Genomic DNA, 56,148 nt, shown 5'->3' with positions numbered 1-56,148 from the left:
AGCCCCAGCGACAATAATGTGTCCCAACGAAGCGATATCGCGCTAAATGCTAAAAATTACTTTTCCTAATTAAGGGGTTAATCAATGTTTACCAATCAAGAAGGCAAGAAAGTTCCTCAGGTTACTTTCCACACCCGTCAGGGCGACCAATGGATTGATGTGACCACTGATGACCTGTTCAAAAACAAAACCGTCATTGTTTTCTCGCTGCCGGGCGCGTTCACGCCGACCTGTTCTTCGAGCCACCTGCCGCGCTACAACGAACTGTCCAGCGTATTCAAGCAGCACGGCGTCGACAGCATTCTTTGCGTCTCGGTGAACGACACCTTCGTCATGAACGCCTGGAAAGCCGATCAGCATGCGGAAAACATCACCTTCGTGCCGGACGGCAACGGTGAATTCACCAAAGGCATGAACATGCTGGTCGAGAAAGCGGATCTGGGCTTTGGCCCTCGCTCTTGGCGCTACTCGATGCTGGTACGCAACGGCGTGGTCGAGAAAATGTTTGTCGAGCCGAACAAGCCGGGCGACCCGTTTGAAGTGTCCGACGCCGATACTATGCTGAAATACCTGGCGCCGGAATTCAAAGTGCAGGAATCGGTCTCCCTGTTCACCAAACCGGGCTGCCCATTCTGCGCCAAAGCCAAGCAGATGCTGCAAGAGCGCGGCATTCAGTATGAAGAGATCGTGCTGGGCAAAGACGCCACCACCGTCAGCCTGCGCGCCGTCAGCGGCCGCGCTACGGTGCCGCAGGTATTCATCGGCGGCCGTCACATCGGCGGCAGCGACGATCTGGAAACATTCCTGTCAGCTTAATAAGTAATAACAAAGCCAACGTGAACTTTGGCGGGCTACGGCCCGCCCTTTTTTTACCTTTCAGGAGCGGATATGAAACTGTTGAACGTTGATGTCGCGGTCATCGGCGGCGGCACCGCAGGGCTCGGCGCCTACCGAGCGGCCAAACTGTCTACCCCCAGCGTGGTGATGATCGAAGGTGGGCCTTATGGCACCACCTGTGCGCGCGTTGGCTGCATGCCATCCAAATTATTGATCGCCGCCGCCGAAGCGGTGCATCAAATCGAACGTGCGCCGGGCTTTGGCGTGCACCCAACCGGCAAAACGCGTATCGACGGACGCGAGGTGATGGCGCGCGTCAAACGCGAACGCGATCGTTTCGTCGGCTTCGTGCTGGAAGGCGTGGACGAGATCCCGGCCGCCGACAAAATTCAGGGCTATGCCCGCTTTATCGACGACAACACGCTGCAGGTCGATGACCATACGCGCATTGTGGCGCAGCGCATCGTGATCGCCACCGGCTCTCGCCCCAGCTGGCCGGCGCCGTGGAATGAACTGGGCGATCGCCTGATCGTCAACGACGATCTGTTCAACTGGGATGACTTGCCGCAGTCCGTGGCGGTATTCGGCCCCGGCGTGATCGGGCTGGAGCTGGGGCAAGCGCTGCACCGCCTCGGCGTCGACACCAAAGTCTTCGGCATCGGCGGCGCCGTCGGGCCGCTCACCGACAGCGCCGTGCGCGATTACGCTGCGAAGGCGCTGGGGGAAGAGTTCTACCTCGACGCCGACGTGAAAGTGGAGATGATGCAGCGCGAAGGCGACCGCGTATTTATCCGCTATCAGGATCTGCAGGGCCAGTCGCAGGAGATCCTGGTGGACTACGTGCTGGCCGCCACCGGCCGCCGCCCCAACGTCGATCGGCTTGGCCTCGAAAATACCGGCCTGCAGCTCGACGCTCGAGGCGTGCCGCTGGCCGACCGCCTGACGATGCAAACCAGCGTGCCGCATATCTTTATCGCCGGCGACGCCAGCAACCAGCTGCCGCTGTTGCATGAGGCCAGCGATCAGGCGCGCATCGCCGGCGCCAACGCCGGCAGCTTCCCGGAGATCAATCCGGGTCTGCGCCGCAGCGCGATTTCGGTGGTGTTCTCCGATCCGCAGATCGCCATGGTCGGCTCGACCTTCCGCGAGCTGAGCGAGAAGTTCAGCGCCTGCGGCTGTTTTGAAGTGGGCAAGGTCTCGTTTGAGAATCAGGGCCGCTCGCGGGTGATGCTGCGCAACAAGGGCGTTCTGCACGTTTACGGCGAACAGGGCACCGGCCGTTTCCTCGGTGCGGAAATGATCGGCCCGGACGCCGAACACATTGCGCATCTGTTGGCCTGGGCGCACCAGCAGCAGATGACCGTCGATCAGATGCTGGACATGCCGTTCTATCATCCAGTGATCGAAGAAGGCTTGCGCACCGCGCTGCGCGACCTGCAGGCGAAGCTCAAACTCGGCGCGGCCGAAATCGAGCGCTGCCAGCGCTGCCCGGGCGAATAACCCCTCATTCTCCATTCATACCCACCGGGCCTTCAGGCCCGGTTTTTTTGCGCAGCACTTTCCACATTTGCCTCCCTCCTCTTGCCTCACGCCCCTCCTGCACGCATTTTTTATGCTTTGGCATTGAAGTGATATCAATAATGACACTGAAATGGAGGGCAGAACCAGAATGGAGGAAGAGCATGGAAAAGCATGAACACTATACCTATCGCATCACCTGGTCAGCGGAAGATCGTGAATATGTCGGGCTGTGCGCCGAATTCCCCTCTCTGTCCTGGCTGGCCGCCACGCGTACTGGCGCACTGGAGGGCATCGAAAGAGTGGTGAGCGAAACGATCGCCGATATGCTGGCGCAAGGCGAAACGCCGCCGCAGGCGCTGGCGGAAAAGAACTTCAGCGGCAAACTGGTACTGCGCATGACGCCGGAACAGCATCGCCAGCTGGCGATTGGCGCGATGGAGGAAGGCGTGAGCCTGAACCGTTATCTGTGCGCCCGCCTGGCGGGGTAGAGGTTCAAGGGCGGCGCTAGGCCGCCCTTGTCGTCGTCAAGCCAAACGCTGTTTCGCTGCGGCGATTGCCGCGGCGACCTGCTGCGGCGCAACGCCGCCTTTGGCCGCACGTTTGTCCAGGCAGGATTGCAACGCCAGGATCGGGTAGACATCGTCAGCGATCGTCGCGCTGAACTGCTGCAAATCCGCCAGCGGCAGCGCTTCCAGCGGTTTGCCCTGGCGAATCGCTTCTACCACTGCCTCACCGACGATATGGTGCGCTTCGCGGAACGGCACGCCCTTGGCGACCAGGTAGTCCGCCAGCTCGGTGGCGTTGGCATAGCCCTGCTCCGCCGCTTCCTGGCAGCGCGGGCGCTTCACCTGAATGCCGTCCAGCACCAGCGCCGCCATCTGCAGGCAGTCCATCCAGGTGTCGAGCGCGTCGAACAACCCTTCTTTGTCTTCCTGCATGTCTTTGTTGTACGCCAGCGGCAGGCCTTTCAGCGTCATCATCATGCCGGTCAGCGCGCCCTGTACGCGGCCGCACTTGCCGCGGATCAGCTCCAGCGCGTCCGGGTTTTTCTTCTGCGGCATCAACGAAGAGCCGGAGGTCACGCGGTCGGACAGCTCGACAAACGCCGCCTCGCCGCTGTTGAAAAAGATCAGATCTTCGGCGAAGCGCGACAGGTGCACCATGCTGATGGCGGCGTTGGACAGCAGTTCCAACACGTGATCGCGATCGGATACGCTGTCCAGGCTGTTGCGGGTCGCCGAGGCGAAGCCCAGCCAGCCGGCCAGTTGCTCGCGATCGATAGGATAAGCAGTGCCGGCCAGCGCGCCGCTGCCCAGCGGGCTGACGTCCAGCCGTTTCAGGGTGTCCTGCAGACGGCTTTCATCGCGCGCCAGCATCTCGACATAGGCCAGGCACCAGTGCGCGAAAGTCACCGGCTGCGCGCGTTGCAGGTGGGTATACCCCGGCATCACCGCATCCTGGTTGGCTTCGGCGGTCTCCACCAGCGCCTGCTGCAGCTGGACGATCGCTTGATGCAGATCGCCGATCTGCTGTTTGCACCACAGCTTCAGATCGGTCGCGACCTGATCGTTGCGGCTGCGGCCGGTGTGCAGCTTCTTGCCCAAATCGCCGACCTTCTCGATCAGCTTCTGCTCCACCCAGCTGTGGATGTCTTCGGCATCGCTTTGCACGATCGCCAAAGGATCGGCCTGGACTTCCGTCAGCAAGGCATTCAGCGCCTGCTCCAGCTGCTGTTGCTCCGTTGCCGTCAACACGTTAACGGTCACCAGCGCCTTCGACCAGGCCACCGAGCCCACGATATCTTGCTCCGCCAGGCGATAATCGAACCGCAGCGAATCGTTGAGTTGTTTGAACCGCTGATCCGCCGCCTGAGTGAACCGTCCGCCCCAAAGTGCCATACCTTTACTCCTGAATTTTTATGCGAAAGGGCGCAGCATGCTGCGCCCTTGCAGAGTCACGCCAATCGGTTATTTATTCTTTTTCTCGTTCAACGCGCGGATGCGTGAAGACAGAGAGAACAGGCGGATAAAGCCGCCCGCGTGGCTGTGATCGTAAACTTCGTCTTCGCCGAAGGTGGCGAACTCTTCGGAGTACAGGCTGTTGGCGGATTTTTTCTGGATCGCCGTCACCTGGCCTTTGTACAGCTGCAGCACCACTTCGCCGTTCACCTCTTCAGCCAATGCTTCGGCAGAGGCCTGCAGCGAGCGGCGCAGCGGCGCGAACCAACGGCCGTCGTACACCACATAGGACATCTCCAGGCCCAGCTGCTCGCGCCATTTGAAGCTGTCGCGGTCCAGCACCAGCTGCTCGACGGCGCGCAGCGCCGCCACCATGATGGTGCCCCCCGGGGTCTCATAGCAGCCGCGGGATTTGATGCCCACCAGACGGTTTTCCACGATGTCGATACGGCCGACGCCGTGCTTGGCGCCCAGCGCGTTCAGGGTTTCCAGGCACTGGTACGGCGACAGCGCTTTACCGTTAACCGCCACGACGCGGCCTTTCTCGACGGTAACGGTCACCTGCTCAGGCTGGTCCGGCGCTTCCTGCGGATCGACGGTCCATACCCAGCAATCCTTATTTGGCGCGTTCCACGGGCTTTCCAGCACGCCGCCTTCGGTGGAGATGTGCCAGGCGTTCTCATCGCGGCTGTAGATTTTCTCCAGCGATGCGGTGGTCGGGATATTGCGCTCTTTCAGGTAATCCAGCAGCGCTTCACGGGAACGCAGGTTCCACTCGCGCCACGGCGCTACCACTTTCAGCTGCGGCGCCAGCGCGGTGTAAGTGGTTTCGAAACGCACCTGATCGTTGCCTTTGCCGGTTGCGCCGTGGCACAGCGCGTCCGCGCCCACTTTCAACGCCAACTCGACCTGCGCCTTGGCAATGATCGGCCGCGCCATTGAGGTGCCCAGCAGGTAGCTGCCTTCGTACAGGGCGCCGGTCTGCAGCACCGGATAAACGTAATCGCGGATAAATTCTTCACGCAGATCGACCACGTGACATTCAGAGGCACCGGACTGCAGGGCTTTTTGCTCCACGCCTTCCAGATCGCTGCGCTCCTGGCCGATGTCCGCCACGAACGCCACCACTTCACAGCCGCCGTAGTTCTCTTTCAGCCATGGAATGATGGCCGAGGTATCCAAGCCGCCGGAGTACGCCAGAACGATTTTTTTGATGCCTTGGTTTTGCATGATCTATTCCTTTCTAATTCTAAAATTAAGCGAGGATCCGGGTGCCAATCGACACGCCGTTAAACAAAGCAGGAAGCTGATCGGCATGGCGCCAGCTGGCGATATCCACCGGGCGGCCGAGGGTGCGGGCGGCGTCGAGCGCCGCATTCACCTTCACCACCATACCATCGGTGATGATGCCTTGCGCGATCAGTTGTTCCGCTTTTTGCGCCGTCATTTCCGCAATGCGTTGGCCCTTGCCGTCGAGGATGCCGCTGACGTCCGACAGCAGGATCAGATCCGCCCCCAGCGTCGCCGCCAGAGCCGTCGCCGCCTGATCGGCGTTCACGTTCATTAACTGCCCTTCGGCGGTGATGCCGATGGAGCTGATAACCGGCAGGTAGCCGGCGCCCAGCAGGGTATTGAGCAGCGCGGGCGAGCCGGGCTGCGCGTTGCCGACGTGGCCCAATGCCGGATCGAGCTGGGTCACGACTGCGCTGCCGCCGTCCGCCAGGCTCAGGCCAACGGCGTTGATTTGGTGTTTAATCGCCCACGCCAGCAGCGTTTTGTTGGCGGTGCCGGCCAGCGCGCCGGTGATGATGTCGATCTGATCGGCCGGCGTGACGCGCAGGCCGTTCTTTTTCACCACCGGTAAAGCGAGCTGCTTCATCAGCTCGTCCACCACGCAGCCGCCGCCGTGCACGATCACCAGCGGACGCTGATGCTGCTGCCGGTAGCTGTCCAACGCGGTAAACAGACGCTCCAGCGCTTCTTCACTGTCTAATAACACGCCACCTAACTTGATAATTAACGGGTTCATTGCTGTTTACTCACGCTGGTTTAAAGGAGTGATTGGGTTTCCGGGAAGCCGAAACGGATATTCAGGCATTGCACCGCCTGCGCCGCCGCGCCTTTCAGCAGGTTATCTTCCGCCGCCACGGCGATCAGATGCTCGCCCTGCACCGCAAAACCGATGTCGCAGAACGGCAGCCCCACCACCGCTTTCAGCGCCGGCACGCCCTGGTCGTACAGCCGCACCAGCGGCTTGTCGTCATAGGCGGCATGATAGGCGGCCGCGACGTCCTGCGTGGTCACCCCGGCTTTCAGACGGCAGGTGATGGTTTCAAGGATGCCGCGCGGGAAATTGCCCAGGTGCGGCGTAAAGATGACCGGCACGCCAAGGTGCGCGGCGATCTCCGGCTGGTGCCGGTGAGTGAAAATACCGTACGGCTGCAGGCTCACTTCGCAGAAACTGGTGGTCATGCTGGCCTTGCGCCCGGCGCCGCTGACGCCGCTGGTGGCGTTGATCACCGGCCACTGATCCAGATTCAGCAGCTGTTTTTCGATCAACGGTTTCAGCGCCAGCTGCGCCGCCGTCGGGTAACAGCCCGGCACCGCGATCAGCTGTGCCTGTTTAATCTTGTCACTCTGCCACTCCGCCAGGCCGTACACAGCCTGCTCCAGCAGGGCGCCATGCTGATGTTCGAAACCGTAGTACTGGCTATAAAAACCGGCGTCCTGCACGCGAAAGGCGCCGGACAGATCGAACACCACGCAGCCCGCCGCCAGGAAGGCCGGTGCGATATCGTGGCTGACTTCATGGGCGGTGGCGAGGAACACCACGTCGATGCCCTGCGCCGCCTTGGCAACGTCGGTCAACGGCTGCAGCGGCAGATCGACGATGCCTTTCAACTGGGGATGGAGATCGGAAAGCAACTTTCCTGCATCTGCACTTTGCGCTGAAACCGCTAAAGCGGTTATGTTCATGTGTGGGTGGCGATTCAGGTAAGCCGTGAGCTCCGCTCCGGCGTAACCGCTGGCACCAACGATCAGCGTATTCAACATGTGGCCTTTCACCTTCTAAACTGACGTGCGGTCGCTTGCGACCCAGGTAACAGGGCTAGCCAGCGTTGTTGCGCCGTTCACCCACGGAGCCAGGCGTTGATGCTTTTATAAACATCCGGGCATCGGGTTCCCTTACGCTTCGGCTTACTGTATTTTTATTCAAAATAAATGCATGAATATTGATACTATCCTAACCAAAGGCTGTCAACAGTGAAGATGAAATTACCTCCATTTATTGAGCTGTACCGGGCGTTGATCGCCACTCCGTCAATCAGCGCCACCGATGCCGGCCTCGATCAGAGCAATGAGGCGTTAATCAACTTGCTGGCCGGATGGTTTGCCGACCTGGGCTTCCGCGTCGACGTGCAGCCGGTGCCGGAGTCGCGCCACAAATTCAACCTGCTGGCCAGCATCGGCGAAGGCAGCGGCGGCCTGCTGCTGGCCGGCCACACCGATACGGTGCCTTACGACGAAGGCCGCTGGACGCGCGATCCCTTCACCCTGACCGAGCACGACAACAAGCTCTACGGGCTGGGCACCGCCGACATGAAAGGCTTCTTCGCCTTTATTCTGGATGCGGTGCGCGATATCGACGCGAGCAAGCTGACCAAGCCGCTGTACATTTTAGCCACCGCAGATGAAGAAACGACGATGGCCGGCGCGCGTTATTTCGCCGCCTCCACCGCCATTCGGCCGGATTTCGCCATCATCGGCGAGCCGACCTCGCTGCAGCCGGTGCGCGCGCACAAGGGCCACATGGCCAACGCCATTCGCATCGTCGGCCAGTCCGGCCACTCCAGCGATCCGGCGCGCGGCGTCAACGCCATCGATCTGATGCACGAGTCCATCGGCCGCCTGATGGAGCTGCGCAAGACCCTGCAGGAGCGCTACAACAACCCGGCGTTCGCCGTGCCTTATCCCACCATGAACTTCGGCCATATCAGCGGCGGTGACGCGGCCAACCGCATCTGCGCCTGCTGCGAACTGCACCTGGATATCCGCCCGCTGCCCGGCATGACGCTCGACAACATCAACGAACTGATGCATCAGGCGCTGGAGCCGGTAAGCCAACGCTGGCCGGGCCGCCTGACCATCGAAGAGCTGCACGCGTCGGTGCCGGGCTACGAATGCCCGACCGACCACCGCATGGTGGCGGTGATCGAGGAGCTGCTGGGCACCCGCACGCAGGTGGTCAACTACTGCACCGAAGCGCCGTTCGTGCAACAGGTATGCCCGACCCTGGTGCTCGGCCCCGGCTCCATCGATCAGGCCCACCAGCCGGACGAGTACATCGACACCGCGTTTATCGAACCGACGCGCAAACTGTTGGGTCAGCTGGTCAATCACTTTTGCCGGCAATAAACCCGACATTTAACAGGGGAAATGCTTTATGCTTCCCCTAACTCAAAATAAGTAGAAAACGGCGAAATAAGCCGTGCTGATAACCGACGCGCCGTAATTAAATTTCAGAAAATGCGCCGATTTTGATGTTTTTTTGCTAAAAATAGTGTCAATTGACGATTGGACAGGAACGCGATGTGATCAGGCAGGCGGTCTGCGCCTGACGCGTGAAATTTATTTACAAGATAAAAATCATACAGAACTGGGTCAGGGGTTATATGAACGAACAATATTCGGCAATGCGCAGTAATGTCAGTATGCTCGGCAAATTGCTCGGCGATACCATCAAAGAAGCGCTGGGTGAGCATATTCTCGATCGCGTTGAGACCATCCGTAAGCTTTCCAAATCCTCACGCGCCGGCAACGAAGCGCATCGCCAGGAGCTGCTCTCCACCCTGCAGAACCTGTCCAACGACGAGCTGCTGCCGGTGGCGCGCGCCTTCAGCCAGTTCCTCAACCTGACCAACGTCGCCGAGCAGTACCACAGCATTTCGCCCAACGGCGAGGCCGCCAGCAACCCGGAAGCGCTGGCTCAACTGTTCAGCCGTCTCAAAGACAAAAAGCTCAGCGACAAAGAGCTGCAGCACGCGGTATCGCAACTCTCCATCGAGCTGGTGCTGACGGCGCACCCGACGGAGATCACCCGTCGCACCCTGATCCACAAGCTGGTGGAGGTCAACACCTGCCTCAGCCAGCTCGATCACAACGATCTGGCCGACTACGAGCGCAACAAGATCATGCGCCGCCTGCGCCAGCTGGTGGCCCAGTCGTGGCACACCGATGAAATTCGCAAACACCGCCCTTCCCCGATCGACGAAGCCAAATGGGGCTTTGCGGTGGTGGAAAACAGCCTGTGGGAAGGCGTGCCGGCGTTCCTGCGCGAATTCAACGAACAGCTGGAAAACTCCATCGATTACAGCCTGCCGGTGGAAGCGGTGCCGGTGCGCTTCACCTCCTGGATGGGCGGCGACCGCGACGGCAACCCGAACGTGACCGCCGAAATTACCCGCCATGTGCTGCTGCTCAGCCGCTGGAAAGCCTGCGACCTGTTCACCCGCGACATCCAGGTGCTGGTCTCTGAGCTGTCGATGACCGAATGTACCCCGGAGCTGCGCGCCCGCGCCGGCGGCGATGAGGTGCAGGAACCGTACCGCGAAATCATGAAGCAGCTGCGCAGCCAGCTGATGAGTTCCCAGGCCTATCTGGAAGGCCGCCTGAAGGGCGAGCGCGTGCTGAAACCGCACGACCTGCTGGTGAACAACGAGCAGCTGTGGGAGCCGCTGTATGCCTGCTACCAGTCGCTGCAGGCCTGCGGCATGGGCATCATCGCCAATGGTCAACTGCTGGATACCCTGCGCCGCGTGCGCTGCTTCGGCGTGCCGTTGGTGCGCATCGACGTGCGTCAGGAGAGCACCCGCCATACCGAAGCCATCGCCGAGCTGACCCGCTATCTGGGGCTGGGCGACTATGAAAGCTGGTCGGAAGCCGATAAACAGGCGTTCCTGATCCGCGAACTGAACTCCAAACGCCCGCTGGTGCCGCTGAAGTGGCAACCGAGCGCCGACACCCAGGAAGTGCTGGAAACCTGCCGGGTGATCGCCGAAGCGCCGCAGGGCTCGATCGCCGCCTACGTGATTTCGATGGCGCGCACGCCTTCCGACGTGCTGGCGGTGCACCTGCTGCTGAAAGAGGCCGGCTGCCCGTTCGCTCTGCCGGTCGCCCCGCTGTTCGAAACCCTCGACGACCTGAACAACGCCGACGACGTAATGACCCAGTTGCTGAATATCGATTGGTATCGCGGCTTCATCCAGGGCAAACAGATGGTGATGATCGGCTATTCCGACTCGGCGAAAGACGCCGGCGTGATGGCCGCTTCCTGGGCGCAGTACCGCGCGCAGGACGCGCTGATCAAAACCTGTGAAAAGGCCGGCGTGGCGCTGACGCTGTTCCACGGCCGCGGCGGCTCCATCGGCCGCGGCGGCGCACCGGCGCATGCGGCGCTGCTGTCGCAGCCGCCGGGCAGCCTGAAGGGCGGCCTGCGCGTCACCGAACAGGGTGAGATGATCCGCTTCAAGTTCGGCCTGCCGGAAGTCACCATCAGCAGCCTGGCGCTGTATGCCGGCGCGATCCTCGAGGCCAACCTGCTGCCGCCGCCGGAACCGAAGAAAGAATGGCGGGCGTTGATGGACGACCTGTCCGACACCTCCTGCCGGATGTACCGCGGCTACGTGCGTGAAAACCCGGACTTCGTGCCTTACTTCCGCGCGGCCACGCCGGAGCTGGAGCTGGGCAAACTGCCGCTGGGCTCGCGCCCCGCCAAGCGCAAGCCGAACGGCGGCGTAGAGAGCCTGCGCGCCATTCCGTGGATCTTCGCCTGGACGCAGAACCGCCTGATGCTGCCGGCCTGGCTCGGCGCCGGCGCCGGATTGCAGGAAGCGGTGAAGGCCGGCAAACAGGCGGAGCTGGAGGCGATGTGTCGCGATTGGCCGTTCTTCTCCACCCGCATCGCCATGCTGGAAATGGTGTTCGCCAAAGCCGACCTGTGGCTGGCGGAATACTACGATCAGCGCCTGGTGGATAAATCGCTGTGGCCGCTGGGCCAACAGCTGCGCGATCAGCTGGAAAGCGACATCAAGGTAGTGCTGACCATCGCCAACGATGCGCACCTGATGGAAGACCTGCCGTGGATCGCCGAATCCATCGCGCTGCGCAACGTCTATACCGACCCGCTGAACGTCTTGCAGGCCGAGCTGCTGCACCGTTCGCGTCAGCAGGAGCAGCCGGACGCCCGCGTGGAGCAGGCGCTGATGGTCACCATCGCCGGCGTCGCCGCCGGGATGCGCAACACCGGCTAGTGAGCCTCATCGCGGCCCCGTTTATCGGGGCCGTTTTTTATGCCTTCCCCCACAAAAAAAGGGCGCCGCGGTAAAGCGACGCCCTTTTCAATGGAGCAAGCCCGTCAGGCGGCGGCCACCGGGCGCACGCCCAGCGTGTGGCAGATGGCGTAGCTCATCTCGGCGCGGTTCAGGGTATAGAAGTGGAAATCTTTCACCCCTTCGCGGCTGAGGATCTTCACCATGTCCATGGCGATGTTGGCGCCGACCATTTTGCGGGTCTCCGCATCGTCGTCCAGCCCTTCGAACATGCTGGTCATCCAGCTCGGCACCCGCACGTTGGTCATGGTGGCGAAGCGCTGCAGCTGCTTGAAGTTGGACACCGGCAAAATGCCCGGCACGATTTCCACGTCGATACCGGCGGCGACGCAGCGGTCGCGAAAGCGCAGGTAGCTCTCAACGTCGAAGAAGAACTGGGTAATCGCGCGACTGGCGCCGGCATCGATCTTGCGTTTCAGGTTAATCAAATCGGCCTGGGCGCTCTTCGCCTCCGGGTGCACTTCCGGGTAAGCGGCGACGGAAATATCGAAGTCGCCCACGTCTTTCAGCAGCGCCACCAGATCGGTCGCGTACATGTCCGGCTTGCCGCCGCCCGGCGGCAGATCGCCGCGCAGCGCCACGATATGGCGGATGCCGCTGTTCCAGTAATCGGTCGCGATGTCGCGCAGCTGCGCCGGGCTGGCATCGATGCAGGTCAGGTGCGGTGCCGCCTCCAGGCCGGTGCGTTCCTTGATCCCTTTGATGATGCTGTGGGTGCGATCGCGCTCGCCGGAGTTGGCGCCGTAGGTGACGGAAACGAATTTAGGCTTGAGGATGCTCAGACGATCTATCGACTGCCACAGGGTCTCTTCCATCTCGCTGGTGCGTGGCGGGAAGAACTCGAATGATACGTTAATCTGGCCGTTCAACTCCGCCAGACTCTGATTCAGCGCTTCCCGCTGGTTTGCGTGGAAAAAACTCATACCCTGCTCACCTCTTATCGATCACTGTTTTTATTTCATCTTGATGAGCGTCTATACGTTTAGACGTCTAGATAGAAAATGCCGCATGTTGGCTAAAGAGTCAACAGGAAAATGAGGGGAATAAGATGATTAATCCTCACCCGCTCAACGAGGGAATTTCATGATCGCGACAAGGGTAAGTATGGCAGGAAAAGCAAAAGGGCGCGGTGAACCCGCGCCCGCAGAGGATTAAAGCAGCTGCGCCAATCGGTTAAGGTCTGACTGGATCGCGCCGGCGGTGACGTCGCGGCCGGCGCCCGGCCCGCGGATCACCAGCGGATTATCGCGATACCAGCGGCTTTCGATGGCGAACACGTTGTCGCACGGCAGCAGCGAGGCCAGAGGATGCTCAGGGCGCACCGCCTCCACGCCGACCCGCGCCTTGCCGTTGGCGTCGAAACGCGCCACGTGGCGCAGCACCAGGCCCATTTCGCTGGCGGCCTCAAAGCGCTGCTGCATCTGCTGGTTCAGCGCCTCACCGTTCTCGAAGAACTGATCGACAGAGCCCAGCTCGCAGCCCGCCGGCACCAGCGACTCGACCCGCACCTGGTTCGGTTCGATGTCGTAGCCCGCTTCGCGCGCCAGGATCACCAGCTTGCGCATCACGTCCTGGCCGGAGAGATCGACCCGCGGATCCGGTTCGGTCAGCCCCTGCTGCCAGGCCTGATCCACCAGCTCGGTGAACGGCACCGTGCCGTCATACTGCAGGAACAGCCAGGAGAGCGTGCCGGAGAAGATGCCGCTGATCGCCAGAATGCTGTCGCCGCTGTCGCGCAGATCGCGCACCGTGTGGTTGACCGGCAGGCCGGCACCGACGGTGGCGTTATACAGCCAGTGGCGGCCGGTTTTGGCGAAGGCGTCGCGAATTTGGCGATAGCTGTCGCTGCACGAGGCCCCCGCCAACTTGTTGGCGCTGATCACGTGGAAACCGTAGCTGGCGAAATCCAGATACTGCCCGGCCAGCTCTTCGCTGGCGGTCACGTCAAGCACCACCAGATCGTCGAACGGGTGCGCGCGCATCCACAGGAACAGCGATTCTTCATCCAGCTCCTGCGCTTCGTCCTCAAAGAATGCCAGCGCGCGGCTGGCGTCCAGCCCGTCATAGTTCAGCAGGCTGCGGCGGCTGTCCACCACCCCCGCCAGGATAAATTCGAAGCCGCTGCGCGCGGAGATATTGGTCTGCTCACGGGCGAACAGCTCCAGCCAGCGCGAGCCGATATTGCCCTTGCCGAACAGCACCAGACCGATGCGCTTCTCGGCGCGGAACAGGCTTTGGTGCAGCCCCTGGATCAGCAGCGCGGTCGGCCCCTGGCGCAATACCGCCACCAGGCTGATGCCATCTTCCGCCTGCCAGATGAACTCGACCGGCTGATCTTTCAACTGCTGATAGAAACGGTGGCTGTGCAGCGGGTTCTTGCACACCCCGGCGCCGACCATCGCCACCAGCGCCAACCCTTCACGCAGGCGCAGCTCGCCTGGCAGCGCCGCGGCCTGCAGCGTCGCCAGCGCGCTGTTGACCACCTCGGAGGTGTAACACAGCTGCACCAGGTTGCGGTCAGGGTGGATGCCCACCGCCAGCGGTTTTATCTGCGCGCGCTTGAGCACCAGATCCAACTCTTTCTGCGCCAGTTTGAAGTCATGTTGAGCGGCGACGTGCAGTTCAATCAGGCACACATCGTCGTGGCTGGTGACAATCTTGGCGCCGGTGCCGGAAGCCAATACGCGCTCGATGCGCGTCGAGCCCTGCTCCGGCTGATAGCTGCAGCGCAGCTGAAGATCGATATCGCTGCCGGAGACCGGCTGCAGGGTACGGGTGTGCAATACCGGCGCCGCCAGGCGCGCCAGCTCGCTGGCTTCGTCCAGACGCAGCAGCGGCAGCAAGCAGGCGTCTTTCACCTTGCGCGGATCGGCGCTGTATACCCCGGCCACGTCGCTCCAGATGGTGACGCGCGCAGCGCCGGCCAACGCGCCGACCTGAGTGGCGGAGTAGTCGCTGCCGTTACGCCCCAACAACACGGTTTCCCCAGCGTCGTTGCGCGAAATGAAGCCGGTCACCACCAGGCGTTTGCCCGGATGTTGAGCCATCAATTGCTGCAGCAGCGGGTAAGAACGGCCTTCATCCACCTGCGGCTGCGCGGCGCGCTCGGCGCGCAGGAAATCACGCGCGTCCAGCCAGGCCGCCTGCATATCCAGCTGATTAAGCACCGCCGCCATCAGGCGCGCCGACCAGATCTCGCCGTGCCCGACCACTTCGGCATAGCATACCTCGTCGACGTTGCCGTCCAGCAACCCCGCCAGACGTTCCAGATCCTGAATGAACTCGGCGATCAGCGGCTCGGCGCTTTCCGGCGGCAACAGGCCGCTGATAAGATCGCTGTGATAGCGACGCAACGTCTGCTGCACCTGGTGCGCAGACAGGCGATCGCTCTGGCTGAGCTTCAGCCAGTTGATCAACTGGTTGGTGGTACTGCCGGCGGCCGATACCACCATCATGTCGCCCGGCTGGCTGTATTCCGCCATAATCCCGGCCACACGCAGATAACACTTCACATCCGCCAGACTGCTGCCGCCAAACTTGTGCAGTTGACGCCCGCTCACCGGCCCTGCTACAGCAATTGCATTCATGCTTACCTCGTTGCCGCCGCCTGGAAAGCGCGTTCCAGATCGGCAATCAAATCTTCACTGTCTTCAATACCCACGGAAATGCGCAGCAGGCTCTCGGAGATGCCGGCCGCTGCCCGCGCCTCCGCCGCCATGCCGGCGTGAGTCATGGTCGCTGCATGCGAGATCAGGCTTTCTACGCCGCCCAACGATTCTGCCAGAGTAAACAGCTCAAGGGCAGAGAGAAAACGGCGCAGCACCGCTTCATCGCCGTCCAGTTCAAAACTCAGCATCGCGCCGAAACCGCGCTGCTGACGACGGGCGATCTCATGCCCCGGATTCTCCGGCAGGGAGGGATGATACAGCTTTTTCACCAGCGGTTGCTGCTGTAAATAGTCAACAATCGCTTCAGCGTTTTGTTGCGCCGCCTTGATGCGCGGCGACAGCGTGCGCATGCCGCGCAGCAACAGATAACTGTCGAACGCGCCGCCGGTCACGCCAATGTTGTTCGCCCACCAGGCCAGCTCGACCGCCAGCTCGGGATCTTTGGCAATCACCGCCCCGGCCACCACGTCCGAATGCCCGTTCAGGTATTTGGTGCAAGAATGGACCACCAGATCGGCACCGAGTTCGATCGGCTGTTGCAGGGCCGGGCTGAGGAAGGTGTTGTCCACCACCGTCAACGCGCCCGCCGCATGCGCGGCAGCGCAGATCGCCGCGATGTCCACCACCCGCAGCAGCGGATTGCTGGGGCTTTCTATCAGCACCAGCTTCGGCTTCTGCGCCAGCGCCTGCTGCAGGGCTTCTTCATTACCCTGATCGACGAACAGCACGCGATAGGCGCCGCGCTTGCTCAGGCTGTCGAACAGCCGATAGCTGCCGCCGTAGCAGTCGTGCGGCGCCACCAGCAGATCGCCGGGCTTCAACAACACGGTGGTCACCAGATGGATCGCCGACATCCCGCTGCCGGTCATCACCGCGCCGGCGCCGCCTTCCAGCTCCGCCAACGCGCGCTGCACTACGTCGCGCGTCGGGTTGCCGCGTCGCGAGTAGTCATGGGCTCGGGGTTGGTTGAAGTCGGTAAAGTTATAGGTGCTGGACAAATGAATCGGCGGGACAACGCAGCCGTACTGTTCGTCGTCGTTCAGGCCGCTGCGTACGGCAATCGTGGCTGGTTTACGCGTCATGGGCTCGCTCGGCTCTCGGTTCGGTGGATGAGGCCTAAAGAGTAATCGCAGGATTGATAGACGTCAATACATCTGGACATCTAAACTTCTTTGCGTATAGATTGAGCAATGACACAATACCCGCTAAAATTATGCCGATATGACATGACGATAAGATGTTAAGCGGCAATGCCTGGCCGAAGCGGGGCATTCAGTGACCCTGGTCGCGTAAAATTGACATTTATTTAGTGAGAACAGTGAAGATCGGGCATAATTGGCCGGTTTTTAGAATTTTGTAATTTTTCTGACAAAGTTAAGGTGTCCCATGGCTGAGTGGAACGGCGAGTATGTCAGCCCTTACGCTGAACACGGTAAAAAAAGCGAGCAAGTCAAAAAGATCACGGTATCCATTCCGCTGAAGGTCCTGAAAATCCTTACCGACGAACGGACCCGTCGCCAGGTGAACAACCTGCGCCACGCCACCAACAGCGAACTGCTGTGCGAAGCGTTTCTGCATGCCTTTACCGGCCAGCCGCTGCCGAACGATGAAGACCTGCGCAAAGAGCGCAGCGATGAAATCCCGGAAGCCGCAAAAGCGTTGATGCGCGAACTGGGTGTCGATCCCGATACCTGGGAATATTAAGAACCGCCCGGCGAACGTCGGCGGCAGAAAAGAAAAAAGGCGCCCAGGGCGCCTTTTTCATCGGTCGATAAGAAATCTTATTTCTTAGCGCCTGGTACGCTGAAACGCTTGTTGAAGCGGTCAACGCGGCCACCGGTAGCAACGTCACGCTGCTTGCCAGTGTAGAACGGGTGGCATGCGCCACAAACGTCCAGGTTCAGATCGTGGCCCACGGTGGAGCGGATCTTCATCACGTTACCGCAAGAGCAGTTAGCAGTAACTTCTTCGTATTTTGGGTGGATACCTTGTTTCATGGGAAACCTCAGTTAAGGCCGTGTCGCTATCCAGCCCTGTTTCGCCAGACACCACACGTGGTTGATAATAGAATTTTGGTATCGAATTATACCAAAGGCGGCAAATTATACAGCATTAGCCGGGGCGCGCAATCGGAACCGTACATTTGCCGATGCGCCGTGTAAACTGATGCCCACTTTTTTTCAATTTGGATGAGATCATGCCCGTCGTACACGTTGCTTTGCCGGTCCCCCTCGCCCGCACCTTCGACTATCTGCTGCCGCCCGGCATGCAGCCGGTGGCCGGCGCGCGCGTGGGCGTGCCCTGGGGCAGGCAGCATGCAATCGGCATCGTCACCGGCTGCAGCGACACCAGCGAACTGCCGCTGGACAAGCTCAAACCGATCGACAGCGTGATCGACACCGAGTCGCTGTTCTCTCCCAGCCTGTGGCGCATCCTGCGCTGGGCCAGCGATTACTATCACTATCCCATCGGTGAAGTGCTGTTCCATGCGCTGCCGATCCTGCTGCGCCAAGGCAAACCGGCCGAGGCCGCGCCGCTGTGGCAGTGGTTCGCCACCGAAGAGGGGCGCGCCACGCCGCCCGAAAGCCTGAAACGCGCGCCGAAACAGCAGCAGGCGCTGGCGGCGCTGTTGCAACGCCCGGTCTATCGCCATCAAGTCAGCCAGCTTGAGCTGACGGAAAGCGCTCTACAGGCGCTGCGCGCCAAAGGGCTGATCGACCTGCGTGCTCAGGTCGCGGCCACGCAGGACTGGCGCCCCAATTTCGCGGTGCTTGGCGAGCGGCTGCGGCTGAATACCGAACAGGCCACCGCCGTCGGGGCGATCAGAAGCGAGGATGAGCAGTTCGCCGCCTGGCTGCTGGCCGGGGTCACCGGCTCCGGCAAGACCGAGGTGTATCTCAGCGTGCTGGAGAACGTGTTGGCCAAAGGCCGGCAGGCGCTGGTGCTGGTGCCGGAAATCGGCCTGACGCCACAAACCATCGCCCGCTTTCGCGAGCGCTTCAACGCGCCGGTGGACGTGCTGCACTCCGGACTGAACGACAGCGAACGGCTGGCGGTTTGGCTGCGCGCGCGCAGCGGCGAAGCCGCGATCGTCATCGGCACCCGCTCGGCGCTGTTCACGCCGTTCCGGCAACTGGGCGTAATCATCATCGACGAAGAGCACGACAGCTCTTATAAACAGCAGGAAGGCTGGCGCTACCATGCCCGCGATCTGGCGGTGTTTCGCGCCCGGGAAGAGGACATCCCGATGGTGATGGGCTCCGCCACGCCGGCACTGGAAACGCTGCACAACGTGCAGCTGGGCAAATATCGCCAGTTAAAGCTCACCCAGCGCGCGGGCAACGCCAAACCGGCGGCGCAGCATCTGATCGATCTGAAAGGTTTGCCGCTGAAGGTCGGCCTGTCGCAGCCGCTTTTGAAAAGCATGCAGCACCATTTAAAAGCCGGCAATCAGGTGATGCTGTTCCTCAACCGCCGCGGCTATGCCCCGGCGCTGCTGTGCCACGAATGCGGCTGGATCGCCGAGTGCCAGCGCTGCGATCACTATTACACCTTCCACCAGCATCAGCGCCAGCTGCGCTGCCACCACTGCGACAGCCAGCGGCCGGTGCCGCACCAATGCCCGCAGTGCGGCTCCACCCACCTGGTATCAGTCGGCGTCGGCACCGAGCAGCTGGAGCAGGAGCTGGCGCCGCTGTTCCCCGACACGCCGATCACCCGCATCGATCGCGACACCACCAGCCGTAAAGGGGCGCTGGAGCAGCACCTGGCGGATATTCATCGCGGCGAAGCGCGCATTCTGATCGGCACGCAGATGCTGGCCAAGGGCCACCATTTTCCCGACGTCACGCTGGTGGCGTTGCTGGACGTGGACGGCGCGCTGTTCTCCGCCGACTTCCGCTCCGCCGAGCGTTTCGCTCAGCTCTATACCCAGGTCTCCGGGCGCGCGGGCCGAGCGGGCAAACAGGGTGAAGTGCTGCTGCAAACCCACCACCCGGAGCACCCGTTATTGCAGGTGCTGCTGCAACAAGGTTACGACGCCTTCGCCAAACAGACGCTGGCGGAGCGCAACAGCGTGTTTCTGCCGCCCTACACCAGCCACATCATCGTGCGCGCCGAAGATCACGATAACCAACAGGCCCCGCTGTTCCTGCAGCAGCTGCGCAACCTGCTGGAAGCCAGCCCGCTGAAGGACGATTCGCTGTGGGTGATGGGCCCGGTGCCGGCGCTGCAATCCAAACGCGGCGGCCGTTTCCGCTGGCAGCTGCTGCTGCAGCACCCGACGCGGCGCGTCCTGCAACAGCTGATGAAAAGCTCGCTGCCGCTGATCGGCACCCTGCCGCAAACGCGCAAGGTGAAATGGACGCTGGATGTCGATCCGATCGACAGCTGATCCCGGAAAAGTCCGATTTAGCTGCCGTCATGCAAACGTTTACCCTTTAAATTGCGAGCGAACGCTAAAAAACCTTCTCAGGTCACATTTTTTATGCAAATTAGGTAACAAAGGCGGGGCGTATTCTGTTTAGAATGTCTGCGAGGGCAAATTTTGTCGCCACATCGCAGCGCGACGGAGTGCCCGAACGCGAGTGGCGCTCAATGACAACAATCTCGCCACCGCATGCCGGACATTGTGAGCAAACAGCAGTAGTGGCGTCGGCATGGGGCTGACGCAAGGAGAAAGGCGTTGGAACACAAGAAAGAGTTATCCATGGCGACCATGAAAGACGTCGCCGAAATGGCGGGCGTTTCAACGGCTACCGTATCGCGTGCGCTGATGAACCCGGAAAAGGTGTCAACGCCAACGCGCCAGAAAGTGGAACAGGCCGTGCTGGCCGTAGGTTATTCTCCTCATGCTCTGTCACGCAATATCAAACGCAACGAATCCCGCACCATCCTGGTGATCGTGCCCGACATCTGCGATCCGTTTTTCGCCGATGTGATCCAGGGGATCGAACAGACCGCGGCCCAACAAGGTTATCTGGTGCTGATCGGCGACTGCGCGCAGCAAAATCAGCAAGAGCGCACCTTCGTCAATCTGATCATCACCAAACAGATCGACGGTATGCTGCTGCTGGGCTCCAACCTGCCGTTTGACGCCAGCAAGGAAGAGCAGCGCAACCTGCCGCCGATGGTGATGGCCAACGAGTTTGCCCCTGAGCTGGAACTGCCGACGGTGCACATCGACAACCTGACCGCCGCCTTTGAAGCCGTGCATTATTTGCATCAATTGGGCCACCGGCAGATCGCCTGCGTCGCCGGGCCGGAACAGATGCCGCTGAGCCATTATCGGCTGCAGGGTTACGTTCAAGCGCTACGTCGTAATGGCATTACCGTCGAAAGCAGCTATATTACCCGGGGTGATTTTACCTACGAAGCCGGCGCGCAAGCGCTGACGGCGCTGATGGCTCAGCCGAAACCGCCGACGGCGGTGTTCTGCCACAGCGACGTCATGGCGATCGGCGTGCTGTCCCAGGCGAAGAAAATGGGGCTGCGGGTTCCGCAGGATCTGTCGATCGTCGGCTTTGACGACCTCAAGCTGGCGCAGTATTGCGATCCGCCGCTGACCACGGTGGCGCAGCCGCGCTTCCAGATCGGCCAGCAGGCGATGTTGCTGCTGCTGGAGCAGTTGAACGGCCAGACGGTGGCCAGCGGCTCCCGGCTATTGGACAGTGAATTGATTATCAGAGGCAGCACCGCTGCCCCGAAACGCTAGTCAAATATTTTAGGGTTCAGTAACATGACGGACTTATCCTCTCATCAGGACACAGCGGAATAATAGTGGCACAAAAAGACTATGTAAGCCGTGGGCGCGCAGCAGGAGCTAAGCGCAAAACCCCCAGCCGTAAAAAACGCAGTTCTCCGAAGGTTTCCAAAACCGTGCTGGCGTTAGCCGTCGCGTTGCTGGTTGTCTTTGTCGGTGGCCTCTATTTCATTACGCACAACAAGCCGGAAGACGCGCCGTTGTTGCCTGCGCACACCACTCGCCCGGGCAACGGCCTGCCGCCGAAGCCGGAAGAGCGCTGGCGCTATATCAAAGAGCTGGAAAACCGCCAGATCGGCGTGCAAACTCCGACCGAACCGACGGCCGGCGGCGAGCTCAATTCCAAAACTCAGCTGACCGCCGAACAGCGGCAGTTGCTGGAACAAATGCAGGCCGACATGCAGCAGCGCCCGACGCAGCTGAACGAAGTGCCGTATAACGATCCGGGCCAGGCCAACGCGCGCAGTAACCGCCAGCAGCAGCAGATGCAACAACAGCAAATGCAGCAGCAGCCGGTACAGCAACAGCAGCAGGTCACTCAGCCGCCGCGCAACCCGTTCAACAACGGGGCCACCACCGCGCCGGTGCAGCAGCACCAGCAGCCGAAGCCGGCCACCCAGCAACCGGTGCAGGTGAAACAGCCTGAGCCGAAGCCGCAACCGAAGCCGGAGCCCAAACCGGAAGTGAAACAGGAAACGGCCAAGCAGGACACCAAACCGGAATCGAAACAGAAGTGGATGGTGCAATGCGGTTCGTTCCGCGCCACCGATCAGGCTGAATCCGTGCGTGCGCGCCTGGCGTTCGAGGGCATCGAAAGCCGCATCACCGCCGGCGGCGGTTGGAATCGCGTGGTGCTCGGCCCCTACAGCAGCCGCGCCGCAGCGGACAAAACCCTTTCGCGCCTGAAGGGCGTCGGCATGTCGAGTTGCATTCCCCTCTCCGTTGGGGGTTGAAAAGCGTCAATCCCCCCCCATCTATACTCTCAATATGCCTCGTAGCGTCTGCGAAAGCAGGCGCTGCGGGGACTTCTTTCCGTCTTTAACGAGGGTCTGCTCGTGACAACAATTGTAAGCGTACGCCGCAACGGCCAGGTCGTCATCGGTGGTGATGGCCAGGCAACCCTGGGTAATACGGTGATGAAGGGTAACGTCAAGAAAGTGCGTCGCCTGTATAACGACAAAGTGATCGCCGGTTTCGCCGGTGGCACCGCTGACGCCTTCACGCTGTTTGAACTGTTTGAACGCAAACTGGAAATGCATCAGGGCCACCTGGTGAAAGCCGCCGTCGAGCTGGCGAAAGACTGGCGCACCGACCGCATGCTGCGCAAGCTCGAAGCGCTGCTGGCGGTCGCCGATGAAACCGCCTCGCTGATCATCACCGGCAACGGCGATGTGGTGCAGCCGGAAAACGATCTGATCGCCATCGGCTCCGGCGGCCCGTACGCCCAGGCCGCCGCCCGCGCCATGTTGGAAAATACCGAACTGAGCGCCCGCGACATCGTTGAGAAATCTCTCAACATCGCCGGCGACATCTGTATTTACACCAACCATTTCCACACCATTGAAGAATTGCCTTCCAAAGCGTAAGGATCGAATACCATGTCTGAAATGACCCCGCGCGAGATCGTCAGCGAACTGGACAGCTATATCATTGGCCAAAACAAGGCCAAACGCGCTGTCGCCATTGCCCTGCGCAACCGCTGGCGCCGGATGCAGCTCAACGAGATGCTGCGTCACGAAGTGACCCCGAAAAACATTCTGATGATCGGCCCGACCGGCGTCGGTAAAACCGAAATCGCCCGCCGTCTGGCGAAGCTGGCCAACGCGCCGTTCATCAAGGTTGAAGCCACCAAGTTCACCGAAGTGGGCTATGTGGGCAAAGAAGTGGACTCCATCATCCGCGATCTGACCGATGCCGCCATCAAAATGGTGCGCATGCAGTCGATCGAGAAAAACCGCACCCGCGCCGAAGAGTTGGCCGAAGAGCGCATTCTCGACGTGCTGATCCCGCCGGCCAAAAACAACTGGGGCCAGCCGGAAGAAAATCAGGAACCGTCCGCCGCCCGCCAGGCATTCCGCAAGAAACTGCGCGAAGGCCAGCTGGATGACAAAGAGATCGAAATCGATCTGGCCGCCGCGCCGATGGGCGTGGAAATCATGGCGCCTCCTGGCATGGAAGAGATGACCAACCAGCTGCAGTCGATGTTCCAGAACCTCGGCGGCCAGAAGCAAAAACCGCGCAAGCTGAAGATCAAAGAAGCCTTCAAGCTGCTGGTGGAAGAAGAAGCCGCCAAGCTGGTGAACCCGGAAGAGCTGAAAGAGCAGGCGATCGAAGCGGTTGAGCAGCACGGCATCGTGTTTATCGATGAGATCGACAAAATCTGTAAGCGCGGCGGCCAAAGCTCCGGTCCGGATGTCTCGCGCGAAGGCGTGCAGCGCGATCTGCTGCCGCTGGTGGAAGGCTGCACCGTGTCCACCAAGCACGGCATGGTGAAGACCGACCACATCCTGTTCATCGCTTCCGGCGCGTTCCAGACCGCCAATCCGTCGGATCTGATCCCGGAACTGCAGGGCCGTCTGCCGATCCGCGTTGAGCTGCAGGCGCTGACCACCGAAGACTTCGAGCGCATCCTGACCGAGCCGAGCGCGTCGCTGACCGAGCAGTACAAAGCGCTGATGGGCACCGAAGGCGTCAACATCGAGTTCACCGCCGACGGCATCCGCCGCATCGCCGAAGCCGCGTGGCAGGTCAACGAAAGCACCGAGAACATCGGCGCGCGTCGTCTGCACACCGTGCTGGAGCGTCTGATGGAAGATATTTCCTACGATGCGAGTGAAATTAATGGCCAATCCATTACAATTGATGCGGATTACGTGCGCAGTCATCTGGATGAACTGGTGGCGGATGAAGATTTGAGTCGTTTTATCCTATAATCGCTCAATCATTGTCTTGTCAGTCATCTGTGTGGGAGGCATTGCCTCCCACAATTATTTCTAACGGACACAGAAGCGAAACATGAGCTCATCAACCCCCACCACCCCGATTTCCGCCTGGCTGGAAAGTCTACGCCCCCGCACCCTGCCGCTGGCCTTTGCCTCCATCGTGGTCGGCTCGGCAATCGCCGCCTGGCACGGTAGCCTGAAACCGGAAGTAGCGCTCCTGGCGCTGTTGACCGCCGGCCTGCTGCAGATCCTCTCCAACCTGGCGAACGACTACGGCGATGCGGTCAAAGGCAGCGACAAAGAAGATCGCATCGGGCCATTGCGCGGCATGCAGAAAGGCATGATCACCCAGGCGCAGATGAAACGGGCGCTGGTGGTGACGGTGGTGCTGATCGCCCTCGCCGGCTGTTCGCTGATCGCCGTCGCCTGTGAGCAACCCAGCGACGTGGTGGGTTTCCTGGTGCTGGGCGGGCTGTCCATCGTGGCGGCCATCACCTACACCGTCGGCAACAAGCCCTACGGATATTTGGGGCTGGGCGATATCTCGGTGCTGGTGTTCTTCGGCTGGCTGAGCGTGGCCGGCACCTACTATCTGCAGACGCACACCTTCGACAGCGTCGTGATGCTGCCGGCCACCGCCTGCGGCCTGCTGGCGACGGCGGTGCTCAACATCAACAATCTGCGCGATATCGAAAGCGATCGCGAAAACGGCAAGAATACGCTGGCAGTGCGTCTCGGCCCGCACAAGGCGCGCATTTACCACGCCCTGCTGCTCGGCGGCGCGGTGCTGTGTTTCGCGCTGTTCACGCTGTTCAACCTCCACAGCCCGTGGGGTTGGCTGTTCGTGCTGGCGATCCCGCTGCTGGTGCGCCACGGCCTGCGCGTGCTGCGCGATCCGACGCCGGTCGGCATGCGGCCGATGCTGGAGCATATGGTCAAGGCGGCGTTGCTGGCCAACCTGCTGTTCGCCATCGGCGTGGCGCTCAGTTAAAAACTGATGATTTTGCCAACAGGGCGAATAAAGGGATATACTGAACATTCCTGCGGCAAACAGACGTAAAATCCTATGAAATACGATACTTCCGAACTTTGCGACATCTATCATGAAGAGGTGAACGTTGTTGAACCTCTGTTCTCCAATTTTGGCGGGCGTACTTCATTTGGCGGGCAGATCACCACGGTGAAATGCTTTGAGGATAACGGCCTGTTATTCGATCTGCTTGAAGAAAACGGCCGCGGCCGCGTGCTGTTGGTCGACGGCGGCGGTTCGGTACGCCGGGCGCTGATCAACGCCGAACTGGCGCGCCTGGCCGCCCAGAACGAATGGGAAGGCATCGTGGTGTACGGCGCGGTGCGCCAGGTGGACGATCTGGAAGAGCTCGACATCGGCATTCAGGCGATGGCGGCGATCCCGGCGGGTGCCGTAAGCGAAGGCGTGGGCGAAAGCGATATCCGCGTCAACTTCGGTGGCGTCACCTTCTTCTCAGGCGACCACCTGTATGCCGACAACACCGGCATCATCCTCTCCGAAGACCCGCTCGACATCGAGTGATTTTCGGACATGAAAAAGGGCGCCTCAGGCGCCCTTTTCGTTGCTGCATGGCGTAAGGAATCAAACCTCTTCCATTTTGCCCAGCAGCGCGCGCAGGCGATCTTGCCATACGTGCTGTTCTTCTTTCAGCTGTTGGTTTTCACGCACCAGCGCTTCGTGGTTGCCGGAGGCAGCCTGAACTTCCTGCGACAGAGAGTTGTTTTTGTCTTTCAGCTCTTCAATTTCCATCTGCAACAAGGTGATGGTATCAATCGCCTGCTGTACTTTTGCTTCCAGTTTCTCAAATACTTCAAATGACATGCTTCAGTCCCCTCATGATAGCAAGGCGTACATCTATAAGTAGCGGCCGCAACGTCGGCTGCAGCTACTGCGAATATTGCATCGCGCTCAGTGACGCGCGCCGTTACGAAAGGCGCGCCGGTCTCGATTCGTTAAAAACGATTGTAAGTAGCCAGTCTCCGCCTGTCTAGCAACATACCGGATCATCGCGCAGTCTGTTGCAATTTTCCTGCCCTCGCCATCAGCAAAAACTGAAAATCCCCATCGCCGCCGCCGCGAGTTGTTAACGCCCCTCGCTAAACCACTGGTCAGATCACACTTTTATGGCTCAGAAAGAACACTAAACGACGCGAAATCGCTCAATTTTATGACGCGCCACACACATTTTGATTTCGCTATTTCTCGTTTATGTTCGTTAACGATAAATTTACATCACGTCCTCATTCAATAATTGGACGAGATGAAAAAACTGTGCCCATAGGTCAGATGTATACCTGGCTGAGCCTATAAACCAACAACCGCCGTTTTGCAGGACACCAACATTATGAGCCAAACCACCAGTCCGACATTAAAAGGCCAGTGCATCGCCGAGTTCCTCGGCACGGCGCTGCTGATCTTCTTTGGCGTAGGCTGCGTTGCCGCGCTGAAACTGGCGGGCGCCAGCTTCGGCCAGTGGGAAATCAGCATCATTTGGGGCCTGGGCGTCGCCATGGCCATCTATCTGACCGCCGCGATTTCCGGTGCGCATCTCAACCCGGCGGTCACCCTCGCCCTGTGGCTGTTCGCCTGCTTCGACGGGCGCAAAGTGGTGCCTTACATCATTGCGCAGGTCGCCGGCGCCTTCTGCGCCGCGGCCTTGGTCTACGGGCTGTACTACAATCTGTTCTTCGACTTCGAAGCGGCCCACCACATGGTGCGCGGCAGCAACGAAAGCCTCGAACTGGCCGGCATCTTCTCGACTTACCCTAACGCGCACATCTCCGTCGGCCAGGCCTTCCTGGTAGAAATGGTGATCGCTGCAATCCTGATGTGCCTGATCCTGGCGCTGACCGACGACGGCAACGGCATTCCGCGCGGCCCGCTGGCGCCGCTGCTGATCGGTATTCTGATTGCCGTGATCGGCGCCTCCATGGGACCATTGACCGGCTTTGCGTTGAACCCGGCGCGTGACTTCGGGCCGAAACTGTTCGCCTACCTGGCCGGCTGGGGCAAAGTCGCCTTCACCGGCGCACGCGACATCCCGTACTTCCTGGTGCCGATCTTCGCCCCTATCGTCGGCTGTGGCCTGGGCGCTTTCGGTTACCGCGCGCTGATTGGCCGCCACCTGCCGTGCGACGTCTGCGTGACGGAAGAAGAGCCTGACGCCAAGACCCAGCAGCGTAAAGCGTGATGGGTGCAGTTTTACACGGTTAACAACAGCAGGATAATTACCATGACTGTAGAAAAAAAATACATTGTCGCACTCGACCAAGGGACCACCAGCTCACGTGCCGTCGTGCTCGATCACGACGCCAACATCGTTGCAGTATCGCAGCGCGAATTCCCGCAGATCTATCCAAAGGCCGGCTGGGTTGAGCACGACCCAATGGAGATCTGGGCGTCGCAAAGTTCGACGCTGGTAGAAGTGCTGGCGAAAGCCGACATCAATTCCGATCAGATCGCCGGCATCGGCATCACCAACCAGCGCGAAACCACCATCGTCTGGGAAAAAGAGACCGGCAAGCCGATTTACAACGCCATCGTTTGGCAGTGCCGCCGCACCGCCGACATCTGCGAGAAGCTCAAGCGCGACGGCCTGGAAGAGTACATCCGTCACAACACCGGCCTGGTGGTTGACCCGTACTTCTCCGGCACCAAGGTGAAGTGGATCCTGGACAACGTCGAAGGCGCCCGCGAGCGCGCCAAGCGCGGCGAACTGCTGTTCGGCACCGTGGATACCTGGCTGGTGTGGAAAATGACCCAGGGGCGCGTACACGTCACCGATTACACCAACGCCTCACGCACCATGATGTTCAACATCCACGAACTGGACTGGGACGAGCGCATGCTGGAAGTGCTGGATATCCCGCGCGCCATGCTGCCGAAAGTCCGCCCGTCCTCCGAAGTGTACGGCCAGACCAACATCGGCGGTAAGGGCGGCACGCGTATTCCTATCGCCGGTATCGCCGGTGACCAGCAGGCGGCACTGTACGGCCAGCTGTGCGTTCAACCGGGCATGGCGAAGAACACCTACGGCACCGGCTGCTTCCTGCTGATGAACACCGGCAAAGAAGCGGTGCGCTCGAAAAACGGTCTGCTGACCACCATCGCCTGCGGCCCACGCGGCGAAGTGAACTATGCGCTGGAAGGCGCGGTGTTCATCGGCGGTGCGTCTATCCAGTGGCTGCGCGACGAGCTGAAACTGATCAGCGACGCCGCCGACTCCGAATATTTCGCCACCAAGGTGAAAGACAGCAACGGCGTCTATGTGGTGCCGGCCTTCACCGGCCTGGGCGCGCCCTACTGGGATCCGTATGCCCGCGGCGCCATCTTCGGCCTGACCCGTGGTGCCAACAGCAACCACATCATCCGCGCCACGCTGGAATCCATCGCCTTCCAGACCCGTGACGTGCTGGACGCCATGCAGGCCGACGCCAACACCCGCCTGCAATCGCTGCGCGTGGACGGCGGCGCGGTCGCCAACAACTTCCTGATGCAGTTCCAGTCCGATATTCTCGGCACCCGCGTAGAACGCCCTGAAGTGCGTGAATCGACGGCGCTGGGCGCGGCGTTCCTGGCGGGCCTGGCCATCGGCTACTGGAACGATCTGGATGAAGTGAAGAGCAAAGCGGTGGTTGAGCGTGAATTCCGCCCAAGCATCGAAACCACCGAACGCAACTACCGCTACAGCGGCTGGAAAAAAGCGGTGGCTCGCGCTCAGGCATGGGAAGATCACGAGTAATCCCGAAGCTGCCGTTTCGCCAACAAGCGCTGCCTGCGGGCGGCGCTTTTTTTTGCCTCGCCCTGCCGCCACCGCGCTGTGATAGACTTTGTCGATATTTTCCTCCCTTTCTCACAGACAGGTTTGCCATGAAACGTGAATTAGCCATCGAATTCTCCCGCGTTACCGAAGCCGCCGCGCTGGCGGGCTACAAATGGCTGGGACGCGGCGACAAGAACGCCGCCGACGGCGCGGCGGTCCACGCCATGCGCATCATGCTCAACAAAGTGGATATCGATGGGCGCATCGTGATCGGCGAAGGCGAGATCGACGAAGCGCCGATGTTGTATATCGGCGAGCAGGTCGGTACCGGTCAGGGCGACGCGGTCGACATCGCGGTCGATCCGATCGAAGGCACCCGCATGACCGCCATGGGCCAGTCCAATGCGCTGGCGGTATTGGCGGTGGGCGATCGCGGCACCTTCCTGCACGCGCCGGACATGTACATGGAGAAGCTGGTGGTCGGCCCGGCGGCGCGCGGCGCCATCGATCTCAACCGGCCATTGGCAGAAAACCTGCAGAACGTCGCCGAACGACTGGGCAAACCACTGTCGCAGCTGACGGTGATCGTATTGGCCAAACCGCGCCACGACGGCGTCATCGCGCAGATGCAGCAATTGGGCGTGCGAGTATTCGCCATTCCTGACGGCGACGTAGCGGCCTCCATTCTCACCTGCATGCCGGAAAGCGAGGTCGATGTGATGTACGGCATCGGCGGCGCACCGGAAGGGGTGATCTCAGCCGCGGTGATCCGCGCGCTGGACGGTGACATGCAGGCGCGTTTGCTGCCGCGTCATGAGGTGAAAGGCGACAGCGCCGAAAACCGCCGCATCGGCGAACAAGAGTTGGCCCGCTGCCGGGAGATGGGTATCGAAGCCGGCCAGGCGCTGCGTCTGGATCAGATGGCGCGCAACGACAACGTGATCTTCTCCGCCACCGGCATCACCAAGGGCGATCTGCTGGAAGGCATCAGCCGCCAGGGCAACATGGCCACCACCGAAACGTTGCTGATCCGCGGCAAGTCGCGCACCATCCGCCGTATTCGTTCGACCCACTATCTGGATCGCAAAGACCCGGCGCTGCACGAGTTTCTGCTGTAACGAAACAGGGCGCCGAATGGCGCCCTGATGATTGATGACAAACCTCATGCCCTTGCCGTGTTGGCAGAGAACAGCGAATAAAAAACAAGGAAAATCAATCTATTGATTTTCGGCTGATAACCACAAAGGGGAGAAAAACCCCGCTTTTTCTCCCCTTTGTCAACGGTATGAGGGCGCCGAATGGCGCCCTGTCGTTATGCGGTATGCCCCTGATGCTGCATACGATTGGACAGCGGCCACCAGCACAGCAGGATCAGCAGCGCCATCGCGAACATCAGCAAGCCGAGGCTGAACTGCCCGGTTTGCGGCAACATGGCGGACAGCCAGGTCGCCAGACCGGACCCCATGTTCTGCATCCCGCCCACCAGTGCGCCCGCCGCGCCGGCCAGGTAAGGGAACGGCTCCATCGCCCCGGTGGTCGCCAGCGGGAACAGCATGCCGGCGCCGAAGAAGAACAGCGCGGCCGGCACGATCAGCGTCCAGATGTTCATCACGCCGAACCAGCCCGGGATCCACATCATCGCCCCCGCCAGCAGGCAGCTAATCACCGAATGCCACATCAGCGTGTGGAAGGTCTTGCCGTCGCGCCCGGCGTACCAGGCGCCGAAAAACGCCGCCGGGATCGGCAGAATGAACAGGATGCTGACGGTCAGCCCACTCAGCCCCAACACGCCGCCCATCAACACGCCGCAGCTGGCCTCGAATACCGCAATCCCCGCCAGCGCGCCGATCAGCATCACCAGATAGCAGCTGAAGGTGCTGTCACCCAGCAGCTGGCGGAAACTGGCCAGCATGCGACGTTTTTCCGTTTGCACCGGGCGGGTTTCCGGCAGCCAGCGGAACATGGCGAAGGCGACGCAGGCGCACAGCGCCAGCAGGAAGGCGTAGCAGGCGCGCCAGCCGAACACCATCGCCAATGCGCCGCCGATCACCGGCGCCAGCAGCGGGCTAACCAAAATCCCCATGTTCAACAGGCTGTTGGCGTAGCGCAGGGCGGTGCCGGCATACAGATCGCGCGGCATGGTGCGCGCCATCACGCCCGCCACGCCGGTGCCCATGCCCTGAATCGCGCTGGCGGCAACCAGCATCGTCAGGTTGGTGGACAGCAGCGCGCCCAGCGCACCGACCAGGAAGATCATCATGCCGGTCAGGATCACCGGGCGGCGCCCGATACGATCCGATATCGGCCCGTAAATCAGCTGGGAGAAACCGTAGGTCAGCAGATACGCCGCCATCACCCGTTGCACGGCGCCGGTGCGAACCGACAGATCGTGGGCGATATCAGCAATAACGGGAACATAAATGGTTTGCGCCATCTGGCCGACGGCGACCAACAGGATAAGCATCACCAGCAGGTGAAAATTCTCTAGTTTTCTCATTATCTTCGTTAACGTTTCAACTCGTCACAGCGTCCCGGTATGGCCGTTGCAGCAGCCAGAACGGCGAGCAGCCCTCTATGGCGGCATAAACTAATCAAATCTGATTTTTTTAGCGAGTTTCAGGCAGATATTGATCCAGGTCACACTGGCAGCAAACCCGACCAGGCTCGTAAATTAAACTGTACGTCTAACGCTTTGGAGTTAAAAATAGCGCCCTTGCAGTAGCCGCGCTTTAGCATTTAATCGATAATTATTTTCATCAACTTGAAATAAAATAACACCATAGGGATTTGGTTCATGAAAACACCTGAGCTGATTTTATTGCAGTTAAAGGCTCTCGGCCCGCACTCGGCCAAAATGCTGGCGGAGCGTCTGGACATCACGCCGATGGGCATCCGACAACATCTGCAATCCCTGGAAAAACGTGAGTTGGTTTGTTACGAAGAAGCGCGCAGCAAGGTCGGCCGCCCGACGCGCTACTGGTCGCTGACAGCGCGAGGGCACGCTTTTGCGGCCGCCGATCAGGAACGGCTGCGGGCATCCGCGCTGCGGCTGTTTGGCGGCGCCGGCGTGGAACCGTTGCTGAACGCGCGCGAAGAGCAGCTTTATCTGCGTTATGCCGAAGAGCTGTCTGCCGAGCGCAGCCACCAAGAGCGGTTAGCCCGATTGGTGCGTCTGCGGCAACATGATGGTTACATGGCTGAATTGCTCGATCATCCGCACGGTGCGCTGTTGGTGGAAAACCACTGTCCGATCGGCGTGGCCGGTTCCAACTGCAGCAGCCTGTGCAATTCCGAGCTGCAGCTGTTTCACCGCCTGTTCGGCAACGACTACCGGATAGAGCGCACCACGCACGCCATTTCCGGCTCACGACATTGTGCTTATTTGATTCGACCACGGGAGCTTTAGAGTATGGCTGAATGGGTAAACGGCAAGGTTACGCAGGTAAAACAATGGACCGACGGGCTGTTCAGCCTGGTGGTCAATGCCCCCATCGATCCTTTCACCGCCGGGCAATTCGCCAAACTGGCGCTGGAGATCGACGGCGAACGAGTGCAACGCGCCTACTCCTACGTCAATGCCCCCGATGACGCCAACCTGGAGTTCTATCTGGTGACGGTGCCGGAAGGCAAACTGAGCCCGCGCCTCAATCAGCTGCGGCCAGGTTCGGATGTCATGGTGACTAAAGAAGCGGCCGGATTCTTCGTGCTGGATGAGGTGCCCGACTGCGACACGCTGTGGATGCTGGCGACCGGCACCGCCATCGGCCCCTATTTATCGATTCTGCAGCAAGGCGTCGGCCTGGAACGCTTTAACAACCTGGTGCTGGTGCACGCCGCGCGTTTTGCGCGCGATCTGAGCTACCTGCCGCTGATGCAGCAACTGCAGCAACGCTACAACGGCAAGCTGCGCATCCAGACCGTCGTCAGCCGTGAAGAGACGCCCGGTTCACTGACCGGCCGCGTGCCGGCGCTGATCGAGGACGGCCGGCTGGAAGCGGCGATCGGCTTGACCATCGACGCCGAAACCAGCCACGTGATGCTGTGCGGCAACCCGCAGATGGTGCGGGACACCCAGCAAACGCTGAAAGACCACCGCCAAATGCGCAAGCACCTGCGCCGCAAACCGGGCCACATCACCAGCGAGCACTACTGGTAACCCGAGGATCAGCGGAACTTCACCGGTTCGGCTTCCGGGCCGAACCGATTGTCTCCCGGCGTGCCGACGAAGGCGCCCAGATCGATAGTCATCATCACGATAATCAGCGTCGGGATGAAACGCCCGACGCCCCATTGCCAGATCGGCGCCAGCATTTGCCAGTTGCCCGCCGCCAGCATCCACGCCAGGATCAGCAGCAACGCCCACCAGCCGGCCTTGTTGCGATCGTGCAGACGTTTGACCAGCACCGCCGCCGTCGGCCAGAGCAGCGCCACGATGAAGAAGGCGATGGATTGGATGGCGATCAATTGATAATTGGCCAGCGTAAACGCCGCCGCCATCAGCACCAACCACAGCCCCATCCAGATCCAGAAGTCGCGCCGCCCGATGCGGCCCTTAAAAGAAAAACACCACTGTTGTAACGTCATCGATTCCTGCGCTCTAAGCCTGCCCATATTCTGCGCCGCAGTGTAACATAGGCGCTGCCGGGCCGAGTTTTCCGCCTTGCATAACGCGGCGCGCCGCACAGCTTTCTCGTCAGCGAACCGATAATGGCGTGGGATCTTTGACAAGGCCTGCGGGTTATCGCTTTAATCGGAGCCATCTTTGTCCTTGATGCCATACGCCATGCTGAGAAAAACCCTCGCCATCGCCTGCCTGCTGCAGGCCGCCGCCAGCGCCTGGGCCGAACCGCCCGCCGCCGAAGCGAAACCGACCGCGCCTTACCTGCTGGCCGGGGCGCCGACCTTCGATCTGACGGTGGTCAAGTTCCGCGAGAAATACAATCGCGACAACCCCAAGCTGCCGATTGGCGAATTCCGCGCCATTCCCGCCGCCGAAGACGATTCGCCGCTGCTGACGCGCGCCGCCAGTAAACTCAACGAAAACCTGTACGCCTCCACCGCACTGGAGAAAGGTACCGGTAAAATCAAAACGTTGCAGATCACGCATCTGCCGCTGCAGCAGGCCAATGAAGAAAAAGCCGCGCGCGCCATCGCCATCAACTACATGGCGGCGCTGATGCGTCAATTCGAACCGGCGCTGACGGTGGAACAGAGCCAGAACAAGGTGAACAGCCTGCTGGAAAAAGGCAAAGGATCGCGCTTTTACCAACAGCAGGTCGGCGCCATTCGCTATGTCGTCTCGGACAACGGCGATAAAGGCGTCACCTTCGCGGTTGAACCGATTAAGCTGGCGCTTTCCGAGCCGTAACGGCGCGGCATTTAATGACGAAAAGCAAAGCCTTCGCGCTTAATGATCTCTATACTGTTGGGCAGGTAAACTGCCGGTCCGGCAGTTGTCATTTCGACTCTCGCGTTCCCTAGTTGGAGGAAAAAACATGCGTCATCCATTAGTTATGGGTAACTGGAAGCTTAACGGTAGCACCCACATGGTCAACGAACTGATCGCCGGTCTGCGCAATGAGCTGAGCAGCGTTGACGGCTGTGGCGTCGCCATCGCCCCGCCGGTGATGTATCTGGATCAGGCCAAGCACGCGCTGGCCGGCAGCCGCATCGCGCTGGGCGCGCAGAACGTGGACGTTAACCTGTCCGGCGCCTTCACCGGTGAAGTTTCCGCCAACATGCTGAAAGACGTCGGCGCTCAGTACATCATCATCGGCCACTCCGAGCGTCGCACCTACCACAAAGAAAGCGACGAAGTGATCGCCGAGAAATTCGCCGTGCTGAAAGAAGCCGGCCTGATCCCGGTGCTATGCATCGGTGAAACCGAAGCGGAAAACGCCGCGGGCAAAACCGAAGAAGTATGCGCGCGCCAGATCGACGCCGTGCTGAAAACGCTGGGCGCACCGGCGATGAAAGGCACCGTGATCGCCTATGAGCCGGTCTGGGCCATCGGTACCGGCAAATCCGCCACCCCTGCGCAGGCGCAGGCCGTGCACAAATTTATCCGCGATCACATCGCCAAGCACGATGCCGCGGTTGCCGCTGAAATCATCATCCAGTACGGCGGTTCGGTGAACGACAAGAACGCCGCAGAGCTGTTCTCCCAGCCGGACATCGATGGCGCGCTGGTTGGCGGCGCCTCGCTGAAAGCCGACGCTTTCGCCGTGATCGTCAAAGCCGCTGCCGCAGCGAAAAAAGCCTGATTGCCTTAGGCTTGCCATAAAAAAACCCCGGCAAGCCGGGGTTTTTTATTGCCGTTTAAACGGCATCAGCGTTTGCTGATTTCGTCGAATACGCCGCCGGTGGCGAAGTGCACCTTCTGCGCTTCGGTCCAGCCGCCGAAGGTGTCATCCACGGTGAACAGCTTCAACTGCGGGAACTGCCCGGCGAACTTGGCCGCCACCGCCGCATCGCGCGGGCGGTAATAGTGCTGTGCCGCGATAGTCTGCCCTTCCGGCGAATACAGATATTTCAGGTAGGCGGTCGCCACCTCGCGGGTACCGCGTTTGTCGACCACCTTATCCACCACCGACACCGTCGGTTCGGCCAGGATCGATTCACTCGGGGTGATAATCTCGAACTTGTCTTTGCCCAGCTCTTTCTCCGCCAGCAACGCTTCGTTTTCCCAGGCGATCAGCACGTCGCCGATGCCGCGCTCAACGAAGGTGTTGGTCGAGCCGCGCGCGCCGGAATCCAGCACCTCGACGTTCTTGTACAGGTTTTTGACGAAGTCCTGCGCCTTGGCCTTATCGTTGTTGTTGTGGTGCAACGCGTAGCCCCAGGCGGCCAGGTAGTTCCAGCGGGCGCCGCCGGAGGTTTTCGGGTTCGGGGTGATCACCGACACGCCCGGCTTGATCAAATCAGGCCAGTCATGAATCTGTTTCGGGTTGCCTTTGCGCACCAGGAAGACGATGGTCGAGGTGTAAGGCGCCGAATTGTCCGGCAGGCGTTTGATCCAGTCTTTCTCGATGCGCCCGCGTTCGGCGATGGCGTCGACGTCATAGGCTAACGCCAGCGTCACCACGTCGGCCTCGATGCCGTTGATCACCGACGTCGCCTGCTTGCCGGAACCGCCGTGCGACTGGCGCACCGTCACCTTGTCGCCGGTTTCCGCCTGGTAGTGCTTGCTGAATGCCGTGTTGTAAGCCTGATAGAACTCACGCGTCGGATCGTATGACACGTTCAGCAACTGAATATCCTTCGCCATGGCGCCGGACGCCAACAGCACCAATGTCAGACCTACACCCCATTTACGCATCGACAGGCTCTCCCAGAAAATTAAGCGCAACCTCAATCGGTTGATTTAGCATCAGAGCCTGCCAGAAACTTTCCCGGCAACTAAAGAATAAAAAATTTTTGGATAGATGATTCTGGAATATGTCACCGGCGAGCATAAAAAAGCCCCCGAGAGCGGAGGCTTTTTTGTCGTGCGGTAAGTGGCGTATCAGTACAGCTTTTTTGCCGTTTCCAGCCAGTCGCCCTTGAACGGACGCTTCATGTTTTCGATCGCGTCGATGATGTCGTGGTGCACCATTTTTTCGTTCTGGATACCGACGCAGCGGCCGCCGTACCCCTGCAGCAGCAGTTCGATGGCGTAGGCGCCCATGCGCGAGGCCAGGATGCGGTCATAGGCGACCGGCGAACCGCCGCGCTGAATGTGGCCCAGCACGGTGGCGCGGGTTTCACGCTTGGTTTCCTGCTCAATGTGGCGCGCCAGCTCATCGATATCGCAGATGTGCTCGGTGATCGCCACGATGGCGTGTTTTTTGCCTTTGGCGATGCCGGCCTTGATTTCGCACACCAGATCTTCGCGGTTGAATTCGATTTCAGGCAGCACGATAAATTCGCAGCCGCCGGCAATCGCCGCCGCCAGCGTCAGATCGCCGCAGTAACGGCCCATCACTTCCACGATGGAGATACGCTGGTGCGACGAGGAGGTATCGCGCAGGCGGTCGATCGCTTCCACCACGGTTTCCAGCGCGGTGAAGTAACCGATGGTGTAGTCGGTGCCGGCGACATCGTTATCGATGGTGCCCGGCAGACCGATGCACGGGAAACCTTCTTCCGTCAGGCGTTTGGCGCCCATGTAGGAACCGTCGCCGCCGATCACCACCAGCGCGTCGATGCCGCGATTCTTCAGGTTTTCAATCGCCTTGGCACGCACGTTTTCATCCCTGAACTCCGGGAAGCGGGCCGAACCAAGGAAGGTGCCGCCGCGATTGATCATGTCGGACACGCTATAGCGGTCCAGCTGCTCCATGCGATCTTCGTACAAGCCAAGGTAGCCATCGTAAATACCAAAAACTTCCAGACCTTCTGAAAGCGCAGAACGCACAACGCCGCGGATTGCAGCGTTCATACCCGGCGAATCACCGCCGCTCGTCAGTACACCGATTTTCTTGATCATGACTACCTCTGAACTGTGTAGATGCAATTTCTTAAGAATTCTGTCTCCGCCGATCGTCTTGAAACCTCTCCGGCTGCAGAAAACCAGCTTTATGGCTTATTGCTGGATATTATATCAAAAACACCCAGCTGAATTGATTCAAGTCACGCAATATAACGGTTAAAACACCGCATGGCACGCTGAGCTAACTCAGATATTCATGATAATACGTTGCGCTATGCCTCTATATGATTATAGCTCCCAATGCCCCTGCCTACCCGGCGGCACCACGGAGCACGGATCCAGGTGAATGATGACATCCGCCCCCGCAAAACGTTGCCGCAGGGCTTGTTCCACCTGATCGGCCAACCGGTGCGCCTCGCGCAGCGGCAGCGTGTCCTCCATCTCCAGATGCAGCTGGATGAAACGCGTCGGCCCCGACTGCCGCGTGCGCAGATCGTGTGCGCCTTTCACCCCGGGCCAGGAGGAAACCACGGCGATAATCGCCTGGCGCTCGTCATCCGGCAACGCCCGATCCAACAGCGACTGCACCGCTTCATAGCCCATGCGCAGCGCGCTATAGAGGATGTAAACGCCGATGCCCAGCGCGAACAACGCATCCGCCCGTTGGAAGCCGTACCAGCTTAGCCCAAGAGCGATAAGAATAGCACCATTCATCATGACATCTGACTGATAATGCAGCATATCTGCGCGCACGGCCTGGCTGCGCGTTTTTCTGACCACCCAGCGTTGATAGGTGACCAGCATCAGGGTGCTGACTAACGCGATCACCGTCACGACGACCCCAACGCCGGGATCGCGCAGCGTTTGCGGTGCATACAGATGCTGGAAGCCGGTGAGAAACAGAAACAGGGCGGAACCGGAAATAAACATGCTTTGCGCCAGCGCCGCCAGCGACTCCGCTTTGCCGTGGCCAAAGGTGTGCTCGGCATCGGCAGGCTGCAGCGAATAGCGCACCACCAGCAGGTTGGTCAGCGAGGCGGCGATATCGACCAGCGAATCCACCAGCGCCGCCAGCAGGCTGACAGAACCGGTCTGGTACCAGGCGACGATTTTGATCAGCAACAGCGACGACGCCAGCGCGGTAGCGGCCAACGCAGCGGACTTTACCAGGCGTGCATAGCGCTGTTCCATTGAGGGATCCCGGTCAAAAGGTATGGCGCTCAATATAGCGAAATGTCGGATAAAAAAAACCCCGCCATCATGGCGGGGAAGACAGGGATGGTGTCTATGGCAAGGAAAAACAGGGGACTACTCAGTCGTACTTCACTTCTGGGCAGAAGCTTGCTGCAAACCAGAAATTTGTTGCTCCATCTGCTGCATGCGCTGCTGATGTTTCTGGTCTAAAACACTTTTTTGCTCTGGCGTCAGCAGGTTATACATTTGGTTGCGCACCCGGGCCATTTCCACCTGGCGCTTGACCTGCTGTTGGGCCATCTTTTCCGCCTGGGCGTACACGGCGGCTTCATCAAATTTCTCTGCGGTCACCAGTTTATGCATGGCTTCCATTTCAGCTACATTGACACCAGGCAGATCGTGCCGGGCCTGGCGCATCAAATCGCGCATTTGCTGGCGCTGCTGTTCGCTGAGGCTGACACCGTCGAACATATGGTGCTGGCCGGGTATTCGGGTCATCGCGTCGTTGCCGGGAGGTTGGGCTGTGTCCGGTATAGTGTCGGCAGCGAAGGCAGCGGTCGAACCAATTGCCAGCAGTGATGCCATAACTAATGCGGTCACCTTACGCATTTCAACTCCTCAAGCTTTCTCACTTTGCGAATCAACGAGGAGCAGTGTACCGCCGCACCTGAAAACCTGCGTCAGTGCATGTAAAACTACGTAAAGTCATGGAATGGCAACAGTTGATGACGTATTTTGCGTCTGGAGGTAAATCATAATGAACAAGATTCTGTTAGTTGACGACGACCGCGAGTTGACCTCGCTGTTAAAAGAACTGCTTGAAATGGAAGGTTTTAATATCGTCGTCGCGCACGATGGCGAGCAGGCGTTGTCGCTGCTGGACAGCTCCGTCGATCTGCTGCTGCTCGACATCATGATGCCGAAGAAAAACGGCATCGATACGCTGAAAGAACTGCGCCAACATCACCAGACGCCGGTCATCATGCTGACCGCGCGCGGCAGCGAACTGGACCGCGTGTTGGGCCTGGAGCTGGGCGCCGATGATTACCTGCCGAAACCCTTCAACGATCGCGAACTGGTCGCGCGCATTCGCGCCATTCTGCGCCGTTCCAACTGGAGCGAACAGCAGCAGCAGGTCGACAGCGGCGCCCCGACGCTGGATGTCGATGGCCTGCAGCTGAACCCCGGCCGCCAGGAGGCCAGCTTCGACGGCCAGGTGCTGGATCTGACCGGCACCGAGTTCACCCTGCTGTATCTGCTGGCGCAACATCTCGGCCAGGTGGTGTCGCGCGAACTGCTGAGCCAGGAAGTGCTGGGCAAACGCCTGACTCCGTTCGATCGCGCCATCGACATGCATATCTCCAACCTGCGGCGTAAGCTGCCGGATCGCAAAGACGGGCATCCGTGGTTCAAAACCCTGCGCGGGCGTGGTTATTTGATGGTATCTGCAACATGATCAACAGTTTGACGGCACGCATCTTCGCCATTTTCTGGTTCACGTTAGCCCTGGTGCTAATGCTGGTGCTGATGGTGCCCAAGCTCGACTCCCGCCAAATGACCTCGCTGCTCGACAGCGAGCAGCGGCAGGGGTTGATGCTGGAACAGCACGTCGAGGCCGAGTTGCAAAACGATCCGGCCAACGATCTGATGTGGTGGCGCCGCCTGTTCCGCGCCATCGACAAATGGGCGCCGCCGGGCCAACGCCTGCTGCTGGTCACCAGCGAAGGCCGGGTGATCGGCGCGCAGCGCAATGAAATGCAGATCGTCCGCAACTTCATCGGCCAATCCGACAATTCGGATCATCCGAAGAAGAAAAAGTACGGCCGCGTCGAACTGGTCGGGCCGTTCGCGGTGCGCGACGGCGAAGACAACTACCAGCTGTACCTGATCCGCCCCGCCAACAGCCCGCAATCCGATTTCATCAACCTGATGTTCGACCGGCCGCTGCTGCTGCTGATCGTCACCATGCTGATCAGCGCCCCGCTGCTGCTGTGGCTGGCCTGGAGCCTGGCGAAACCGGCGCGCAAGCTGAAGAACGCCGCCGATGACGTGGCGCGCGGCAACCTGAAGCAGCATCCGGAACTGGAGGCCGGCCCGCAGGAATTTCTGGCCACCGGCGCCAGCTTCAACCAGATGGTCAGCGCGCTGGAACGCATGATGAACGCCCAGCAACGCTTGATCTCGGACATCTCGCACGAGCTGCGCACGCCGCTGACTCGCCTGCAGCTGGCCACCGCGCTGATGCGCCGCCGCCACGGCGAAGGCCACGAGCTGGCGCGCATCGAAACCGAAGCGCAACGGCTGGATTCGATGATCAACGATCTGCTGGCGCTGTCGCGCGGGCAGCAGAAGGGCGAGCTGGCGCGCGAGCAGTTGAAGGCCAACGAACTGTGGGCCGACGTGCTGGATAACGCCCGTTTCGAAGCCGAACAGATGGGCAAGCAGCTGGAGATCGCTGCGCCGCCCGGTCCGTGGACGCTGTTCGGCAACGCGAGCGCGCTGGACAGCGCGTTGGAAAACATCGTGCGCAACGCCCTGCGTTATTCGCACACCCGCATCGCCGTGGCGTTCAGCGCCGACAATCAGGGCGTGACTATCCAGGTTGACGACGACGGCCCCGGCGTCAGCGCCGAAGACCGCGAGCAGATCTTCCGTCCGTTCTACCGCACCGATGAGGCGCGCGACCGTGAGTCCGGCGGCACCGGCCTTGGCCTGGCTATCGTCGAGGCGGCGGTCAATCAGCATCGCGGCTGGGTGAAGGCCGAAGACAGCCCGCTTGGCGGTCTGCGGCTGGTGCTGTGGCTGCCGCTGCATCATCAACGCCTATCGTCTAAGACAGAACAGTAAGAGTTTGCTATCCTGCGCCCCTCGTTCACGAGGGGCCTGCAACATGCTGAACATCGTTTTATTTGAACCCGAAATTCCACCCAATACCGGCAATATCATCCGCCTGTGCGCCAATACCGGCTTTAATCTGCACCTGATCGAACCGCTGGGTTTCCCGTGGGACGACAAACGCCTGCGCCGCGCCGGGCTGGACTATCATGAGTTCACCCGCGTCAGCCGCCATGCCGATTACGCCGCCTTTCTCGCCGCCGAAAACCCGCAGCGGCTGTTTGCCCTCACCACCAAAGGCACGCCGGCGCACAGCGCCGTCAGCTACCAGGCCGGCGACTACCTGCTGTTCGGCCCGGAAACGCGCGGGTTGCCTGCCGACATCCTCGATGCGCTGCCCGCGCAGCAAAAAATCCGCATCCCGATGCAGGCGCAAAGCCGCAGCATGAACCTGTCGAATGCCGTATCGGTGGTGGTGTATGAAGCCTGGCGGCAGCTGGGCTATGCCGGTGCGCTGATCAAGGCGTAATCCGCGACGTCGCGCCATACTGGAAGAGTCATCCTTTCCAGGCACGGCATATGGCTTTCGTCGCAGAGATTGTCACCCAGCTTCGCCGGCTCGAACCGGCGCTGAACGAGGCGCTGTTGCGGCTGCAACAGGCGCAAGACAGCGAAGCGCTGCACGACTTGCGCGTCTGTCTGCGCCGCATTCGCAGCCTGCTGCGCCCGTTACGCGGCTGCCCCGGCGCAACCCGGCTCGATCGGGCCGCCGCCGAATTGGGCAGGCTCACGACGCCGCTGCGCGATCTCGAGGTGCTGATCGCCGAACTGGCGCGCCATCGCCTCGATTGGCAGGCTAACGTGCGCCAGAGCGAATTTCAGGCCCGCTACCGTCAACTGCTCACCCATCCGCAGCTCATCGGCTTTCCCTCGCTTTTGCACGCCTGGCCGCGCCGCTTTCGCCGCAGCGCGCAACGCGCTGCCAAACACCGTGTGAACCGACGCCTGCAGCGCCAACAACGGCAATTGCGCCGGGCATTGGCCGATACCGGCTACGATCGCCACCGCCTGCGGCTGCTGATAAAACGCCTGCGTTACGCGGCTGAAGCCTATCCGCAGCGCCTTCCCCTCTCCCCCGCCGCGATGGCGAGCCTGAAAGCGGCGCAGAACGCCCTCGGTGATTGGCACGACCGGGAGGTTTGGTGCCTGCAAGCCGAACATCAGGCGGATCTCTGGCCCTTGTTGCCCCGGTGGCAAGCTGAGCAACGCCAGGCGCTGGTCAGCGCGGACGCCTTGCTCGCCGCCTTATCACCGGCACTGGCGGCGAAAACCGGCGGCGCATCACGATCCTGAAAAAAGGCCGCAGCAGGGCACGCCCGGCCCCGAAAAAGCCCGATGAGGCGCAGATAATGCGCTATGTTTTGTAAGGGTAATCACCACTCATCATAGGAAACCATATGAAGAAACAACGTTTGAGCGTTGCCATGGCGGTTCTGGCGGCGGGCCTGTTGCTGGCGGGCTGCTCGTCCAAAGTCACCCAAACGAATCAATATTCGGGGTTCCTACCGGACTACAGCAAGCTGCAGGAAACCAGCTCGCCAAGCGGCCATAAAACGCTGCGTTGGATCGATCCCACCTTTAAAGAGTCGAATTATCGCGGCGTGTATGTCGCTCCCGTGGTTTATTACCCGGCGGCTAAACCCACCGCCCGCGTCAGCCAACAAACGCTGGACAAAATTAGAAACTATACCGACCAAAGCGTGAGAAAAGCGGTGGCCGAGCGCACTACCGTTTTGAATAACCCGACAGGTTCCCGCGTGCTGTTGGCCAAAGTCGCGATTACCGCCGTGTCTGCCGAAGATGAGGATATGAAATTCTATGAAGTGGTGCCGGTAGCGGCCGTGGTGGCCAGCACCATGGCCGCCACTGGCCACCGGACGCAAAACACCACGCTGTTCCTGGAAGCGCAGTTGATCGATCAGGATAGCGGTAAAACGGTGCTGGAAGTGGTGCGCAAGAGTTACGGCAAAACCGTCAACAACGACAGTGCGCCAGTCACGGAACAAGAAGTTAAAGCGGCGATCGATGACATGGTCAACGACATCGTCACGTTCCCGAAACAGGGCTGACCGCCGCCTGAAAAACACAGGGGGAGCCGAAGCTCCCCCTGAATGAACCCGCAACCACGGCTTAGATGCCGTCGCCGTACTCGAAGCCGTGGTTGGTGCCGTTGAAGTATTGGTCCATATCCATCGACGGCGTATCGCTCTCCGGCCGCCCGACGATGCGCGCCGGCACGCCGGCGGCGGTGGTGTGCGGCGGTATCGCCTGCAAGACCACCGAGCCCGCGCCGATCTTCGCGCCCTTGCCCACTTCGATATTGCCGAGAATTTTGGCGCCTGCGCCAATCATCACCCCTTCACGGATTTTCGGGTGACGGTCGCCGCTGGTTTTACCGGTACCGCCCAGGGTGACCGACTGCAGGATAGAAACGTTGTTCTCCACCACCGCCGTTTCACCGATCACGATGCCGGTGGCGTGGTCGAGCATGATGCCGCAACCGATGGTCGCCGCCGGGTGGATGTCTACGCCGAAGGCGACGGAAATTTGATTTTGCAGGTAGATAGCCAGCGCCTGCCGCCCTTGCTGCCACAGCCAGTGGCCGATGCGGTAAGCCTGCAGCGCATGGAACCCCTTCAGGTAAAGCAGCGGCGTGGAGTATTTATCGACCGCCGGGTCGCGCAGGCGCACCGCGAGGATATCGCGCGCCGCCGAAACGATCATCTGGTTGTCAGACTTGTAGGCCTCTTCCACCACCTCACGCACCGCGATGGCGGGCATGATCGGCGTGGCCAGCTTGTTGGCCAGCATATAGCTGAGCGCGCTGCCCAGGTTCTCGTGCTTGAGCAACGTCGCATGGAAAAAGCTGGCCAGCATCGGTTCACAATCAGCCAGTGCTCGCGCTTCTGATTTAATGCTGTTCCAGACCTGTTCCAACTCTTCTGACGACATCACATACCCCTTTACCTTGCCAAACGGGCCGCTTCACACGGTAGCGCGAAGCGGCCCAGGTCATTTGCGGGGTCAGCATTCAGCTGCCCCGACATATCGTTTTATGTCACGCGCTGGGTTTTTCGTCCTTTCGGGCTCGCCCCAGCAGGCTCAGCGCCGCTTCGCGGGCGTCCTTGTGGCAGTAAAGCACCTGATAAATCTGTTCGGTGATCGGCATTTCCACACCGTGCCGCTGCGCCAACGCCAACACCTCTTTGGTATTGCGATAGCCCTCGACCACCTGACCGATACTGTCCTGCGCTTCCTGCACGCCTTTACCCTGCCCCAGCATAATGCCGAAGCGACGGTTGCGCGACTGGTTGTCCGTGCAGGTTAGCACCAGATCCCCCAGCCCCGCCATGCCCATGAACGTCGAGGGATCGGCGCCCAGCGCAGAACCCAGACGGCTCATTTCCGCCAGCCCGCGCGTAATCAACGCGGTACGGGCATTGGCGCCGAAACCGATGCCGTCGGACATGCCGGCGCCGATGGCGATCACGTTCTTCACTGCGCCGCCAAGCTGCACACCGATGAAGTCGGGATTGCTGTAGACGCGGAAACTCTTGCCGCAGTGCAGCAGCTGTTGCAGATCGTCGGCGAACTGCGCATCGGTCGCCGCCAGCGCGATCGCCGTCGGCAGGCCGGCGGCCAGCTCTTTGGCGAACGTCGGCCCGGAGAGCACCGCCAGCGGGATCGCCTCGCCCAACGCCTCACGCGCCACGTCCTGCAGCAAGCGGCCGGTTTCCGCTTCCAACCCTTTGGTGGCCCACACGATGCGGGCATCCGGGCGCAGATGCGGCTTCAGCTGGCGCAGCACGTCGCCGAACACGTGGCTCGGCACCACCACCAGCACGTCGCGGCTGGCGGCCAGCGCACGCGCCAAATCGGCTTCGAGCAGCAGGGTATCGGGGAAGGGAACGTCAGGCAGAAACGCCTGATTGCAGCGATCGCGCTGCAACGTTTGAATTTGCGCGGGGTTATGTCCCCACAACACCACGGGATGGCCGTTACGCGCCAGCGTAATGGCCAATGCGGTGCCGTACGAGCCGGCACCGATAACAGTCATTGAAGCATTGACGGTGTTCATCAGGCATCCTGATGTGGTGCGGCACCTTCGCCTTCCGCCTGCTGCTGCAGATAGTTCATGAACAGCGCGTCAAAGTTGACCGGTGCCAGATTCAGCTGCGGGAAGGTGCCGCGGGAAACCAGGCTGGTGATGCACTCGCGCGCATACGGGAACAGGATGTTCGGGCAGTATGCACCCAGGCAATGCGCCAGCTGCGTGCCTTCAATGCCTGCTACCGAGAAGATGCCAGCCTGCTGCACTTCGCACAGGAACGCAGTCTCTTCGCCCAGGGTCGCCGTCACGGTTACGCGCAGTACCACTTCATACACTTCGTCAGCCAGCTGGCTGGACGCGGTATCCAGATCAAGTTTAACTTCCGGCTGCCATTCCTGCTGGAAAACCTGCGGCGCGTTCGGCGCTTCGAAGGAGATATCCTTGGTATAGATACGTTGGATCTGGAAAGCCATTTCGGTGCTGTTTTGTTCTGACATGTGAGTAATACCCTTGGTTAAACGTCCTTATTGACACTCGGTGAACCGGCAAGCTGCTTAAAGCAGCGGATCCAGGCCGCCGCGAGCATCGAGTTCATATAAATCATCGCAGCCGCCGATATGCCGGCTGTCGATGAAAATCTGCGGCACGGTGGTGCGCCCGCTGCGCTCGATCATCACTTCGCGCTTGGCGCTATCGCCGTCGATGGCGATCTCGTTAAACGCCGCGCCCTTGCTGTTCAACAGCGCCTTGGCGCGATGGCAGAACGGGCAGGTCGCTTTGGTGTAGATATCAATGTTAGCCATGGATTGCCACCTCAAATAGGTTAAACGGTTACTTACCGCGCACCAGCGGCAGGTTTTCTCCGCTCCAGCCGGCAATGCCGTCTTTCAGCATCGTCACCTTTTCAAAACCGGCCTTGCTCAGGTTCTCCGCCGGCTCGCGGGAGGCGGTGCCGTTAGCGCACACGACGATGATCGGCTGCGCTTTGTGTTTTTCCAGCTCGCCCAGGCTGCCGTTTTTGATTTCGCTGGCGGTCAGGTTGATGGCGTTGGCCAGGTGACCACGGCGGAAATCGTCGCGGCTGCGGGTGTCGACCACCACGGCTTCTTCTTTGTTGATCAGGCGAATGGCTTCACCGCGGGCGATCTCTTTGACCTTGGAGAAACGGCTTTTGAAGGTCATGACGATCACGGCGACCAGCAGAGCGATCCAAGCCAGGCTCAGAATAGGGTGTCTGCTTACGAATGGCATAATTTCTTGCAGCATGGGGTGTAACAACTCCCGTCAGTTAAGGGATAAATAAGTCAAGGTTCCAGAGTATACCTGCCGAGTGCGGCAAATACAGCCAATAAGCAAGCGCGATTGTAGAAACTGCGGGCTGCGCTGAGAAATTCCCGAGGTCAGAGCATAAAAGCCCGCGCGATTCGCCGCAACCTTGATCTCTTTGGGCTATTTATCGCCGGCGGCGGTGTAAAATCAGCCGGTTTTTCGAGGGCGAATAGCCATGCTTGCGGCGGGCGCATGGCTATTCGCAGCTTAAAAAGTTCATAAGAGGTCAATGCAATGTCGAACAACAAAAAACCGATGGTCCTGGTGATCCTGGACGGTTACGGCCACCGTGAAGAGCGACAGGACAACGCGATCCTGAACGCCGGCACCCCGGTGATGGATCGTCTGTGGCGGGAGCAGCCGCATACGCTGATCGCCGCCTCCGGGCTGGATGTCGGCCTGCCCGATGGGCAAATGGGCAACTCCGAAGTCGGCCACGTCAATCTGGGCGCCGGGCGCATCGTGTACCAGGATCTGACCCGGCTGGACAAAGCGATCGCCGACGGCGACTTCTTCACCAACCCGGTGCTGACCGCCGCCGTCGATAAGGCCGTAACGGCCGGCAAGGCGGTGCATATCATGGGTCTGCTGTCGCCGGGCGGCGTGCACAGCCATGACGAGCACATCCTGGCCATGATCAAGCTGGCCGCCCAACGCGGCGCCAAAGCCATTTATCTGCATGCCTTCCTTGATGGGCGCGACACGCCGCCGCGCAGCGCCGAAGCCCCGCTGCAACGCTGCCGCGACGCCTTCGCCGCATTGGGCGTCGGGCGCATCGCCTCGCTGATCGGCCGCTACTACGCGATGGACCGCGACAACCGCTGGGATCGCGTGCAGCTGGCCTATGACCTGCTGACCACAGCCAAAGGCGATGCCGTGGCCGAGGATGCGATCACCGGCCTGCAGGCTGCTTATCAGCGCGGTGAAAACGACGAGTTCGTCAGACCGACCGTGATCCGCGCCGCCGGTGAGGCCGATGCCGCAATGCAGGACGGCGACGCGTTGATCTTCATGAACTTCCGCGCCGACCGCGCGCGCCAGATCACCCGCGCTTTCGTGAACGCCGACTTCGACGGTTTCCCGCGCGCCAAGCAGGTGCAGTTCGGCGATTTCGTGATGCTGACCGAATACGCCGCCGACATCGCGACCGCCTGCGCCTATCCGCCGGCGCCGCTGGCCAACACCTTCGGCGAATGGTTGATGAAGCACGACAAAACCCAGTTGCGCATCTCGGAAACCGAAAAATACGCCCACGTCACCTTCTTCTATAACGGCGGCGTGGAAGCGCCGTTCAAGGGCGAAGACCGCGTGCTGGTCAACTCGCCACAGGTCGCCACCTATGATCTGCAGCCGGAGATGAGCGCCGCCGAGCTGACCGACAAGCTGCTGAGCGCCATCCGCAGCGGCAAATACGACGCCATCATCTGCAACTACCCGAACGGCGACATGGTGGGGCATACCGGCGTGTATGAAGCGGCGGTCAAAGCGGTGGAAACGCTGGACGCCTGCATCGCTCAGGTGGTTGACGCGGTGCGCGACGTCGACGGCCAACTGCTGATCACCGCCGATCACGGCAACGCCGAGCAGATGCGCGATCCGGCCACCGGCCAGGCGCACACCGCCCACACCAGCCTGCCGGTGCCGCTGATTTACGTCGGCAAACCGGCGCGCGCGGTCGAAGGCGGCAAGCTTTCGGACATCGCGCCAACCCTGTTAACGCTGATGGGAATGGAAATCCCGCAAGAGATGACTGGTAAGCCGCTGTTCATCGTGGAATAATCCTTCTCCATGAGGGAGAAGGCGTTTTTTGCACTATCAAGGGTAACCCGAAGCGCAAACGCAGGCAGCCGGCCGCTGCCTGAACGCACCGCGCCAAGGACGTTCACCGCCATGTGCGCCAGCGTATTTTGCGCTGGCGTCTTGCTGTTGCCGCTCGCCGGCCAGGCGGCGGAAGACAATAAATCCCAGCTGAAAGACATCCAGCAGAGCATCGCCGAGAAAGAAAAAGCGGTGAAGCAGCAGCAACAGCAGCGCAGCTCGCTGCAGGATCAGCTGCGGCAGCAGGAAAAAACCATCGCCCAGGCCAGCCGCCAGTTGCGCGACACCCAGGGCACGCTCACCCAGTTGGGCAAGGACATTTCCGGCCTGAACGCCTCGATCGCCAAGCTGCAAAAACAGCAATCGACCCAGCAAAACCTCCTCGCCAAACAGCTCGACGCCGCCTTCCGGCAAGGGCAGCACAGCGCCGTGCAGCTGATCCTCAGCGGTGAAGAAAGCCAGCGCAGCGAACGTATTCTGGCCTATTTCGGTTATCTGAACGAAGCGCGCCAGAAAACCATCGAAGAGCTGAAACAGACCCGCGCCGAGCTGGCGAAGCAAAAAACCACGCTGGTGGCCAAACAGGGCCAGCAAAAATCCTTACTGAGCGAACAACAGACGCAGCAGCAGAAGCTGGAGCAGGCGCGCGGCGCCCGCAAGAAAACGCTGACCGCGCTGGAAGCCTCGCTGGAAAAAGACCAACAACGCCTGGTGGAACTGCGCCAAAACGAAGCCCGCATGCGCGACAAGATCGCCCGAGCGGAGCGCGAAGCCCGTGCGCGCGCCGAACGCGAAGCGCGTGAAGCGGCCAAGGTGCGCGAACAGGTGCGCATCAAGGAACAGCAGGCGAAGAAAACCGGCACCACCTACAAACCTAGCGAAGCCGATCGCTCGCTGATGGCGCGAACCGGCGGCCTCGGTCGTCCGGCCGGCCAGCTGATGTGGCCGGTGCGCGGCCGCACGCTGCACGGCTTTGGCGAGCAGCAGCAGGGCGAGCTACGCTGGAAAGGCATGGTGATCGAAGCCCGCGAAGGCAGCGAAGTGAAAGCCGTCGCCGATGGCCGCGTGCTGCTGGCCGACTGGCTGCAAGGCTATGGCCTGATGGTGGTGGTCGAACACGGTAAAGGCGACATGAGCGTGTACGGCTACAACCAAAGCGCGTTGGTCAACGTCGGGGCGCAGGTGCGCGCTGGCCAGCCGATCGCTCTGGTCGGCACCAGCGGCGGCCAGGGAACGCCGTCGCTCTATTTCGAAATCCGTCGTCAGGGACAGGCGGTTAACCCACTGCCGTGGTTGGGAAGATAGATTTGCGTTATGTCAAAACCCGTACAGCTTTGTTAATCGGCTGTCTGCTGCAGGTTTACGCTGCGCAGGCAGGAAAACTCTCCATCGTCATCGATGACGTGGGCTACCGCCCTCACGAAGAAAACGCGGTGCTGCAAATGCCGACGGCGATCTCGGTCGCAGTCTTGCCCAACGCGCCGCATGCCCGCCTGATGGCCACCCGCGCCCACAGCCAGGGCCGCGAAGTCTTGATCCACATGCCGATGGCGCCGCTCAGCAAGCAGCCGCTGGAACGCGATACCCTGCAGCCTTCCATGAGCAGCGACGAGATCCAGCGCATCATCCGCAACGCGGTGAACAACGTGCCCTACGCGGTCGGCATGAACAACCACATGGGCAGCGCCATGACCTCCAGCCTGCCGGGCATGCAGAAAGTGATGCAGGCGCTCGAAAGCTATCGTCTGTATTTCCTCGACAGCATGACCATCGGCAGCAGCCAGGCGACCCGCGCCGCGGCCGGCACCGGCGTGAAAGTGATCAAACGCAGGGTGTTCCTCGACGATACCGCGAACGAAGCCGATATCCGCCGCCAGTTCAACCGCGCGGTCGAATTGGCGCGGCGCAACGGTTCCGCCATCGCCATCGGCCACCCGCGCCCGGCGACGGTGAAAGTGCTGCAGCAGATGCTGCCGTCGCTGCCCGCCGATATCGTGCTGGTCAAACCGAGCGCGCTGCTGAACGAACCGCAGGGCAACGGCGGTGGCAGCTACGTTCCGCCGCCGGTCAAACCGCAAAAACCGCAGCCGAAGAACCCGTTCAGCGGCGGCATCAAGCAGTGCAAGGTCAAACCGCCGAAGGAAAAAGCCAACGCCGGCACCGCGCTGGGCGTTATCGCCGACAGCATTGCCACCTCGCCGCCGGTGACCTTCATCAAGCGTCATTGGCAGCACTGGACACAAACCAAACCGCAAGCATAAAAAAAGGGCCGGAATTCCGGCCCTTTTCACGCCTGCCGAGATCAATCCCAGCTCAGCACCACTTTGCCCGATTTGCCGGAGCGCATGGCGTCGAAGCCCTGCTGGTACTCGTCGATCGAGAAACGGTGGGTGATGATCGGGGTCAAATCCAGACCGGACTGGATCAGCGCCGCCATCTTGTACCAGGTTTCGAACATTTCGCGGCCGTAAATCCCTTTGATAAACAGCCCTTTGAAGATGACCTGATTCCAGTCGATCGACATATCCGAAGGCGGAATGCCCAGCATGGCGATACGCCCGCCGTGGTTCATCGCATTGAGCAGCGTGCGGAACGCCGGCGGCGCGCCGGACATTTCCAGGCCGACGTCGAACCCTTCGGTCATGCCCAGTTCGGCCATCACGTCGCTGAGGTTTTCCTTGCTGACGTTCACCGCACGGGTCACGCCCATTTTGCGCGCCAGTTCCAGGCGGTATTCGTTAACGTCGGTGATCACCACATGGCGGGCGCCGACGTGTTTGCACACCGCCGCCGCCATAATGCCGATCGGGCCGGCGCCGGACACCAGCACGTCTTCCCCGACCAGATCGAACGACAGCGCGGTATGCACCGCGTTACCGAACGGATCAAAGATCGAAGCCAGTTCATCGGAGATGTTATCCGGGATCTTGAAGGCGTTGAACGCCGGGATCACCAGGTATTCCGCGAAGCTGCCCGGGCGGTTCACGCCCACGCCGACGGTGTTGCGGCACAGGTGCGTGCGGCCGCCGCGGCAGTTGCGGCAGTGGCCGCAGGTGATGTGGCCTTCGCCGGACACGCGATCGCCGATGTTGAAGCCTTTGACTTCCTGACCGATCGCCACCACTTCGCCCACGTATTCATGGCCGACCACCATCGGAACCGGAATGGTTTTTTGCGACCACTCGTCCCAGTTGTAGATATGCACATCGGTGCCGCAGATCGCGGTTTTGCGGATTTTGATCATGATGTCGTTGTGGCCCAGCTCCGGCTGAGGCACGTCGGTCATCCAAATCCCTTCTTCCGCTTTCAGTTTTGACAGTGCTTTCATGGTTTTACCTTATGCAATAACGCCAAGATCCTTACCGATACGTGTAAACGCCGCCACTGCGCGTTCGATTTGCTCCGGGGTGTGGTCGGCGGACATCTGGGTGCGGATGCGCGCCTGGCCTTTCGGCACCACCGGATAGAAGAAACCGGTCACATAGATGCCTTCCTTGAGCAACGCATTGGCGAATTCCTGCGCCAACTTCGCCTCACCCAGCATCACCGGGATGATGGCGTGATCGGCGCCGGCCAACGTGAAGCCGGCGGCGGTCATTTTTTCGCGGAACAGACGCGCATTGGCCCACAGGCGATCGCGCAGGGCATCGCCCTCTTCCAGCAGTTCCAGCACTTTGATCGACGCGGCGACGATCGCCGGCGCCAGCGAGTTGGAGAACAGGTACGGGCGCGAACGCTGGCGCAGCCACTCCACCACTTCTTTCTTGGCGGCGGTGTAGCCGCCGGACGCGCCGCCCAGCGCTTTGCCTAACGTACCGGTGATGATATCGACGCGGCCCATCACTTCGCAGTATTCATGGGTGCCGCGCCCGTTGGCGCCGACAAAGCCCACCGCGTGAGAGTCATCCACCATCACCAACGCCTGGTATTCGTCCGCCAGATCGCAAACCCCTTTCAGGTTGGCGATCACGCCGTCCATCGAGAAGACGCCGTCGGTGGCGATCAGGATGTGACGCGCGCCGTCGGCTTTGGCCTGCTTCAGCTGCGCGGCCAGCTCGGTCATGTCGTTATTGGCATAGCGATAACGCTTGGCCTTGCACAGGCGCACGCCGTCGATGATCGACGCGTGGTTCAGCGCATCGGAGATAATGGCGTCTTCCGGGCCGAGCAGGGTTTCGAACAGCCCGCCGTTGGCGTCGAAGCAAGAGGAGTACAGGATCGCGTCTTCCATGCCCAAAAAGGCCGCCAGTTTCTGTTCCAGCTGCTTGTGGCTGTCCTGGGTGCCGCAGATGAAGCGCACCGACGCCATGCCGAAACCGTGGCTGTCCATGCCCGACTTGGCGGCGGCGATCAGCGCCGGGTGGTTGGCCAGGCCCAGGTAGTTATTGGCGCAGAAGTTGATCACATGGCTGCCGTCGGCGACGGCGATATCCGCCTGTTGCGCGGAGGTGATGATGCGTTCTTCCTTGAACAGCCCTTCACTGCGCGTGGCGGCAAGCTGTTGTTCCAACTGCTGATAAAAAGACGCTGACATTCGGTTATCTCCAGGATTGGGCTATTTGCGGCATATTTTACTGATTTGTAACCAAACTGACGAGAATGCGCGGGAGAGAATATTAAAATTGCAGCAGATATCACGGCAAACGGCGGACTTCAATGGCAATGCGGGATATTCGGAGCCCTTCCGCTGTTTGCCGCGGCATGAAATGCTATTATAACCGCCATTGAGCGTGGGGCATTGTGCCCCGCCAGGCAGCTTAGCAGGGGTAACCCAATGATTATCGTCACAGGCGGCGCCGGCATGATCGGCAGCAACATCATTAAGGCACTGAACGACAAGGGATATCGCGATATCCTGGTGGTGGATAACCTGAAAGACGGCACCAAGTTCGTCAACCTGGTCGATCTGGATATCGCCGACTATATCGATAAAGAAGACTTTATCGCCAGCATCGTGGCCGGCGACGATCTGGGCGAGATCGAAGCGGTGTTCCACGAAGGCGCCTGCTCCGCGACCACCGAGTGGGACGGCAAGTACATGATGGACAATAACTATCAGTACTCCAAAGACCTGCTGCACTACTGCCTGGATCGCGAAATCCCGTTCTTGTATGCCTCCTCCGCCGCCACTTACGGCGGCCGCGAAGAGTTCATCGAAGAGCGTGAGTATGAAGCGCCGCTCAACGTTTACGGCTACTCCAAATTCCTGTTCGATCAATACGTGCGCGAGATCCTGCCGGAAGCGGACTCGCAGATCTGCGGCTTCCGCTACTTCAACGTTTATGGCCCGCGCGAAGGCCACAAAGGCAGCATGGCCAGCGTCGCCTTCCACCTGAATACCCAGATCAACCGCGGCGAAAACCCGAAACTGTTCGCCGGCAGCGAAAACTTCAAGCGTGACTTCATCTACGTCGGCGACGTGGCGGCGGTTAACCTGTGGTTCTGGGAAACCGGCAAATCCGGCATCTTCAACTGCGGCACCGGCCGAGCGGAAACCTTCCAGGCGGTAGCCGACGCGGTGGTGGACTTCCACCAGAAAGGCGCTGTGGAATACATCGAGTTCCCGGAGAAGCTGAAAGGCCGCTATCAGGCGTACACCCAGGCCGATCTGACCAAGCTGCGCGCGGCCGGCTACGACGCACCGTTCAAAACGGTCGCCGAAGGCGTGAAAGAGTACATGGCCTGGTTGAACCGCACCGCATAAGCTGAAGGAATTAACGCTGGGTATGAAAATACTGGTTATCGGCCCTTCTTGGGTTGGCGACATGATGATGTCGCAAAGTCTCTATCGCACCCTGAAGGTCGAATACCCGTCGGCGGAGATCGATGTGATGGCGCCGGCCTGGTGTCGCCCGTTGCTGGCGCGCATGCCGGAAGTCAATCAGGCGCTGGCGATGCCGCTGGGCCACGGCGCGCTGGGGCTCGGCGAGCGCCGCCGCCTGGGGCGCGCTCTGCGCGCCAACCGTTACGATCGCGCTTACGTTCTGCCCAACTCGTTCAAATCCGCGCTGGTGCCTTTCTTCGCCGATATCCCGCAGCGCACCGGCTGGCGGGGCGAAATGCGCTACGGCCTGCTGAACGACGTCCGCGTGCTCGACAAGGCCGCTTTCCCGCTGATGGTGCAGCGCTATGTGGCGCTGGCCTATGACAAAGGCCGCGTTCAGCGCGCCGACGATCTGCCGCAGCCACTGCTGTGGCCGCAGCTGCGGGTGAGCGACGAAGAGATCGCCGACACCACCGCGGCCTTCAACCTGACCGACAGCCGCCCGATCGTCGGCTTCTGCCCAGGCGCGGAGTTCGGCCCCGCCAAGCGCTGGCCGCACTATCACTACGCGGCGCTGGCTCAGCGGCTGATCGAGAGCGGCTATCAAATCGCGCTGTTCGGTTCGGCGAAAGACCATGAGGCCGGCGAACAGATCCGCGCCGCATTGCAGGAAGACGCGCGCGATTTCTGCCTTAATCTGGCCGGGAAAACCCAGCTGGAGCAAGCAGTTATCCTGATCGCAGCCTGCCGGGCGGTGGTCAGCAACGACTCCGGTTTAATGCACGTTGCCGCAGCGTTGAACAAACCGCTGATAGCCTTGTACGGGCCAAGCAGCCCCGACTTCACACCGCCGCTTTCCGACAAGGCGCGGGTCATTCGCCTGATCAGCGGCTACCACAAGGTGCGTAAGGGCGATGCCGAGCAGGGATACCACCAAAGTTTGATCGATATTCAGCCGCAGCAAGTGTTGGATGCGCTGACGCCGTTACTTGTCGCCAGCGAGGAATAGTCATGCAGGTGTTAATTGTAAAAACCTCCTCGATGGGGGACGTGCTGCATACGCTGCCCGCCCTGACCGACGCGCTGCAGGCCATTCCCGATATCCGCTTCGACTGGGTGGTGGAAGAAGGCTTCAGCCAAATCCCCACCTGGCACCCGGCGGTAGATCGCGTGATCCCGGTGGCCATTCGCCGCTGGCGAAAAAACTGGTTCGGCAACGATACTCGGCAACAGCGCTGCGACTTCAAGCGCGCGCTGCAAGAACGCCGTTACGACGTGGTGATCGACGCGCAGGGCCTGATCAAAAGCGCCGCGCTGATCACGCGCATCGCTAAAGGCAACAAACATGGCCCGGACTGCAAGAGCGCGCGCGAGCCGTTCGCCAGCTGGTTCTACAATGTGCGCCATGAGGTAGACAAACAGCAGCACGCGGTGGAACGCACGCGCGAACTGTTCGCCAAAAGCCTCGGCTACGATAAACCGGGCAGCTACGGCGATTACGCCATCGCCGCACGCTTTCTCAGCCGCCCGCCGGCCGATGCCGGGCAGTATTTGGTGTTTCTGCACGCGACGACCCGTGACGATAAGCATTGGCCGGAGCAAAACTGGCGTGAGCTGATCGCGCTGGCGGCGGACAGCGGGCTGAAGATCAAACTGCCGTGGGGCGCAGAGCATGAACATCAGCGCGCGCTGCGCTTGGCGGAAGGTTTTCCACATGTCGAGGTGCTGCCGAAACTCAGCCTGCAGCAGGTGGCCGAGGTGCTGGCCGGCGCCAGGGGAGTGATCTCGGTCGACACCGGGCTCAGCCATTTGACCGCCG

The 56,148-nt window shown here is 60.6% G+C and carries 53 protein-coding genes (1 of these 53 running past the window's edge); 31 read left to right on the top strand and 22 right to left on the bottom strand.

The annotated features are described in order from the left end of the window. Window positions 1-84: 84 nt before the first annotated feature. The 3 genes from AC2CGI_RS22695 to AC2CGI_RS22685 all read left to right on the top strand — a co-directional run bounded on the left by AC2CGI_RS22695 (window position 85) and on the right by AC2CGI_RS22685 (window position 2,846). Complete coding sequence (locus tag AC2CGI_RS22695) at window positions 85-816, top strand: glutathione peroxidase (RefSeq protein WP_484593973.1); 732 nt, start codon at window positions 85-87, stop codon at window positions 814-816. Between the two features lie 72 nt (window positions 817-888). Then, window positions 889-2,337, top strand: coding sequence for a dihydrolipoyl dehydrogenase (locus AC2CGI_RS22690; RefSeq protein WP_021504448.1), 1,449 nt, complete (start codon window positions 889-891; stop codon window positions 2,335-2,337). A gap of 182 nt (window positions 2,338-2,519) precedes the next feature. Continuing rightward, a complete protein-coding gene (locus AC2CGI_RS22685; protein WP_021504449.1) occupies window positions 2,520-2,846 on the top strand; it encodes a type II toxin-antitoxin system HicB family antitoxin in 327 nt (108 codons plus the stop codon). A 36-nt stretch (window positions 2,847-2,882) separates the two neighbouring features. Here the strand turns inward: AC2CGI_RS22685 and argH are convergent, their stop codons facing one another. The 4 genes from argH to argC form a co-directional block, all read right to left on the bottom strand. Then, window positions 2,883-4,256: an argininosuccinate lyase gene (argH, locus tag AC2CGI_RS22680; RefSeq protein WP_015379406.1), complete on the bottom strand. Its 1,374-nt coding sequence runs from the start codon at window positions 4,254-4,256 to the stop codon at window positions 2,883-2,885. A gap of 69 nt (window positions 4,257-4,325) precedes the next feature. Beyond that, window positions 4,326-5,546: an argininosuccinate synthase gene (locus AC2CGI_RS22675; protein ID WP_033649897.1), complete on the bottom strand. Its 1,221-nt coding sequence runs from the start codon at window positions 5,544-5,546 to the stop codon at window positions 4,326-4,328. Window positions 5,547-5,571: 25 nt separating this feature from the next. Further along, entirely contained in the window at window positions 5,572-6,345 is a 774-nt protein-coding gene (gene argB, locus AC2CGI_RS22670) for an acetylglutamate kinase (RefSeq protein WP_015379408.1), read from the bottom strand. A gap of 20 nt (window positions 6,346-6,365) precedes the next feature. Further along, window positions 6,366-7,370, bottom strand: a complete 1,005-nt coding sequence (gene argC, locus AC2CGI_RS22665) for an N-acetyl-gamma-glutamyl-phosphate reductase (protein WP_076740168.1) — start codon at window positions 7,368-7,370, stop codon at window positions 6,366-6,368. Window positions 7,371-7,586: 216 nt separating this feature from the next. Here argC and argE point away from each other — a divergent pair, with 216 nt between their 5' ends. Further along, window positions 7,587-8,732, top strand: coding sequence for an acetylornithine deacetylase (gene argE, locus AC2CGI_RS22660; RefSeq protein WP_015379410.1), 1,146 nt, complete (start codon window positions 7,587-7,589; stop codon window positions 8,730-8,732). A 257-nt stretch (window positions 8,733-8,989) separates the two neighbouring features. Then, a complete protein-coding gene (ppc, locus tag AC2CGI_RS22655) occupies window positions 8,990-11,626 on the top strand; it encodes a phosphoenolpyruvate carboxylase (protein ID WP_015379411.1) in 2,637 nt (878 codons plus the stop codon). A 104-nt stretch (window positions 11,627-11,730) separates the two neighbouring features. Here ppc and metF read toward each other — a convergent pair whose 3' ends face one another. From metF to metB, 3 genes are all read right to left on the bottom strand, one after another. Beyond that, window positions 11,731-12,627, bottom strand: a complete 897-nt coding sequence (gene metF / locus AC2CGI_RS22650; RefSeq protein WP_004931071.1) for a methylenetetrahydrofolate reductase — start codon at window positions 12,625-12,627, stop codon at window positions 11,731-11,733. Between the two features lie 228 nt (window positions 12,628-12,855). After that, the gene (locus AC2CGI_RS22645) at window positions 12,856-15,291 is read right to left on the bottom strand and encodes a bifunctional aspartate kinase/homoserine dehydrogenase II (RefSeq protein ID WP_015379412.1); all 2,436 of its coding nucleotides are present in this window, start codon (window positions 15,289-15,291) and stop codon (window positions 12,856-12,858) included. A 2-nt stretch (window positions 15,292-15,293) separates the two neighbouring features. Next, the gene (gene metB, locus AC2CGI_RS22640) at window positions 15,294-16,454 is read right to left on the bottom strand and encodes a cystathionine gamma-synthase (RefSeq protein WP_015379413.1); all 1,161 of its coding nucleotides are present in this window, start codon (window positions 16,452-16,454) and stop codon (window positions 15,294-15,296) included. 304 nt (window positions 16,455-16,758) lie between these two features. Between metB and metJ the strand changes: the two genes are divergently transcribed. Further along, window positions 16,759-17,076: a met regulon transcriptional regulator MetJ gene (gene metJ / locus AC2CGI_RS22635; protein ID WP_004931076.1), complete on the top strand. Its 318-nt coding sequence runs from the start codon at window positions 16,759-16,761 to the stop codon at window positions 17,074-17,076. A 77-nt stretch (window positions 17,077-17,153) separates the two neighbouring features. Here metJ and rpmE read toward each other — a convergent pair whose 3' ends face one another. Continuing rightward, a complete protein-coding gene (gene rpmE / locus AC2CGI_RS22630; RefSeq protein WP_004931078.1) occupies window positions 17,154-17,369 on the bottom strand; it encodes a 50S ribosomal protein L31 in 216 nt (71 codons plus the stop codon). Window positions 17,370-17,569: 200 nt separating this feature from the next. Between rpmE and priA the strand changes: the two genes are divergently transcribed. From priA to rraA, 7 genes are all read left to right on the top strand, one after another. Continuing rightward, entirely contained in the window at window positions 17,570-19,765 is a 2,196-nt protein-coding gene (gene priA / locus AC2CGI_RS22625; RefSeq protein WP_004931080.1) for a primosomal protein N', read from the top strand. A 291-nt stretch (window positions 19,766-20,056) separates the two neighbouring features. Further along, window positions 20,057-21,085 (top strand): DNA-binding transcriptional regulator CytR, encoded by a 1,029-nt coding sequence (gene cytR / locus AC2CGI_RS22620; protein WP_004931082.1) that lies wholly within the window; start codon window positions 20,057-20,059, stop codon window positions 21,083-21,085. 65 nt (window positions 21,086-21,150) lie between these two features. Continuing rightward, window positions 21,151-22,086, top strand: a complete 936-nt coding sequence (ftsN, locus tag AC2CGI_RS22615) for a cell division protein FtsN (protein WP_015379415.1) — start codon at window positions 21,151-21,153, stop codon at window positions 22,084-22,086. A 102-nt stretch (window positions 22,087-22,188) separates the two neighbouring features. Beyond that, entirely contained in the window at window positions 22,189-22,719 is a 531-nt protein-coding gene (gene hslV / locus AC2CGI_RS22610; RefSeq protein WP_004931085.1) for an ATP-dependent protease subunit HslV, read from the top strand. 12 nt (window positions 22,720-22,731) lie between these two features. Beyond that, entirely contained in the window at window positions 22,732-24,066 is a 1,335-nt protein-coding gene (gene hslU, locus AC2CGI_RS22605) for an ATP-dependent protease ATPase subunit HslU (RefSeq protein ID WP_004931086.1), read from the top strand. An 82-nt stretch (window positions 24,067-24,148) separates the two neighbouring features. Beyond that, window positions 24,149-25,066 carry a 1,4-dihydroxy-2-naphthoate polyprenyltransferase gene (locus tag AC2CGI_RS22600; protein ID WP_033636436.1) on the top strand — a complete coding sequence of 306 codons (918 nt, stop codon included), beginning with the start codon at window positions 24,149-24,151 and terminating at the stop codon, window positions 25,064-25,066. A 75-nt stretch (window positions 25,067-25,141) separates the two neighbouring features. Next, window positions 25,142-25,627, top strand: a complete 486-nt coding sequence (gene rraA, locus AC2CGI_RS22595) for a ribonuclease E activity regulator RraA (RefSeq protein WP_004931090.1) — start codon at window positions 25,142-25,144, stop codon at window positions 25,625-25,627. Window positions 25,628-25,687: 60 nt separating this feature from the next. Here rraA and zapB read toward each other — a convergent pair whose 3' ends face one another. Further along, window positions 25,688-25,927 carry a septal ring assembly protein ZapB gene (gene zapB, locus AC2CGI_RS22590; protein WP_004931092.1) on the bottom strand — a complete coding sequence of 80 codons (240 nt, stop codon included), beginning with the start codon at window positions 25,925-25,927 and terminating at the stop codon, window positions 25,688-25,690. Window positions 25,928-26,450: 523 nt separating this feature from the next. On the opposite strand from zapB, the gene AC2CGI_RS22585 reads away from it, so the two are divergent. The 3 genes from AC2CGI_RS22585 to glpX all read left to right on the top strand — a co-directional run bounded on the left by AC2CGI_RS22585 (window position 26,451) and on the right by glpX (window position 29,986). Next, a complete protein-coding gene (locus AC2CGI_RS22585) occupies window positions 26,451-27,296 on the top strand; it encodes an MIP/aquaporin family protein (protein WP_015379417.1) in 846 nt (281 codons plus the stop codon). A gap of 42 nt (window positions 27,297-27,338) precedes the next feature. Beyond that, window positions 27,339-28,847, top strand: a complete 1,509-nt coding sequence (glpK, locus tag AC2CGI_RS22580) for a glycerol kinase GlpK (protein ID WP_004931097.1) — start codon at window positions 27,339-27,341, stop codon at window positions 28,845-28,847. Window positions 28,848-28,975: 128 nt separating this feature from the next. Next, window positions 28,976-29,986, top strand: coding sequence for a class II fructose-bisphosphatase (glpX, locus tag AC2CGI_RS22575; protein ID WP_016929713.1), 1,011 nt, complete (start codon window positions 28,976-28,978; stop codon window positions 29,984-29,986). A gap of 194 nt (window positions 29,987-30,180) precedes the next feature. On the opposite strand, the gene emrD is transcribed toward glpX, so the two are convergent. After that, entirely contained in the window at window positions 30,181-31,365 is a 1,185-nt protein-coding gene (gene emrD / locus AC2CGI_RS22570; protein WP_004931102.1) for a multidrug efflux MFS transporter EmrD, read from the bottom strand. 297 nt (window positions 31,366-31,662) lie between these two features. On the opposite strand from emrD, the gene AC2CGI_RS22565 reads away from it, so the two are divergent. Both AC2CGI_RS22565 and fpr read left to right on the top strand, forming a co-directional pair. Next, entirely contained in the window at window positions 31,663-32,274 is a 612-nt protein-coding gene (locus tag AC2CGI_RS22565; protein ID WP_004931104.1) for a helix-turn-helix transcriptional regulator, read from the top strand. Between the two features lie 3 nt (window positions 32,275-32,277). Then, window positions 32,278-33,024 (top strand): ferredoxin--NADP(+) reductase, encoded by a 747-nt coding sequence (fpr, locus tag AC2CGI_RS22560; protein ID WP_004931107.1) that lies wholly within the window; start codon window positions 32,278-32,280, stop codon window positions 33,022-33,024. A gap of 8 nt (window positions 33,025-33,032) precedes the next feature. Here fpr and AC2CGI_RS22555 read toward each other — a convergent pair whose 3' ends face one another. Continuing rightward, window positions 33,033-33,452, bottom strand: a complete 420-nt coding sequence (locus AC2CGI_RS22555) for a DUF805 domain-containing protein (protein WP_004931108.1) — start codon at window positions 33,450-33,452, stop codon at window positions 33,033-33,035. A gap of 199 nt (window positions 33,453-33,651) precedes the next feature. Here AC2CGI_RS22555 and AC2CGI_RS22550 point away from each other — a divergent pair, with 199 nt between their 5' ends. Together AC2CGI_RS22550 and tpiA are read left to right on the top strand one after the other, a co-directional pair. Further along, window positions 33,652-34,236 (top strand): DUF1454 family protein, encoded by a 585-nt coding sequence (locus tag AC2CGI_RS22550; RefSeq protein WP_021504458.1) that lies wholly within the window; start codon window positions 33,652-33,654, stop codon window positions 34,234-34,236. Between the two features lie 127 nt (window positions 34,237-34,363). Further along, window positions 34,364-35,131 (top strand): triose-phosphate isomerase, encoded by a 768-nt coding sequence (gene tpiA, locus AC2CGI_RS22545; protein WP_004931113.1) that lies wholly within the window; start codon window positions 34,364-34,366, stop codon window positions 35,129-35,131. 65 nt (window positions 35,132-35,196) lie between these two features. On the opposite strand, the gene AC2CGI_RS22540 is transcribed toward tpiA, so the two are convergent. The 4 genes from AC2CGI_RS22540 to cpxP all read right to left on the bottom strand — a co-directional run bounded on the left by AC2CGI_RS22540 (window position 35,197) and on the right by cpxP (window position 39,081). Next, complete coding sequence (locus AC2CGI_RS22540) at window positions 35,197-36,186, bottom strand: sulfate ABC transporter substrate-binding protein (RefSeq protein ID WP_015379419.1); 990 nt, start codon at window positions 36,184-36,186, stop codon at window positions 35,197-35,199. A 186-nt stretch (window positions 36,187-36,372) separates the two neighbouring features. Next, window positions 36,373-37,335 carry a 6-phosphofructokinase gene (gene pfkA, locus AC2CGI_RS22535; protein ID WP_004931116.1) on the bottom strand — a complete coding sequence of 321 codons (963 nt, stop codon included), beginning with the start codon at window positions 37,333-37,335 and terminating at the stop codon, window positions 36,373-36,375. Window positions 37,336-37,566: 231 nt separating this feature from the next. Beyond that, the gene (gene fieF, locus AC2CGI_RS22530) at window positions 37,567-38,469 is read right to left on the bottom strand and encodes a CDF family cation-efflux transporter FieF (RefSeq protein WP_015379420.1); all 903 of its coding nucleotides are present in this window, start codon (window positions 38,467-38,469) and stop codon (window positions 37,567-37,569) included. Window positions 38,470-38,601: 132 nt separating this feature from the next. Continuing rightward, entirely contained in the window at window positions 38,602-39,081 is a 480-nt protein-coding gene (cpxP, locus tag AC2CGI_RS22525) for a cell-envelope stress modulator CpxP (protein WP_004931122.1), read from the bottom strand. Between the two features lie 148 nt (window positions 39,082-39,229). On the opposite strand from cpxP, the gene cpxR reads away from it, so the two are divergent. The 5 genes from cpxR (at window position 39,230) to AC2CGI_RS22500 (ending at window position 43,436) form a co-directional block, all read left to right on the top strand. Next, window positions 39,230-39,928 (top strand): envelope stress response regulator transcription factor CpxR, encoded by a 699-nt coding sequence (cpxR, locus tag AC2CGI_RS22520; RefSeq protein ID WP_004931124.1) that lies wholly within the window; start codon window positions 39,230-39,232, stop codon window positions 39,926-39,928. Then, window positions 39,925-41,319, top strand: coding sequence for an envelope stress sensor histidine kinase CpxA (cpxA, locus tag AC2CGI_RS22515; RefSeq protein ID WP_015379421.1), 1,395 nt, complete (start codon window positions 39,925-39,927; stop codon window positions 41,317-41,319). Before cpxR ends, cpxA begins: the two co-directional genes overlap by 4 nt. A gap of 43 nt (window positions 41,320-41,362) precedes the next feature. Then, window positions 41,363-41,836 (top strand): tRNA (uridine(34)/cytosine(34)/5-carboxymethylaminomethyluridine(34)-2'-O)-methyltransferase TrmL, encoded by a 474-nt coding sequence (gene trmL / locus AC2CGI_RS22510; protein ID WP_015379422.1) that lies wholly within the window; start codon window positions 41,363-41,365, stop codon window positions 41,834-41,836. Window positions 41,837-41,886: 50 nt separating this feature from the next. Then, complete coding sequence (locus AC2CGI_RS22505) at window positions 41,887-42,660, top strand: CHAD domain-containing protein (protein WP_076740167.1); 774 nt, start codon at window positions 41,887-41,889, stop codon at window positions 42,658-42,660. Window positions 42,661-42,764: 104 nt separating this feature from the next. Beyond that, entirely contained in the window at window positions 42,765-43,436 is a 672-nt protein-coding gene (locus tag AC2CGI_RS22500) for a DUF3313 domain-containing protein (RefSeq protein ID WP_004931134.1), read from the top strand. Window positions 43,437-43,497: 61 nt separating this feature from the next. Here the strand turns inward: AC2CGI_RS22500 and cysE are convergent, their stop codons facing one another. From cysE to AC2CGI_RS22475, 5 genes are all read right to left on the bottom strand, one after another. Beyond that, a complete protein-coding gene (cysE, locus tag AC2CGI_RS22495) occupies window positions 43,498-44,319 on the bottom strand; it encodes a serine O-acetyltransferase (protein WP_004931135.1) in 822 nt (273 codons plus the stop codon). A gap of 106 nt (window positions 44,320-44,425) precedes the next feature. Continuing rightward, window positions 44,426-45,445: an NAD(P)H-dependent glycerol-3-phosphate dehydrogenase gene (gene gpsA, locus AC2CGI_RS22490; protein WP_021504463.1), complete on the bottom strand. Its 1,020-nt coding sequence runs from the start codon at window positions 45,443-45,445 to the stop codon at window positions 44,426-44,428. Beyond that, complete coding sequence (gene secB, locus AC2CGI_RS22485) at window positions 45,445-45,915, bottom strand: protein-export chaperone SecB (RefSeq protein ID WP_004931139.1); 471 nt, start codon at window positions 45,913-45,915, stop codon at window positions 45,445-45,447. The genes gpsA and secB overlap by 1 nt, the downstream gene beginning before the upstream one ends. Window positions 45,916-45,972: 57 nt before the next feature. Next, on the bottom strand, window positions 45,973-46,221 hold the full coding sequence (grxC, locus tag AC2CGI_RS22480) for a glutaredoxin 3 (RefSeq protein ID WP_076740166.1): 249 nt from the start codon (window positions 46,219-46,221) through the stop codon (window positions 45,973-45,975). A 28-nt stretch (window positions 46,222-46,249) separates the two neighbouring features. After that, on the bottom strand, window positions 46,250-46,684 hold the full coding sequence (locus tag AC2CGI_RS22475) for a rhodanese-like domain-containing protein (protein ID WP_015379424.1): 435 nt from the start codon (window positions 46,682-46,684) through the stop codon (window positions 46,250-46,252). A gap of 297 nt (window positions 46,685-46,981) precedes the next feature. Between AC2CGI_RS22475 and gpmM the strand changes: the two genes are divergently transcribed. Genes gpmM through AC2CGI_RS22460 form a run of 3 tightly spaced genes read left to right on the top strand, consistent with a single transcriptional unit; the run spans window position 46,982 to window position 50,826 of the window. Beyond that, window positions 46,982-48,526, top strand: a complete 1,545-nt coding sequence (gene gpmM, locus AC2CGI_RS22470; RefSeq protein ID WP_076740165.1) for a 2,3-bisphosphoglycerate-independent phosphoglycerate mutase — start codon at window positions 46,982-46,984, stop codon at window positions 48,524-48,526. 9 nt (window positions 48,527-48,535) lie between these two features. Then, window positions 48,536-49,870, top strand: a complete 1,335-nt coding sequence (gene envC, locus AC2CGI_RS22465) for a murein hydrolase activator EnvC (RefSeq protein ID WP_028128084.1) — start codon at window positions 48,536-48,538, stop codon at window positions 49,868-49,870. A gap of 2 nt (window positions 49,871-49,872) precedes the next feature. Continuing rightward, complete coding sequence (locus AC2CGI_RS22460; protein WP_015379426.1) at window positions 49,873-50,826, top strand: divergent polysaccharide deacetylase family protein; 954 nt, start codon at window positions 49,873-49,875, stop codon at window positions 50,824-50,826. Window positions 50,827-50,867: 41 nt separating this feature from the next. On the opposite strand, the gene tdh is transcribed toward AC2CGI_RS22460, so the two are convergent. Together tdh and kbl are read right to left on the bottom strand one after the other, a co-directional pair. Beyond that, window positions 50,868-51,893, bottom strand: a complete 1,026-nt coding sequence (gene tdh, locus AC2CGI_RS22455) for an L-threonine 3-dehydrogenase (RefSeq protein WP_015379427.1) — start codon at window positions 51,891-51,893, stop codon at window positions 50,868-50,870. Window positions 51,894-51,902: 9 nt separating this feature from the next. Continuing rightward, the gene (kbl, locus tag AC2CGI_RS22450; RefSeq protein WP_004931154.1) at window positions 51,903-53,099 is read right to left on the bottom strand and encodes a glycine C-acetyltransferase; all 1,197 of its coding nucleotides are present in this window, start codon (window positions 53,097-53,099) and stop codon (window positions 51,903-51,905) included. 240 nt (window positions 53,100-53,339) lie between these two features. Between kbl and rfaD the strand changes: the two genes are divergently transcribed. The 3 genes in view from rfaD to rfaC are tightly spaced (at most 22 nt apart) and all read left to right on the top strand, a layout consistent with a single transcriptional unit that may run on beyond the window. After that, complete coding sequence (rfaD, locus tag AC2CGI_RS22445) at window positions 53,340-54,269, top strand: ADP-glyceromanno-heptose 6-epimerase (protein ID WP_015379428.1); 930 nt, start codon at window positions 53,340-53,342, stop codon at window positions 54,267-54,269. A 22-nt stretch (window positions 54,270-54,291) separates the two neighbouring features. Then, window positions 54,292-55,338: an ADP-heptose--LPS heptosyltransferase RfaF gene (rfaF, locus tag AC2CGI_RS22440; RefSeq protein ID WP_076740164.1), complete on the top strand. Its 1,047-nt coding sequence runs from the start codon at window positions 54,292-54,294 to the stop codon at window positions 55,336-55,338. Between the two features lie 2 nt (window positions 55,339-55,340). Further along, on the top strand, window positions 55,341-56,148 hold the 5' portion of the coding sequence (rfaC, locus tag AC2CGI_RS22435; RefSeq protein ID WP_004931160.1) for a lipopolysaccharide heptosyltransferase RfaC. Its footprint extends 158 nt past the window's final position; 808 of the gene's 966 nt are visible here — the first part of the coding sequence; it begins with the start codon at window positions 55,341-55,343; its stop codon lies beyond the right edge, outside the window.

It is taken from the genome of Serratia sp. LSHTC3 (assembly GCF_057197125.1).
The sequence above is the reverse complement of the archived record's forward strand: the minus strand, read 5'-3'. Positions and strand labels throughout refer to the sequence as shown.

Bases quoted from the DNA above. Each gene is read 5' to 3' on its own strand.
- AC2CGI_RS22695 (WP_484593973.1), top strand. From the start codon at position 85: ATGTTTACCAATCAAGAAGGCAAGAAAGTTCCTCAGGTTACTTTCCAC.
- AC2CGI_RS22550 (WP_021504458.1), top strand. From the start codon at position 33,652: ATGCTGAGAAAAACCCTCGCCATCGCCTGCCTGCTGCAGGCCGCCGCC.
- cysE (WP_004931135.1), bottom strand. From the start codon at position 44,319: ATGTCGTCAGAAGAGTTGGAACAGGTCTGGAACAGCATTAAATCAGAA.
- AC2CGI_RS22500 (WP_004931134.1), top strand. From the start codon at position 42,765: ATGAAGAAACAACGTTTGAGCGTTGCCATGGCGGTTCTGGCGGCGGGC.
- AC2CGI_RS22505 (WP_076740167.1), top strand. From the start codon at position 41,887: ATGGCTTTCGTCGCAGAGATTGTCACCCAGCTTCGCCGGCTCGAACCG.
- hslU (WP_004931086.1), top strand. From the start codon at position 22,732: ATGTCTGAAATGACCCCGCGCGAGATCGTCAGCGAACTGGACAGCTAT.
- fieF (WP_015379420.1), bottom strand. From the start codon at position 38,469: ATGGAACAGCGCTATGCACGCCTGGTAAAGTCCGCTGCGTTGGCCGCT.
- argC (WP_076740168.1), bottom strand. From the start codon at position 7,370: ATGTTGAATACGCTGATCGTTGGTGCCAGCGGTTACGCCGGAGCGGAG.
- trmL (WP_015379422.1), top strand. From the start codon at position 41,363: ATGCTGAACATCGTTTTATTTGAACCCGAAATTCCACCCAATACCGGC.
- cpxA (WP_015379421.1), top strand. From the start codon at position 39,925: ATGATCAACAGTTTGACGGCACGCATCTTCGCCATTTTCTGGTTCACG.
- rpmE (WP_004931078.1), bottom strand. From the start codon at position 17,369: ATGAAACAAGGTATCCACCCAAAATACGAAGAAGTTACTGCTAACTGC.
- AC2CGI_RS22675 (WP_033649897.1), bottom strand. From the start codon at position 5,546: ATGCAAAACCAAGGCATCAAAAAAATCGTTCTGGCGTACTCCGGCGGC.
- gpmM (WP_076740165.1), top strand. From the start codon at position 46,982: ATGTCGAACAACAAAAAACCGATGGTCCTGGTGATCCTGGACGGTTAC.
- AC2CGI_RS22600 (WP_033636436.1), top strand. From the start codon at position 24,149: ATGAGCTCATCAACCCCCACCACCCCGATTTCCGCCTGGCTGGAAAGT.
- metB (WP_015379413.1), bottom strand. From the start codon at position 16,454: ATGACGCGTAAACCAGCCACGATTGCCGTACGCAGCGGCCTGAACGAC.
- cpxR (WP_004931124.1), top strand. From the start codon at position 39,230: ATGAACAAGATTCTGTTAGTTGACGACGACCGCGAGTTGACCTCGCTG.
- grxC (WP_076740166.1), bottom strand. From the start codon at position 46,221: ATGGCTAACATTGATATCTACACCAAAGCGACCTGCCCGTTCTGCCAT.
- tpiA (WP_004931113.1), top strand. From the start codon at position 34,364: ATGCGTCATCCATTAGTTATGGGTAACTGGAAGCTTAACGGTAGCACC.
- rfaD (WP_015379428.1), top strand. From the start codon at position 53,340: ATGATTATCGTCACAGGCGGCGCCGGCATGATCGGCAGCAACATCATT.
- fpr (WP_004931107.1), top strand. From the start codon at position 32,278: ATGGCTGAATGGGTAAACGGCAAGGTTACGCAGGTAAAACAATGGACC.
- AC2CGI_RS22565 (WP_004931104.1), top strand. From the start codon at position 31,663: ATGAAAACACCTGAGCTGATTTTATTGCAGTTAAAGGCTCTCGGCCCG.
- ppc (WP_015379411.1), top strand. From the start codon at position 8,990: ATGAACGAACAATATTCGGCAATGCGCAGTAATGTCAGTATGCTCGGC.
- AC2CGI_RS22645 (WP_015379412.1), bottom strand. From the start codon at position 15,291: ATGAATGCAATTGCTGTAGCAGGGCCGGTGAGCGGGCGTCAACTGCAC.
- metF (WP_004931071.1), bottom strand. From the start codon at position 12,627: ATGAGTTTTTTCCACGCAAACCAGCGGGAAGCGCTGAATCAGAGTCTG.
- tdh (WP_015379427.1), bottom strand. From the start codon at position 51,893: ATGAAAGCACTGTCAAAACTGAAAGCGGAAGAAGGGATTTGGATGACC.
- metJ (WP_004931076.1), top strand. From the start codon at position 16,759: ATGGCTGAGTGGAACGGCGAGTATGTCAGCCCTTACGCTGAACACGGT.
- cpxP (WP_004931122.1), bottom strand. From the start codon at position 39,081: ATGCGTAAGGTGACCGCATTAGTTATGGCATCACTGCTGGCAATTGGT.
- argE (WP_015379410.1), top strand. From the start codon at position 7,587: ATGAAATTACCTCCATTTATTGAGCTGTACCGGGCGTTGATCGCCACT.
- rfaF (WP_076740164.1), top strand. From the start codon at position 54,292: ATGAAAATACTGGTTATCGGCCCTTCTTGGGTTGGCGACATGATGATG.
- glpK (WP_004931097.1), top strand. From the start codon at position 27,339: ATGACTGTAGAAAAAAAATACATTGTCGCACTCGACCAAGGGACCACC.
- glpX (WP_016929713.1), top strand. From the start codon at position 28,976: ATGAAACGTGAATTAGCCATCGAATTCTCCCGCGTTACCGAAGCCGCC.
- zapB (WP_004931092.1), bottom strand. From the start codon at position 25,927: ATGTCATTTGAAGTATTTGAGAAACTGGAAGCAAAAGTACAGCAGGCG.
- AC2CGI_RS22585 (WP_015379417.1), top strand. From the start codon at position 26,451: ATGAGCCAAACCACCAGTCCGACATTAAAAGGCCAGTGCATCGCCGAG.
- kbl (WP_004931154.1), bottom strand. From the start codon at position 53,099: ATGTCAGCGTCTTTTTATCAGCAGTTGGAACAACAGCTTGCCGCCACG.
- gpsA (WP_021504463.1), bottom strand. From the start codon at position 45,445: ATGAACACCGTCAATGCTTCAATGACTGTTATCGGTGCCGGCTCGTAC.
- AC2CGI_RS22555 (WP_004931108.1), bottom strand. From the start codon at position 33,452: ATGACGTTACAACAGTGGTGTTTTTCTTTTAAGGGCCGCATCGGGCGG.
- envC (WP_028128084.1), top strand. From the start codon at position 48,536: ATGAGGGAGAAGGCGTTTTTTGCACTATCAAGGGTAACCCGAAGCGCA.
- secB (WP_004931139.1), bottom strand. From the start codon at position 45,915: ATGTCAGAACAAAACAGCACCGAAATGGCTTTCCAGATCCAACGTATC.
- AC2CGI_RS22540 (WP_015379419.1), bottom strand. From the start codon at position 36,186: ATGCGTAAATGGGGTGTAGGTCTGACATTGGTGCTGTTGGCGTCCGGC.
- AC2CGI_RS22685 (WP_021504449.1), top strand. From the start codon at position 2,520: ATGGAAAAGCATGAACACTATACCTATCGCATCACCTGGTCAGCGGAA.
- argH (WP_015379406.1), bottom strand. From the start codon at position 4,256: ATGGCACTTTGGGGCGGACGGTTCACTCAGGCGGCGGATCAGCGGTTC.
- emrD (WP_004931102.1), bottom strand. From the start codon at position 31,365: ATGAGAAAACTAGAGAATTTTCACCTGCTGGTGATGCTTATCCTGTTG.
- AC2CGI_RS22690 (WP_021504448.1), top strand. From the start codon at position 889: ATGAAACTGTTGAACGTTGATGTCGCGGTCATCGGCGGCGGCACCGCA.
- argB (WP_015379408.1), bottom strand. From the start codon at position 6,345: ATGAACCCGTTAATTATCAAGTTAGGTGGCGTGTTATTAGACAGTGAA.
- AC2CGI_RS22475 (WP_015379424.1), bottom strand. From the start codon at position 46,684: ATGCTGCAAGAAATTATGCCATTCGTAAGCAGACACCCTATTCTGAGC.
- pfkA (WP_004931116.1), bottom strand. From the start codon at position 37,335: ATGATCAAGAAAATCGGTGTACTGACGAGCGGCGGTGATTCGCCGGGT.
- rraA (WP_004931090.1), top strand. From the start codon at position 25,142: ATGAAATACGATACTTCCGAACTTTGCGACATCTATCATGAAGAGGTG.
- priA (WP_004931080.1), top strand. From the start codon at position 17,570: ATGCCCGTCGTACACGTTGCTTTGCCGGTCCCCCTCGCCCGCACCTTC.